The 57671-nt window shown below is 51.8% G+C and carries 49 protein-coding genes and 1 tRNA gene (2 of these 50 running past the window's edge); 25 read left to right on the plus strand and 25 right to left on the minus strand.

The window, feature by feature from the left end; translation table 11 throughout:
- Together F552_RS0107805 and F552_RS0107810 are read left to right on the plus strand one after the other, a co-directional pair.
- Positions 1 to 50, plus strand: a tRNA-Leu gene (locus F552_RS0107805); it begins 35 nt to the left of the window's first position.
- A 182-nt stretch (positions 51 to 232) separates the two neighbouring features.
- Entirely contained in the window at positions 233 to 1273 is a 1041-nt protein-coding gene (locus tag F552_RS0107810) for a site-specific integrase (RefSeq protein WP_018151174.1), read from the plus strand.
- 57 nt (positions 1274 to 1330) lie between these two features.
- Here F552_RS0107810 and F552_RS0107815 read toward each other — a convergent pair whose 3' ends face one another.
- The 6 genes from F552_RS0107815 to F552_RS0107840 all read right to left on the minus strand — a co-directional run bounded on the left by F552_RS0107815 (position 1331) and on the right by F552_RS0107840 (position 10486).
- The gene (locus F552_RS0107815; RefSeq protein ID WP_018151175.1) at positions 1331 to 4417 is read right to left on the minus strand and encodes a type I restriction endonuclease subunit R; all 3087 of its coding nucleotides are present in this window, start codon (positions 4415 to 4417) and stop codon (positions 1331 to 1333) included.
- Between the two features lie 155 nt (positions 4418 to 4572).
- Positions 4573 to 5493: a DUF3800 domain-containing protein gene (locus F552_RS0107820; protein WP_018151176.1), complete on the minus strand. Its 921-nt coding sequence runs from the start codon at positions 5491 to 5493 to the stop codon at positions 4573 to 4575.
- Positions 5494 to 5781: 288 nt separating this feature from the next.
- On the minus strand, positions 5782 to 6621 hold the full coding sequence (locus F552_RS0107825) for a DUF2971 domain-containing protein (RefSeq protein ID WP_018151177.1): 840 nt from the start codon (positions 6619 to 6621) through the stop codon (positions 5782 to 5784).
- Positions 6618 to 7619: a DUF4917 family protein gene (locus F552_RS0107830; protein WP_018151178.1), complete on the minus strand. Its 1002-nt coding sequence runs from the start codon at positions 7617 to 7619 to the stop codon at positions 6618 to 6620. The genes F552_RS0107825 and F552_RS0107830 overlap by 4 nt, the downstream gene beginning before the upstream one ends.
- Entirely contained in the window at positions 7612 to 8913 is a 1302-nt protein-coding gene (locus F552_RS18750) for a restriction endonuclease subunit S (RefSeq protein WP_018151179.1), read from the minus strand. The genes F552_RS0107830 and F552_RS18750 overlap by 8 nt, the downstream gene beginning before the upstream one ends.
- Positions 8903 to 10486 (minus strand): class I SAM-dependent DNA methyltransferase, encoded by a 1584-nt coding sequence (locus F552_RS0107840; protein WP_018151180.1) that lies wholly within the window; start codon positions 10484 to 10486, stop codon positions 8903 to 8905. The genes F552_RS18750 and F552_RS0107840 overlap by 11 nt, the downstream gene beginning before the upstream one ends.
- A gap of 424 nt (positions 10487 to 10910) precedes the next feature.
- Here F552_RS0107840 and F552_RS0107845 point away from each other — a divergent pair, with 424 nt between their 5' ends.
- Together F552_RS0107845 and F552_RS0107850 are read left to right on the plus strand one after the other, a co-directional pair.
- Complete coding sequence (locus tag F552_RS0107845; RefSeq protein ID WP_026182506.1) at positions 10911 to 11270, plus strand: helix-turn-helix transcriptional regulator; 360 nt, start codon at positions 10911 to 10913, stop codon at positions 11268 to 11270.
- The gene (locus F552_RS0107850; protein ID WP_018151182.1) at positions 11257 to 12579 is read left to right on the plus strand and encodes a type II toxin-antitoxin system HipA family toxin; all 1323 of its coding nucleotides are present in this window, start codon (positions 11257 to 11259) and stop codon (positions 12577 to 12579) included. Before F552_RS0107845 ends, F552_RS0107850 begins: the two co-directional genes overlap by 14 nt.
- 251 nt (positions 12580 to 12830) lie before the next feature.
- Here F552_RS0107850 and F552_RS18755 read toward each other — a convergent pair whose 3' ends face one another.
- Positions 12831 to 13049 carry a hypothetical protein gene (locus F552_RS18755; protein WP_211208247.1) on the minus strand — a complete coding sequence of 73 codons (219 nt, stop codon included), beginning with the start codon at positions 13047 to 13049 and terminating at the stop codon, positions 12831 to 12833.
- A 1945-nt stretch (positions 13050 to 14994) separates the two neighbouring features.
- Between F552_RS18755 and F552_RS0107860 the strand changes: the two genes are divergently transcribed.
- Together F552_RS0107860 and F552_RS0107865 are read left to right on the plus strand one after the other, a co-directional pair.
- Positions 14995 to 15657, plus strand: coding sequence for a hypothetical protein (locus tag F552_RS0107860; RefSeq protein ID WP_018151184.1), 663 nt, complete (start codon positions 14995 to 14997; stop codon positions 15655 to 15657).
- 424 nt (positions 15658 to 16081) lie between these two features.
- Complete coding sequence (locus F552_RS0107865; protein WP_018151185.1) at positions 16082 to 16639, plus strand: recombinase family protein; 558 nt, start codon at positions 16082 to 16084, stop codon at positions 16637 to 16639.
- 166 nt (positions 16640 to 16805) lie between these two features.
- On the opposite strand, the gene F552_RS0107870 is transcribed toward F552_RS0107865, so the two are convergent.
- The gene (locus F552_RS0107870; RefSeq protein WP_156802259.1) at positions 16806 to 17294 is read right to left on the minus strand and encodes a hypothetical protein; all 489 of its coding nucleotides are present in this window, start codon (positions 17292 to 17294) and stop codon (positions 16806 to 16808) included.
- A 335-nt stretch (positions 17295 to 17629) separates the two neighbouring features.
- On the opposite strand from F552_RS0107870, the gene F552_RS21085 reads away from it, so the two are divergent.
- Together F552_RS21085 and F552_RS0107880 are read left to right on the plus strand one after the other, a co-directional pair.
- Positions 17630 to 17992, plus strand: coding sequence for a LexA family protein (locus F552_RS21085; protein ID WP_373280219.1), 363 nt, complete (start codon positions 17630 to 17632; stop codon positions 17990 to 17992).
- A 2-nt stretch (positions 17993 to 17994) separates the two neighbouring features.
- The gene (locus tag F552_RS0107880; RefSeq protein ID WP_018151188.1) at positions 17995 to 19266 is read left to right on the plus strand and encodes a Y-family DNA polymerase; all 1272 of its coding nucleotides are present in this window, start codon (positions 17995 to 17997) and stop codon (positions 19264 to 19266) included.
- Between the two features lie 237 nt (positions 19267 to 19503).
- Here F552_RS0107880 and F552_RS0107885 read toward each other — a convergent pair whose 3' ends face one another.
- The 3 genes from F552_RS0107885 to avs3a all read right to left on the minus strand — a co-directional run bounded on the left by F552_RS0107885 (position 19504) and on the right by avs3a (position 28384).
- Entirely contained in the window at positions 19504 to 20757 is a 1254-nt protein-coding gene (locus F552_RS0107885; protein WP_018151189.1) for a DNA primase family protein, read from the minus strand.
- Between the two features lie 603 nt (positions 20758 to 21360).
- On the minus strand, positions 21361 to 22056 hold the full coding sequence (gene avs3b / locus F552_RS0107890) for an AVAST type 3 anti-phage protein Avs3b (protein WP_026182508.1): 696 nt from the start codon (positions 22054 to 22056) through the stop codon (positions 21361 to 21363).
- Positions 22022 to 28384, minus strand: a complete 6363-nt coding sequence (gene avs3a, locus F552_RS0107895; RefSeq protein WP_018151191.1) for an AVAST type 3 anti-phage nuclease/ATPase Avs3a — start codon at positions 28382 to 28384, stop codon at positions 22022 to 22024. The genes avs3b and avs3a overlap by 35 nt, the downstream gene beginning before the upstream one ends.
- Before the next feature lie 1310 nt (positions 28385 to 29694).
- Here avs3a and F552_RS0107900 point away from each other — a divergent pair.
- Positions 29695 to 30513 carry a hypothetical protein gene (locus tag F552_RS0107900; protein WP_211208248.1) on the plus strand — a complete coding sequence of 273 codons (819 nt, stop codon included), beginning with the start codon at positions 29695 to 29697 and terminating at the stop codon, positions 30511 to 30513.
- A 127-nt stretch (positions 30514 to 30640) separates the two neighbouring features.
- On the opposite strand, the gene F552_RS21090 is transcribed toward F552_RS0107900, so the two are convergent.
- The 3 genes from F552_RS21090 to F552_RS0107915 form a co-directional block, all read right to left on the minus strand.
- Positions 30641 to 30916 (minus strand): helix-turn-helix domain-containing protein, encoded by a 276-nt coding sequence (locus F552_RS21090; RefSeq protein WP_083917451.1) that lies wholly within the window; start codon positions 30914 to 30916, stop codon positions 30641 to 30643.
- Between the two features lie 954 nt (positions 30917 to 31870).
- Positions 31871 to 33112 carry an MFS transporter gene (locus F552_RS0107910; protein WP_018151194.1) on the minus strand — a complete coding sequence of 414 codons (1242 nt, stop codon included), beginning with the start codon at positions 33110 to 33112 and terminating at the stop codon, positions 31871 to 31873.
- A 152-nt stretch (positions 33113 to 33264) separates the two neighbouring features.
- Positions 33265 to 34029, minus strand: a complete 765-nt coding sequence (locus tag F552_RS0107915; protein ID WP_018151195.1) for a DeoR/GlpR family DNA-binding transcription regulator — start codon at positions 34027 to 34029, stop codon at positions 33265 to 33267.
- Positions 34030 to 34331: 302 nt separating this feature from the next.
- On the opposite strand from F552_RS0107915, the gene glpD reads away from it, so the two are divergent.
- The 7 genes from glpD (at position 34332) to ugpQ (ending at position 42670) form a co-directional block, all read left to right on the plus strand.
- Positions 34332 to 35819, plus strand: a complete 1488-nt coding sequence (gene glpD / locus F552_RS18765) for a glycerol-3-phosphate dehydrogenase (protein WP_018151196.1) — start codon at positions 34332 to 34334, stop codon at positions 35817 to 35819.
- Positions 35820 to 36087: 268 nt separating this feature from the next.
- Positions 36088 to 37155 (plus strand): extracellular solute-binding protein, encoded by a 1068-nt coding sequence (locus F552_RS0107925; protein ID WP_018151197.1) that lies wholly within the window; start codon positions 36088 to 36090, stop codon positions 37153 to 37155.
- Between the two features lie 204 nt (positions 37156 to 37359).
- Positions 37360 to 38454 (plus strand): ABC transporter ATP-binding protein, encoded by a 1095-nt coding sequence (locus F552_RS18770; protein ID WP_018151198.1) that lies wholly within the window; start codon positions 37360 to 37362, stop codon positions 38452 to 38454.
- 6 nt (positions 38455 to 38460) lie between these two features.
- Positions 38461 to 39330 carry an ABC transporter permease gene (locus F552_RS0107935; RefSeq protein WP_018151199.1) on the plus strand — a complete coding sequence of 290 codons (870 nt, stop codon included), beginning with the start codon at positions 38461 to 38463 and terminating at the stop codon, positions 39328 to 39330.
- A 12-nt stretch (positions 39331 to 39342) separates the two neighbouring features.
- Positions 39343 to 40197 carry an ABC transporter permease gene (locus F552_RS0107940; RefSeq protein ID WP_018151200.1) on the plus strand — a complete coding sequence of 285 codons (855 nt, stop codon included), beginning with the start codon at positions 39343 to 39345 and terminating at the stop codon, positions 40195 to 40197.
- A gap of 10 nt (positions 40198 to 40207) precedes the next feature.
- Positions 40208 to 41899 carry a Na/Pi cotransporter family protein gene (locus F552_RS0107945; RefSeq protein WP_018151201.1) on the plus strand — a complete coding sequence of 564 codons (1692 nt, stop codon included), beginning with the start codon at positions 40208 to 40210 and terminating at the stop codon, positions 41897 to 41899.
- 30 nt (positions 41900 to 41929) lie between these two features.
- Complete coding sequence (gene ugpQ, locus F552_RS0107950) at positions 41930 to 42670, plus strand: glycerophosphodiester phosphodiesterase (RefSeq protein ID WP_018151202.1); 741 nt, start codon at positions 41930 to 41932, stop codon at positions 42668 to 42670.
- A gap of 102 nt (positions 42671 to 42772) precedes the next feature.
- Here ugpQ and F552_RS0107955 read toward each other — a convergent pair whose 3' ends face one another.
- From F552_RS0107955 to F552_RS0107985, 7 genes are all read right to left on the minus strand, one after another.
- The gene (locus tag F552_RS0107955; protein WP_018151203.1) at positions 42773 to 43252 is read right to left on the minus strand and encodes a GNAT family N-acetyltransferase; all 480 of its coding nucleotides are present in this window, start codon (positions 43250 to 43252) and stop codon (positions 42773 to 42775) included.
- A 187-nt stretch (positions 43253 to 43439) separates the two neighbouring features.
- A complete protein-coding gene (gene rlmH / locus F552_RS0107960) occupies positions 43440 to 43910 on the minus strand; it encodes a 23S rRNA (pseudouridine(1915)-N(3))-methyltransferase RlmH (RefSeq protein ID WP_018151204.1) in 471 nt (156 codons plus the stop codon).
- Between the two features lie 42 nt (positions 43911 to 43952).
- Positions 43953 to 44462 carry a phosphoribosyltransferase gene (locus F552_RS0107965; RefSeq protein ID WP_018151205.1) on the minus strand — a complete coding sequence of 170 codons (510 nt, stop codon included), beginning with the start codon at positions 44460 to 44462 and terminating at the stop codon, positions 43953 to 43955.
- 161 nt (positions 44463 to 44623) lie between these two features.
- Entirely contained in the window at positions 44624 to 44968 is a 345-nt protein-coding gene (rsfS, locus tag F552_RS0107970; protein ID WP_018151206.1) for a ribosome silencing factor, read from the minus strand.
- A gap of 17 nt (positions 44969 to 44985) precedes the next feature.
- Entirely contained in the window at positions 44986 to 45642 is a 657-nt protein-coding gene (gene nadD, locus F552_RS0107975) for a nicotinate-nucleotide adenylyltransferase (RefSeq protein ID WP_018151207.1), read from the minus strand.
- 10 nt (positions 45643 to 45652) lie between these two features.
- Positions 45653 to 46909, minus strand: coding sequence for a glutamate-5-semialdehyde dehydrogenase (locus tag F552_RS0107980; RefSeq protein WP_018151208.1), 1257 nt, complete (start codon positions 46907 to 46909; stop codon positions 45653 to 45655).
- A 148-nt stretch (positions 46910 to 47057) separates the two neighbouring features.
- On the minus strand, positions 47058 to 47906 hold the full coding sequence (locus F552_RS0107985) for a flagellar brake protein (protein ID WP_169333582.1): 849 nt from the start codon (positions 47904 to 47906) through the stop codon (positions 47058 to 47060).
- Between the two features lie 221 nt (positions 47907 to 48127).
- On the opposite strand from F552_RS0107985, the gene F552_RS0107990 reads away from it, so the two are divergent.
- The 7 genes from F552_RS0107990 to F552_RS20015 all read left to right on the plus strand — a co-directional run bounded on the left by F552_RS0107990 (position 48128) and on the right by F552_RS20015 (position 54110).
- The gene (locus F552_RS0107990; protein WP_026182510.1) at positions 48128 to 49132 is read left to right on the plus strand and encodes an AI-2E family transporter; all 1005 of its coding nucleotides are present in this window, start codon (positions 48128 to 48130) and stop codon (positions 49130 to 49132) included.
- A 104-nt stretch (positions 49133 to 49236) separates the two neighbouring features.
- On the plus strand, positions 49237 to 49866 hold the full coding sequence (locus F552_RS0107995) for a LysE family translocator (RefSeq protein ID WP_026182511.1): 630 nt from the start codon (positions 49237 to 49239) through the stop codon (positions 49864 to 49866).
- Between the two features lie 76 nt (positions 49867 to 49942).
- The gene (locus F552_RS20010; RefSeq protein ID WP_156802260.1) at positions 49943 to 51163 is read left to right on the plus strand and encodes a carbonic anhydrase; all 1221 of its coding nucleotides are present in this window, start codon (positions 49943 to 49945) and stop codon (positions 51161 to 51163) included.
- An 8-nt stretch (positions 51164 to 51171) separates the two neighbouring features.
- The gene (locus F552_RS18780; protein WP_018151213.1) at positions 51172 to 51606 is read left to right on the plus strand and encodes an acyl-CoA thioesterase; all 435 of its coding nucleotides are present in this window, start codon (positions 51172 to 51174) and stop codon (positions 51604 to 51606) included.
- 34 nt (positions 51607 to 51640) lie between these two features.
- Complete coding sequence (locus tag F552_RS0108010) at positions 51641 to 52621, plus strand: biotin--[acetyl-CoA-carboxylase] ligase (RefSeq protein ID WP_018151214.1); 981 nt, start codon at positions 51641 to 51643, stop codon at positions 52619 to 52621.
- Positions 52618 to 53382: a type III pantothenate kinase gene (locus F552_RS0108015; protein WP_018151215.1), complete on the plus strand. Its 765-nt coding sequence runs from the start codon at positions 52618 to 52620 to the stop codon at positions 53380 to 53382. The genes F552_RS0108010 and F552_RS0108015 overlap by 4 nt, the downstream gene beginning before the upstream one ends.
- Positions 53379 to 54110 carry an SPOR domain-containing protein gene (locus tag F552_RS20015; RefSeq protein WP_018151216.1) on the plus strand — a complete coding sequence of 244 codons (732 nt, stop codon included), beginning with the start codon at positions 53379 to 53381 and terminating at the stop codon, positions 54108 to 54110. Before F552_RS0108015 ends, F552_RS20015 begins: the two co-directional genes overlap by 4 nt.
- 4 nt (positions 54111 to 54114) lie before the next feature.
- Here F552_RS20015 and F552_RS0108025 read toward each other — a convergent pair whose 3' ends face one another.
- From F552_RS0108025 to F552_RS0108035, 3 genes are all read right to left on the minus strand, one after another.
- Positions 54115 to 54312, minus strand: a complete 198-nt coding sequence (locus F552_RS0108025) for a protein MIGRI (protein ID WP_018151217.1) — start codon at positions 54310 to 54312, stop codon at positions 54115 to 54117.
- Between the two features lies 1 nt (position 54313).
- On the minus strand, positions 54314 to 54667 hold the full coding sequence (locus F552_RS0108030) for a hypothetical protein (RefSeq protein WP_018151218.1): 354 nt from the start codon (positions 54665 to 54667) through the stop codon (positions 54314 to 54316).
- 116 nt (positions 54668 to 54783) lie between these two features.
- The gene (locus F552_RS0108035; protein WP_018151219.1) at positions 54784 to 55041 is read right to left on the minus strand and encodes a hypothetical protein; all 258 of its coding nucleotides are present in this window, start codon (positions 55039 to 55041) and stop codon (positions 54784 to 54786) included.
- 149 nt (positions 55042 to 55190) lie between these two features.
- Here F552_RS0108035 and F552_RS0108040 point away from each other — a divergent pair, with 149 nt between their 5' ends.
- Together F552_RS0108040 and pyrC are read left to right on the plus strand one after the other, a co-directional pair.
- The gene (locus tag F552_RS0108040) at positions 55191 to 56234 is read left to right on the plus strand and encodes a potassium channel family protein (protein WP_018151220.1); all 1044 of its coding nucleotides are present in this window, start codon (positions 55191 to 55193) and stop codon (positions 56232 to 56234) included.
- A gap of 28 nt (positions 56235 to 56262) precedes the next feature.
- A complete protein-coding gene (pyrC, locus tag F552_RS0108045) occupies positions 56263 to 57294 on the plus strand; it encodes a dihydroorotase (protein WP_018151221.1) in 1032 nt (343 codons plus the stop codon).
- Positions 57295 to 57370: 76 nt separating this feature from the next.
- Here pyrC and F552_RS0108050 read toward each other — a convergent pair whose 3' ends face one another.
- Positions 57371 to 57671, minus strand: the 3' portion of a protein-coding gene (locus F552_RS0108050) for a PilZ domain-containing protein (RefSeq protein ID WP_018151222.1). It continues 119 nt past the right edge of the window; 301 of the gene's 420 nt are visible here — the last part of the coding sequence; its start codon lies beyond the right edge, outside the window; it ends in the stop codon at positions 57371 to 57373.

Here is a 57671-nt window from a genome sequence, read left to right on the forward strand (position 1 = left end):
AAAATCTCCCGCCGCGAGGTGTGTCGGTTCGAGTCCGACCCTGGGCACCATTCCTAGTAAAATCAAACACTTAGAGACAGTTTTTCTCGTCTCAAACTTCCAATAAAAATCCGTAAAATTATTATTTGCTGCATTTTTGCTGCAATTAATTTTTCTATGCCATTGCAGCAATTATCCTCTGCTTGCTTACCTATACTTTTGCTCCAACCCACCATCCTCATGGAGCAAGTAAATGGCAACTATCAACAAACGCGGCGACTATCAATGGCAAGCTACTATTCGTAGAAAAGGTTATCCAACCCAGTGCAAAACTTTTGAACGCAAACGAGATGCTGAGGACTGGGCAAAAGCAGTTGAATCCCAAATGCGGCAGGGCGTGTTTGCTGACACGAAAGCAGCCGAAAAAATCACCCTTGGGGAAGCGCTCCAACGCTATGCAGAAACCGTCACCCCCAAAAAGAAAAGTGCAAGAAACGAGTTGAATCGTATCGCGCGACTACAACGTAACGATTTATGCCTCCGTTCTTTTGCTTCCCTGACGACTCAAGATTTTGAAAAATACGCCACCCATCGATTAAAAAGTTGTGGGCCTGACACCGTACGCCTAGAGCTTGCGCTAATTTCAAATCTATACAATGTAGCCAAGGCCAATTGGGAGATGCCGATAAAAAATCCAATTGTGAGGGGCCTCAAGCCATCGCCATCACCTGGGCGCACACGCCGTTTATCAAACGAAGAAGAAAAAAGACTGTTTGAGACACTTGAAGGGCTTCAAGATGATTCTCTTAAGTTTTGCACGCAATTAGCAATTGAAACTGGTATGCGAGTAGATGAAATTGCCAGTCTTACCTGGCAGCATGTCAACTTGGATGAAAGGATTCTATTTTTACCTGGCTCACAGACAAAAAACAGCGAATCTCGTGTTGTTCCTCTGTCTGAAGCTGCTGAAAGACTCATCTATACAAGGAAGAAATCTTTCGCAACTCCACCAGAGTCAAATAAGCGGGTATCTAATTATCTTACTGGAAACTCTCTAGGGAAAGCTTTTGCGAGAGCTTGCAAAAAGGCTGAAATTATCGACTTTAGATTTCACGACCTAAGACACGAAGCTGCCTCTCGTTACGCACCACATATGCCGGCTAGCACTTTAGCCAAAATTATGGGATGGAAGACGATACAAATGGCAATGCGATATTACAACCCTAGCAACAGCGAACTTGTCGATGCAGTCCGAAGGAAAAGTTACACCCCCAATTTGGCGTTTGCAGCTTAGCAAAAGCAATATTGCACATGCAGCCCCTCGTTCCTGAAGGGCTGCATGTGCATAGTGTTAAGCCCACGCCTCTCCCAACGCTTCCGCCTGTTGCAATACCAACTCCACAGCACCATCTTGTTGGTCTGGCGGGTATTTGTATTTGCGCAGAATACGTTTCACCATCAACCGTAACTTGGCTCGCACACTTTCACGTGCAGACCAGTCCACGGTCATGTTCTGTCGCAGATTTTCGGTCAGTTCATGGGCGATTTTCTTCAGGGTTTCGTCGGCCAGCTCACGAACTGCGGATTCATTATTAGCAAGCGCATCGTAGAAACGAACCTCGTCATCCGTCAGCCCTAGCTCCTTCCCGCGATTAGCAGCAGCGTGAAACTTCTTGGCCATCTCGATGAGCTCTTCAATGACCTGTGCGGTTTCTATGGCACGGTTCTGGTAGCGTTTCACCACATTGGTCAGCATTTCCGAAAATTTCTTCTCCTGGACCAAATTACTGGCAAATCGGCTCTTTATTTCCCCTTCCAGTAGACGCTCCAGGAGTTCTACTGCCAGGTTCCGTTCTGGCAAGTTTCTGACCTCTGCCAGAAAAGCTTCATCCAGAATACCGATATTGGGCTTATCAAGACCGACGGCATCGAAAATATCGACAACCTCTTCAGACACCACTGCAGAACTGATAATCTGCCGGATAGCTAGCTCCCGCTCTTCATCGGTCAGCTTTTTCTGGGTCAAGTCACGCTTGGTAAGGATTACCTTCACCGCCTGCAGAAATGCCACTTCCTCACGTACCGCTTTTGCCTCGTCCAGGGTACAACAGAGTGTAAATGCTTTGCTCATCGCCAGTGCGGTATCTGCAAAACGTTTTTTGCCGTCCTCCAACCCCAATACATGGTTGGCCGCGCCTGCCAGCCGCTTATGCCCCGCAGTCAGGAAATCGTGGTAATCAAAACCATGTAGCATCCCGCGTAAAATATCCAGCTTCTCGGCAAGAATCGCATATGCCTCTGCCGCATCTACTGTTGGTCTGCCACGGCCTTTGCTAGCGGTGTATTCTTTCAGTGCACGTTTTAATTCGTTTGCAATCCCGATGTAATCCACCACCAGGCCACCCTGCTTGTCCTTGAACACGCGGTTGACCCTCGCAATAGCCTGCATCAGGTTATGCCCCTTCATCGGTTTATCGACGTAAAGGGTATGGACACAAGGGGCATCAAATCCCGTCAGCCACATGTCACGGACAATGACCATACGTAGCGGGTCAGCAGGGTCTTTGAATCGCTTCTCTAATCGTTTCTTTACCTGGTTGCTATAGATGTGTGGCCGGAGCAATGCTTTATCGCTTGCCGAGCCTGTCATCACAATCTTGACTGCCCCTTTCTCGGGGTCCGCTTCGTGCCACTCTGGGCGCAGCTTGATGATTTCGTTATAGAGGTGTACGCAAATCTCCCGGCTCATGGCAACGACCATTGCCTTGCCACTCTGTGCCTTACTACGCTCTTCAAAGTGCGCAACCAGGTCCGCTGCAACAGCGGCCACCCGGGGCTCTGCTCCCACCACTTTTTCCAACGCAGCCCATCGGCTTTTGAGCTTGGCTTGCTGACTTTCTTCCTCGTCTTCTGCTAACTCATCGACTTCTTCATCAATTTGCGGCAGTTCGTCAGCCTTGAGCGACAACTTTGCCAAGCGAGACTCAAAGTAGATGGCTACCGTGGCGCCATCTTCTTTGGCCTGCTGCATGTCGTAAACGTGAATGTAGTCACCGAATACCGCCCGGGTATCACGGTCTTCGCTAGATACAGGTGTACCGGTAAACGCTACAAAGGTCGCATTTGGAAGTGCATCGCGCAGATGCTGGGCATACCCGACCTGATACTTCTCTTGGCCGGGTTTGCCTTTTAGCTGGGCTTCGAAACCATATTGCGTACGATGTGCTTCATCCGCAATTACGACGATATTGTGACGGTCTGAGAGTACGGGGAAGACATCCTCATCCTCCCCAGGCATGAATTTCTGGATAGTGGCAAACACAATCCCACCCGATGGCCGATTTGCCAGTTTGGCGCGTAGGTCCTGACGGGTAGTAACCTGCACTGGCTGCTCTCGCAATAAGTCCTTCGCTAGAGAGAATACACCAAACAGTTGTCCGTCCAAGTCGTTGCGGTCCGTGATGACCACGATGGTTGGGTTCTCCATTGCCGCATCCTGCATCACCCGGGCAGCGAAACAGGTCATGGTAATGCTCTTGCCGCTACCCTGAGTATGCCAAACTACACCGCCCTTTTGGCTACCACCAGGGCGAGATGCCGAGACTACCTGCTGTATAGCTGCCCGCACCGCGTGAAACTGATGATAACCGGCAATTTTCTTGACCAACGAGCCATCGTCTTCAAAAAGGACAAAGAAGCGCAAGTAGTCGAGCAGATTAGCCGGCGCTAGAACACCGCGAACCAGAGTTTCCAGCTCATTGAACTGTCCGAGAGGGTCCAGAACAACACCATCGATAGTACGCCATTGCATATAGCGTTCACCGTTGGCTGATAACGAGCCCATACGTGCATCGGAGCCATCTGAAATGACCAGGATTTCGTTGTACTGGAAGACGTCCGGAATCTGTTCCTTGTAGGTCTGAATCTGGTCGTATGCTTTCCAGATGTCCGCATTTTCATCGGCTGGGTTTTTCAGTTCCAGTAGCACCAGCGGCAAACCGTTTACAAACAGGATGATGTCCGGCCGGCGGCTATGATGCGCCCCTTTGATGGTGAACTGATTGATGGCCAGCCACTCGTTGGCAGAGGGGTTTTCCCAATCTACCAGCCGTACAAAGTCCCCGCGGGTTTCGCCCTCTTTCTGGTACTCGACCGGTACGCCGCCAACCAGTAACTGGTGAAAACGGCGATTGGCCGACAGCAATGCCGGGATGCCCAGGTTTTGCACTTGCGCAAGCGCATCCTCTCTGGCGACCAGCGGAATAGCAGGATTCAGGCGGGCAATCGCGCCCCGCAGGCGTTCCAGCAATAGCACTTGCTGGTAGTTTACCCGCTCAGGTGTATCGCCATCCGGTGCGAGGTCCGGCCCATACAAATGGGTATAGCCCACCTCTGTTAGCCAGCCCAGCGTTTCCTGTTCCAGTTGGTCTTCGGTCATTATTTGCTCTGCTCATCTGTCGATGTATTCGACACGATTCAAAAAATGTTGTGTGGCGCCACTGGTGTCTCATACCATCCACGCACGGTTATGTATGCAGATTGGCTACCACAAAAACTAATTTATTAAAATTAACTAATCAGTTATAATTCGTCTTAAGTGGATTGGGGGTTCCCGGTCGGCGTTACAGCCTCGGTGGGTTCATCGGGGCTTTTCGCTTTTTTGGGCGGGTAAATCATCAGCCCTACATTTTCATAGTCTTCGCCTACTTTCTTACGTCCCCCGCTACAGTAAAACTTTCTCTTCAGTACGCTAAACGCTTGATTAGGTTGTTCTGGCCGTAAATAATTCAGACCAACAGGGCGTGCTACCAAGTCAGCTAACTGCAGACCGGCTAGGTTGGTTTTTTTGTCGGCAAAGACGATATCAAATGGCAGGTGCAGGCCTTTGCTGTTATCGCCATCACATATCCGCCTAAATTCCAGCTCTAACTCGCTATCTTCTTTTTTGCCCCTACACTCAACCACCACATGCGTTAACATGTTTTCCTGGCCTTTTTCTACCAGAAAGGCCCTTAGGGACTCTAAGCAGATACCTAATGCAATGTGGTAGGAGTTGCTATTAGCACCTTGTGCTTTACTCAGCCGATGCTTATCCACGACACACGTAATCAGAATATAGTTGCTGGCATCCATGATGGCACTCAACTGTGTCATGAACTCTGTGCGGATAGCCCGATTGCTTAGAAAAGAAAATGCGTTCTTTTGTTTTCGGATTTCATGCTCATGCAACACCACGTTGTCATGCCCAAAGTAATTGAACTTTAGTTTTTCGACAGCGGGGATGACTTTTTCACTGTAGTGCCGCTTGTGAAATACACATAATGCCAATACGAACACAGGGTAGTCCGCATCAATACTAGCTAGGGAGTGGTCTCCACTCTCGTCGACATACACAATAAAATCGCTAAATCGACGAGCTTCTTCACTTGGGACTGAAGTCGAACCTACCGCATCAATCGGCATTTCATCTTCTACGGTTTCGAATAAAGAATATTGCATGCCGAATGCACTCATGCTGACACCCCTTGTGCAATCGACTCCTGAAGATTCGATAGTCCAGGCACGATTGAACCATGCAGAGCAAGTTCTGGGCTGTGCAAGCAGGGGGCTGCCAAACTTCTTTTTGCATTTGTTTGAAGTATTGTCATGATGACGTTGAGTATGATTTCTGTATTTTTACGATTGCGATTAAGTAAATAAGTGTATGATTTATATAGTTTTACCATCTATTAAAGCTACGATTCGGTTTTGTGTTTAAGCACTCTTTTTTCAGAAATTACTGATAATGAGCGTATGAGCCTACTAAGCCCACTCTTCATCACTTTTTCTTATCAACCGCCCTGATTCATCTGTTTTCATCTCCGAACTTGATATGCCCAGTTTGGCTGCGGTTGAATATAAATAGGTTTTCCACGGTTCTGGCATCGCATACCCTGCAATCAGTCCTGTCAGCTTGATGTACTCATCTGAGACATTCATGGCGTTACCTTTTCCCTTCAAGAAGACTAGCCGATATTCGTTCTCATACGCCCAGTCAGCATGTTTTGTGGCCATCACGCGTGGTAGGAACTGATGAGGGGTGAACATTGCCTCAGAAATACAATAATGCGGAATAGCCGAGCTGTATTGAACAGGGGTAAACAGTATGTCTGGAACTGCTATGGTAGTATCTAGCTCATATTCAAGACAGTATCCTTGTCCTTGTGTGGCATAGTGCGCCCACATAAGTCGGTTAGAGAGTTGGCGAGTTAAACAAGTAACACCAAATTGCGAAATCCTTTGTTTGATGGCTGCCTGGATAATTTCATCCCTGTCTTGGGATTCTTCGTCGAGTTGTAACTCGGGGCGAGCGTTTACCCATTTACCAAAAACCTTTAGTAGCCCATCATCAATTAATGGAGCTGCTTTAAATATTTCTGGTTGGGATAGAAAACCTGCCAATGCATTTCTCAATGCTGGTGATAGTGCAGGCTCTTTCTCCCATCCTATCCATTCATCAGGTAATCGATTTGTTATAGAAGGCTTTGTATCAAACGGGTCATTAAACTTTGAAGGGTCAGACGCCCATATCTCATTGACAGTGAGGCTAGCTAAGCGGTTGTCTTCAGTTGTAGGGAGTGGTTGAAAGCGATATAGCTTCATGCTGCTTCCTCCTGCGCTGCGTGAATCCAGCAACCAGGGCTTTCGGCATCAAAAAATACAGGCTCAGGCATTTGTAACCTAGTCAGTTTCGCTCGTATTCTTTTGGCATCATCTTCGTTATTTTGATAAATAGACACAGCAATTCTGCGTAGCCTTGCATGTTTGAGCTGGTCAAGAATATGTTGGTCATGGTCTGACATGCTCCAGCCATAGATGACTAGTGTGGGTTCAACATTGGGGATTACCTCTCTAAAGACTCGAGAGAGGTAGTTTGAGCTATTTATGGAGCGACGCTTATCCATGGATGTTCCTTCACATACAAACAAAGGAACTACATTCTCGCTTTCCCATGCTTCAAGAATACGCGCCAGTAAACTATCCTCATCCGCAGATAGCTTTAGTTCAGTTTGATTGGCCTGTCGAGCGGTTATTAAATTACCATGTGGATAAAAAACCAGCGTCGCATCATCTGCCCGATAGGGTTTTCGAAGCTTTTTCCAATCCTCAATAAAATCTCCACGCAGAAATCCATCCTTAAACCATTGCCCCAATGAATGGTTGCCTGCCAACATAGACCAATACACAACTAGGTCGTAGTTTAACGACAACACTGTCCTGAAATCTTTCATAAAAGAATAGATAGGTTCAAAGTGATGAAGGGCATCATTATGCGAGATGTGGATATTACGCACAGTGGTTATCAACGCAGCTCGTACTTCTCGATAGGCATGCTCCACTGCACCAGGCTCAACCTGTAAAGCTTGGTTGACTAGCGTCGCTTGCCATAAGCGGCGGAGCACTAACTCAAAATCATCTGTGCCGAATGCCTCAAAAATTCCATCAACAGATGGCGATAATGCCTTGGATTCAGTAGCGGCTTCACGAAGCGAGGGGTAACCAAATTTTGGATGCACCGCTATGCTGGCACCATTTCCTAGTATCAGTGCACCATTTTGATAGTCACTTTTGATTTCCTCCCATTGAAGAATGTCAGGCACTGATATGCTCCGATAGTTCGGGCAGACGAAGTTGGCCGGAAATTAGGCGGGGGAGTAGTGTGTCACGCAGGGTGGCGAGGGTTTGGGCTTGCGTTCGATTGGCAATAATCTTTTCATAGAGAGGCCGACACAAATCCTCATACGCTTCCAGCACAGGGAATGTTGGGCAGATAAGCTGAATTTGCTTCAGGTGCATTGGCCCAAAATTCTTTTGTACGCTTCCAGATGCCATAGACTCAAGCTTGTAAAGGAATTCTCCACCGTTCAGATATTGGTAAAGAAACGAGAACACTGTTCGTCCTGTCACGGGCCGGAAGCGAATGACCGATGTGTTCAACATCAAAGGAAGGTGCTCCTCCCGTACAATCGCAGACCGGCCAAGCGTTCCTGATGTGGATACAACCACATCCCATGGAGCCAAGTGAAAGTGAGCGTATTTCCCGTTGGCTTCTTCATTAGAAATTCGGTTAGCCGTTTCAATCGTCAAGTCACCGTCTTGGATGCATCTAATATTGATGAATCGAGTGCCTTCATCAGAGTTTGTGTACTGCCAGTTTCGTATTCCTGGCCCTTCTTTGAAATCCATCACATCACTCAACGGCTCCATACTCCACCCGCCCGGCACTGGCCCCTGGGGAGTGTCGGAGAATGTAGACGGGAACAGGGCGGCGGTGGCTTCGTCCATGCCTTCGGGGGCGCGGCCTTCCATTTTGGCGCGGACGGGGTCGAAATCGACAAACCAGGATTTGAACAGGGCTTGGGCGATGGCTTCCAGGGTGGCATTGGTTTCGCGCAGGAGGGTGATGCGGTCGTCGAGGGAGCCAATTAATTCTGCTACTTCTGCTTCTTGCAATTCACCAAGTCGTGGAATTTGAAGTGCATTTATGCACTTCAAACTTAAAGTTTTTTGAGTGCTGCCAACAGCACTTCCATCAATTTGATAGCGAAGTTGGGCTGAATTTAATGCTGCATACAAGTATCTAGCATTGATTGAGTGCGGAATAATTGCTGCTGTATTTTGCCCAAGGCAAAATACAGTGTTGATGACACGAGCAGTGATTCCATATGTTCCAACGCGAGTGATAATAATATCACCCTGCTTAGGAGTATAGCGGCGTGAGAACTCATTAAAGGTGTGTTCGTCAACTTTCAAGCACCCCTGAAGTTGGAGCTCGCCGTACTTGACATCAGTGACGCGAACCATGGGATAACCTTGGTCAGTGTAACTAGGGGTCTTATGCAACGAATCAACTACATCAGCGATATCAGCAAGCACTGATTGTTCAGAACTCATACCCCAGCCCCCCCAACTTCTGGCGAATCAGTGCATCGAGTTCCGCACCCTTGGCCATCTGCTCGCCCAGCTTTTCGGTAAGCGTCTGCATCTTGTCGGCAAAGGCTTCGTCGTCGTCTTCGACTTCTTCGGCGCCAACGTAACGGCCCGGTGTTAGCACGTGGCCATGCTGGGCAATCTCTGCCAGCGTGACGCTGCGGCAAAAACCGGGGATGTCGGTGTAAGTGCTGACCCCCTCGCTGCCTTCCTCTTGGTTGGCCGCCACCGGTTCGCCACGCCAGGCGGCGACGGTTTGGGCGATGCGTTCGATGGTGTCGTCGGTCAGTTCGGCCTGTACGCGGCTAATCATGCTGCCTTGTTTACGGGCGTCGATGAACAGCACTTCGCCTTTACGGGTGGTTTTCTGTTTGGCAAGGAACCACAGGCAGGCGGGAATCTGGGTGTTGAAGAATAACTGGCCGGGTAGCGCAATCATCACTTCCACCATGTCGGCATCGACCATGGCGGCGCGGATAGTACCTTCGTTGTTCTGGCTACTGCTCATGCTGCCGTTGGCTAGCACGATACCGGCGCGGCCATTCGGACGCAGGTGGTAGAGCATGTGTTGAAGCCACGCGTAGTTGGCATTGCCTTGTGGCGGGGTGCCATACACCCAACGCGGGTCTCCTTCCAGACTACCGTGCCACCAGTCGCTAATATTGAACGGTGGGTTGGCGAGGACAAAGTCGGCCCGCAGGTCTGGGTGCTGGTTGCGAGTGAAGGTGTCGCCCGGTTCGCGGCCGAGGTTATAGTCGATGCCGCGAATGGCCAGGTTCATGGCGGCCAGTCGCCAAGTGGTCGGGTTGGATTCCTGACCATAAATGGACACATCGCCAAGCTTGCCGCCATGGGATTCGATGAACTTCTCGCTTTGTACAAACATACCGCCCGAACCGCAGCAGGGGTCGTACACTTTGCCATGGTGCGGGGCGAGCACGGCTACCAAGGTCTTAACGATAGAGGCGGGCGTATAGAACTGGCCGCCCTTTTTGCCTTCGGCGCTGGCAAACTGGCCGAGGAAATACTCGTATACTTGGCCGAGTACATCACGCGCCTGGCTGGCTTCTTCACCAAAACCGATGGTGGAAATCATGTCCACCAATTCACCCAGTTTGCCATCCGGTAACTGAGCGCGGGCATAGCGTTTGTCCAGAATGCCTTTTAGCTTCGGGTTTTCGCCCTCGATGCCAGACAGGGCATCGTCAATTCGTTTGCCGATGTCGGTTTGCTTGGCGGCAGCGCGCAGATTTTCCCAGCGCGCACTTTCTGGCACCCAGAAGACATTCACTTCTTTGTAATAGTCTCGGTCTTCCAGCTCTTCCGCCAGCATCTCGTTATCGCACTCGTGCAAGAAGTAGTCGTCGGCTTCATCGGCAAAGCGCTTTTTTAGCTCGGTCTGGCGGGCGGCGAAGGTGTCAGAGATATATTTGAGGAAGATAAGCCCTAGTACCAGGTGCTTGTATTCGGCGGCGTCCATATTGGCGCGTAATTTATCGGCTGTCGCCCAGAGTGTCTTTTTAATATCATCAAGCATCGGTTTTAAATTTCCATTCCCTTGTTCTGCATCAGTCTGATGCAGAATCCAGCATATTGTCATCAAAGATTATAGCCTAAATGTCCTTAGATTGACTGGCAGAGCGAAGCGCGGCCAGTATTGCAAGTAAGGAAGGCGACACATTTCAAACTGCCCCTGTTAATTTCGCATGCTCAAACATGTATTGAACTTCCGGATGGTATTAACTCGTATTGGAAAAAATTCTCAAAGTTCACTCCAGGTTAGAACATTCTCTTGTGTTACGGCTATGCGCTCAGAATGAGGCAGCATACATTCTCAATTAAAAATTGCTCTATATATTAAGCATTTAGTCTATTTGTGCTCTATATATTGCGCATATTAATTTACAACAGGTACTATCTTCAGGATACTATCCATTCCGTAGTTACTCACAGAGGTCACTATGTCGGGACTCAATACAACAGCCAATTCAAAGCAACGCGCATGCTTACCAGCAACTCAAGAAGCCTTAACCTTGCTGGGTATGCTGATTCAAATTGCACGCAAAGAGCGCAAAATGACGGCTGCCGACTTGGCTGAGCGCACAGGGATATCTCGAAATACCCTACTTCGTGTTGAGCGTGGCGACCCGACAGTATCGATAGGTGTCGTGTTTGAGGCAGCAATGCTGGTTGGCATTCCACTATTTGACACCGGGCCCGGTAGATTTGCTGGGCCTCTCGCATTGGCTGAAGCAAAACTAGCCGTCCTACCGAAATCAATTCGGCAGTCCAAGGCAAGAGACATAGATGACGACTTCTAAGTCTCCGGCAAAGGCTTATGTCTGGACTTGGCTACCAGGAGAGGTAGCGCCTGTTGTTGCAGGAGTTATCGAGCAAACTGGTCCCATAATGCAGTTTATGTATGGGCGGTCTTACCTTTTTCGCAATAATGCAATACCACTTTATGAACCAGAATTGCCACTAAAAACGGGCTGGCAACCTTTGCAATCTGGGCAGCCGATGCCTGGTTGCATCCGTGATGCCTCGCCAGATACTTGGGGCCGTCGGGTTCAGTTAAATCAGCGGTACAGCCATTTCAACCATGCATCACTGAATCAATGTCCGGACTTGTCCGAGCTTGAATATTTACTAGAGTCCGGTTCCGACCGAATCGGGGCTTTGGATTTTCAGGCATCGGCAAAGACATATACACCGCGCCAGCAGCAGACAGCCAGCCTCGAAAAGTTACTTCAGGCCGCCGATTATGTATCTAGTGGGGAACCTTTGACGCCAGAATTAGCTTTGGCGTTACAGCATGCCACGGCTGTTGGTGGGGCCAGACCGAAAGCGTTGTTTGATGCAGATGGGCATAAATATATTGCTAAATTCCCCACGGTTACAGACACCTTTAATGTCGTTAAGGCCGAGTATGTAACCATGCGTCTAGCCCAACTAGCTGGTTTATCTGTGGCACCTGTAAAGCTAGTAGAAGTAATGAAACAGGATGTGCTGTTAGTTGAAAGACTTGACCGGTATAGGTCAGCGCAGGGTTGGTGTAGAAAATCGATGGTATCAGCCTTAACCCTGATGGGACTCAATGAGCAGGATGCTCAGTACAGTAGTTATGAAACGCTTGCCGATAAACTTCGAGCGCGCGGAACAAGCCCTAAAAAAACACTGAAGGAACTCTTCAGCCGATTAGTTTTTAACATTTTATGCGGGAACACCGATGACCATGCGCGTAACCATGCCGTATTCTGGGATGGAAGCCAGCTTACACTGACGCCGGCATTCGATATCTGCCCACAACTGAGAGCTGGGCAAGAAGCGAGCCAGGCAATGCGGATTGTTGGTCACTCTAACCGTAGTAAATTAGTCACGGCGATTGCCTTTGCGAGAACAAAGTGTAATTTGTCAGCAACCACCTCCCGGCAAATTATTCAGCACCAGTTAACTGTTATTGAGGCCCACTGGCGGCAAATTTGTACTGAGGCCAACCTCTCTGATACGGACCGCATGAAGCTATGGGGTACCACAATTTTGAATCCGTTCGCGTTCACAGACCTCGAGCAAGATGACGACATTGTGCATGCCGCCTCCCGTATCAGAATAACGGCCAACGGCTGGTAGTTACTTTTAAAGTAATCATCACTTTCTTACCCTGCCTTACATTAGAATACATAATGGCAAGACCCTTGGTGGTGCGCTTTGCGTGCCCTACTTGGACAACCTGACGAAGAAGAAGGATATAGTACCGCCGCAGACCTAGCAGAGCGCTTTGTTGAAGTGCTGGATGAGTTGCCAGAGCAATGGGTGGACCGCTCCTGACAAAATAGCCATCAAGGGTGTCCGAATTCGGACACTCTGTATCATCACGAAGGTCAGGAGCTTTCAGGGTTTTCGATGTTCGCCATCAATGATTCATTGATGGCCAGCTTCTCGGATATGATTAGTTGCGATTCAGCCTTAAGCGCTGCCGCTTCTTCCGGTTCAAACCCCAAGTCAGCGAACACGTTGCCGGAGACAGGAGTGATGTGCGTGGAATGGGTGTTGATTCTCATTTCTTGCACACGACCAGCACAGTCAGTAATAGGTAGCATACATCACCTCAAAAACTCAAACCAACTTCACTAGCCAGAAGTGTGGCGTTAAGCATATCAATAATTTAATGACCAATAGGTCATATATATATGAAATTCAATAGAATTTGTATATTGAAAATTCATTATTCATACTAGCCTAAATCTGGCGAAAGGTGTCCTTTTTGCAGAGCTAAATGACGAAAGGTGTCCTTTTTGCATGAGCCAAATGACGAAAGGTGTCCTTTTTGCAGAGACAGGCTATATTGGGTTTTTCAGCTAATAGACTCAACCACAGCTAAACAAACTAATAAATAACTATATGAATTTAAACAAAAAATAAAATTTAGCTACGCACTCATCTAGGATAAAAATTGTCACGACACATCATTACGGGCTGTGGCAGCACAGTAACGGACATGCTCAAATAAAAGACAAATTTAGGGGTCCTTATGCGAAAAGGACACCTTTCATTCTTGAAATCCTCTGTAAGCCTTATGTAACAAGGCTTACAGCCAGATTTGCTATTAAAAAATTTTTTAACTCATCGGTGTCAAAAAATGTATTTAGTTCGACACCGAAGGAGTTTATCGGTGTCAGAAGAAGCTGCAAGTTTGACACCGATAAAAATCGTTAAATGACAAATGGGTTTTTCAATATTTCTAAGACAGTTCTATGGTTACAAGAATTGTTGCATTAGTTCTAAGGACCAATACTCTGGAAGCCTTGCAAAGGCTGGAAAGGTTACCGTAATTGTTACGATGCCCGACGGTCGCTGACGGCTCGAACTCCTGTACTGAAGCCGCTGCTTCCAAGGCTTAATTCGTCGCAAGCTCAGCAAATGCTGGAAAGGTTACAGTAATTGTTGCAGTTTCAGCCGGTCACTCAGGGCTATGGTTACATTATTTGTTGCATAGTTTCTGAGACCCGAGACCCCGGAAGCCTTGAAAAGGCTCGAAAGGTTACCGTAATTGTTGCGATGCCCGACGGTCGCTGACGGCTCGAACTCCTGTACTGAAGCCGCTGCTTCCAAGGCTTAATTCGTCGTAAGCCCTGCAAATGCTGGAAAGGTTACAGTAATTGTTGCAGTTTCAGTCGGTCACTCATGGCTATGGTTACATTATTTGTTGCACAGTTTCTGAGACCCGAAACCCCGGAAGCCTTGAAAAGGCTCGAAAGGTTACCGTAATTGTTGCGATGCCCGGCGGTCGCTGACGGCTCGAACTCCTGTACTTAAGCCGCTGCTTCCAAGGCTTAATTCGTCGCAAGCCCAGCAAATGCTGGAAAAGTTACATTAATTGTTGCAGTTTCAGCCGGTCACTCAGGGCTATGGTTACATTATTTGTTGCATCTTTTCAGAGAGCCGAGACCCCGGAAGCCTTGAAAAGGCTCGAAAGGTTACCGTAATTGTTGCGATGCCCGACGGTCGCTGACGGCTCCAACTCCTGTACTGAAGCCGCTGCTTCCAAGGCTTAATTCGTCGTAAGCCCTGCAAATGCTGGAAAGGTTACAGTAATTGTTGCAGTTTCAGCCGGTCACTCAGGGCTATGGTTACATTATTTGTTGCATCTTTTCAGAGACCCGAGACCCAAGAAGCCTTGCAAATGTTGGAAAGGTTACCAAAGTTGTTGCAGCCATTGCCCCCTGATGCCATGTCTATGGTTAACAGAACTGTTGGCTATCTTGCATGAATGAACGGTTAAGGTAGCTGAAATTGTTGCAAGCCGCGGACCGAAGTAGCAAAAGAAGCAGGTAGGCATAGTACGTGTGTAAAAGCCGTGAAGAGCTAGTAATAGTTAATGTACGTACAAGTTTCTGCTACAAAAATTCATAACTAATCTTTGTTAAACCTTAGCAGTATTAGTGTCATCCGCATACGCCATAGACATTCCTTGTTTTATGACAAGGAAAATGCATTCACTTCGCATTCACAATCATGACTTTGACTTAGCTAGGGTTGCTTCAAATGCCAACAGTTCGGATACTGCAGTTTCAATTTCAAATTCTGAAGAACGGTCTCAACTTGGTACCAGTTAATCTCGAAATTGAAGCTGAGCTCACTGGCACACACGAGTTCACTCTCCGCCTTCCAACTGGAGAGTATCGTGTATGGAAAAATTCACTCAAGAAATTTGTGCTTGATATTGATAGCAAGAAGCCTGGTCCAATCATCATTAGAAAGGCAGGGCTTGAAAAACTTCGTCCGCTCTTTCAGCAATTGTGCGAGCTGCTTGCCAATAGTAAGAATGGTTGGGTTCCCATCACCCGGGCTGGAGCAGGCCAAACGGATAAGAGCTGCAAGATTCGTGTGAGCGACGTTGTTTACAAGACTCAAGTAAGTTATATGGTCTACGAACAAGAGTGCCGAACCCATACATTAACAATGCCGGTCAGCCTATTACGAGAATTCGATGGAAAATTATTTGCTCCTAAATGGGCATTGATGGGAATAATACACGACCGTATCCTCGACAGAAAATCTTGGCCACATGACATCGAACATGGCCAATTTCTTGATAGCGAAGCACTGTGGGAACAATTGTTCGCCCCTGTTCAAGCTGAACTTGAGTTAAAAGGAGCGAAGAAGCAAGCCCCCAGCGTTACTATGACTGCGGTTGAAAAAGCATAAGGGACTACCACCACCATTAATTGTACGATTATGTTGATAAAGCACTCTCAACAACCTAGTTATAAAAATAATCACAGTATCTACGCAACCAAACATTCAATTTTGCAACACTGGGCCTTAAATTGCGCCGGCGCAACTTCACTCCTGTGATGAGATTCCAAGGTCGTAAACAGTTCTTGAAGTACACATAACCGGCACTCAGGTCAGGATGCTTAGGATGTAATTGCGCTGGCGCAACTGCATCGAACTCTAACAGCAAAATTTGTCAGTACTGTCAGGAAGGGGCACCACTAACTATATGCCGTGCGTACAACAAACGATGGATTTTTTGACACGCCTCACTTCATCTCCTCAAAGCCGCACTATACCTCTTTAGATGTTCAACAAGTCGTCAAACATTCAATGTTCAAAAAAGGGGTATGGCATGGCAGATATTGGATACGCACGGGTCAGCACTCATATGCAAACGGCAGACCTCCAGCTTGATGCTCTAAGAGCCGCAGGGGTTGCGTCAATTTACGAAGATACAGCAAGTGGCAAAAACGCTGACAGGCCTGAGCTAGAACAATGCCTGAAAGCATTACGGGACGGAGATACATTAGTTGTGTGGCGACTAGACCGCCTTGGCAGAAATTTGCGAGACCTTATTCGGATTGTTAATGAGTTATCCGGTCGAGGTGTCAAGTTCAAGTCACTGAAAGAGGCAATTGATACCAGTGGCCCGGCAGGAAGGCTAATATTCCACATGTTTGCTGCACTGGCAGAGTTTGAGAGAGCATCACTGCGGGAGCGGACCATTGCGGGTCTTACTGCAGCCAGGGCTCGCGGCCGCACCGGTGGTCGTCCATCCAGTCTCAATAGCAAGCAACAGCGAACGGCTTTGGCAATGTTGGAAAGTCGAGAATTATCAGTAACTGAGATTGCCGCCCATTTCGGGGTATCTCGTACCACCTTGTACAACTTATATTCAAAGCGAAAATAGTATTAACTGACCCTCCTGGTAACTAGCAAACCACTGTGCCATCTGCTTTTACATAGTAGCGGTTGCTGATATCACTATAGGTAGTAAATCCATCATCCCAACCTTTATTCCCAACAAAGACATACCACCCACAGCAGGTGTCCAATAGCTGTGGGCTCGGAGATATTTAATCACCCCAATTCTTCGCTGCTTCTTTCGACTCCTCCTGGAGCATTTTCACAACATCTGCGAATTTCTCTCCGGTTAAATTAGCAACAAGATAACCAATTCGGTTTGCCCCCTCTTCAGTCACAATGAAAGGCACGTACCCTAGGCCCCACACCCTATCATTTCTTTCTTGAATAGCAATTTCAGCTTTTTCGTTCGCAGGCTTGAGATAACCTTTTTTGACCAAGCTCAAAATACCTATTTCAGTAAAAATTCCGCACTCCCTGTCATCAAACAGCTGGTATTTTTTGCGAAGAAGGTTGTTGAAATGTTGACTATTGTAAGTCTTGGTAAGACACATGATACCCAAGACAAGAGCCTCCATAGGTGGAAGTGTTTGTACTTCATTTTTGCCTGCTGACTGGGTTACTTCATCAGTGAAGTAAAGTCCCATCAGTGAATGCAGGAATGGCCAACTTGGGTCGCTTAGTTTTTCAGGATACAGCACTGTTTTACACCCTATCGCAATTAGGTTAAATAAATGACCAGCATGAAAGCTGTCTGATAAATGACTACAGCATTTTGTAAGGCATCTTAACATACACAATTCAAGTAGCTCGAGGGTGGCACTTCCCTGGGTTGACCTGAGTCAACTTAGAGCAATTCCGTTGTCACTCCTCGGTGATAAATTATTGGCTGCCAGCAACAAGCGTGCTCATACATCTTCATCTGCTAGTTTTATGCCCTTAGCAGGGTCTTCAAACCTGCTGAATGGCACTATATTTTATAGAACGTACGTTCTATAATATTTTCATGAATCAGCTATATATCCTCCCTTTCCAAATGTCTTATCCGCCCAGGTACTACCCCTTCATAGGTTGCCGGGTGGTAGCCGGTTTTCCAAGCCCTGCAAGTGATTATCTGGATGAACCGCTGAACATCCAGGATTTGCTGGTGTCGCATCCAGCCAGTACCTTCTTCATGAATTACACAGCTCGGCCCATTCCATCCGAGATGGTTAATACTGGAGATGTCCTAGTAGTCGACAAAAGTGTGCGGCCCTGGAATGGGTCTTTGGTAGTGCTATGCCAAGAGGGAGACATGAAACTACGGCGCTGGAATGGTGATGAGCGTACCGAGATAGAGAGCGACGACTGGTACGTCTGGGGTGTGGTCGTGGGGTTGGCTAGGAAGCTGGTGAAGTAATCATGTTGTGGGCATTGGCTGATGTAAACAACATGTATGCTTCCTGCGAGCAAGTTTTTCGGCCGGACTTGCGAGGAAAGCCAGTCATCGTGGTCTCCAATAACGATGGCTCCATCATCGCCAGGAACAAGGAATCCAAAGCACTAGGTATCAAAATGGGGGCCCCATTGCACCTGTGTGGGGACATTATCAGACGGTACAATGTAACGGTTTTTAGCTCCCAATACACCCTCTACGGGGACATGAGTAATCGCATCATGACATTGTTTGCCGACATGGCGCCTGCGATTGAAATTTACAGTATCGATGAGTGTTTCCTCTTTTTTCCAGCCGGACTAAAACAAGCCAGAGAACATGGTCTCAACATTAAGGACACTATCAATACCTGTACCGGCCTAGGCATTTGTGTTGGTTTTGGTGTCACCAAAACGCAAGCCAAGTTGGCAAACCATATTGCCAAAACCAGACCGCAGATGGGGGGCGTGTTTGACCTTTCTGTCTTGAATGCTGATGAGCAAACCGAATTGATGGACGGTATTTCGATTGAAGAGGTATGGGGTGTCGGGCGACGGTATGTAGAGCGCCTGGGGCTCATGGGAATTGAAACTGTCCGGCAGCTGCGAGATGCCAATATAGAGCAGATAAAAACGCGGTTTGGTTCTGTGCTTTGCCGAACGGTGCTTGAGTTGCGAGGAGTCTCCTGTTTCCCACTGGAGGCTAACGCACCGGACAAACAGCAAATTATGTGTAGTCGTTCATTTGCGAAAGAAGTCACTGAACTAAACGTACTGAAGTCAGCAGTCAGCCATCACCTTCGACGTGCGATGCAGAAATTGAGAAAGCAGCATTCGGTGGCCCATGGATTTGTGGTGATGATTCGTACCAACCCCTTTAAACCAGAGCGCCCGCAACATCACGCATCATTGACCGGTATGCTGCCTTATCCGACTGATGACACGCTCGTCATTCAGGCATACGCAATGCAGGTACTGAAAAGACTATATCGGCCAGGCTACGGCTACAAAAAGGCGGGAATTATGCTGAGTGAAGTGCAGCCGAAGCAGATTCATCAACACGACCTGTTCCAACCAGAAATCATGCAGAGCCCAAGACGGGGGGCTCTCATGTCGACAATGGACCAGATAGCCCGAAAATTTGGGACTGAAAAAATTAAACTTGGCAGTGAACTACACCGGGGATGGGAGATGCGGCGTGAACGCTTATCCCCTCGCTATACCACTCGATGGGATGAGCTACCCAAAGTTGGGATATGAAACAGCATTTAAAGAATCAAAGCCTCTTGGATACCATCCCTGGCGGCCAATCTAGTGCAGTAATAAATTGATGTAATCCAAGACCAGCTGACCAGGTTGACCGGGTATTTTCAAGAACATTTCTATTATTCTTTATATGTTCTCAACTAGGTCAAGAAAAAGAGAAATATAGAAAAAGTTTCTATTTGTACCCGGTCAGCCTGGTCAGCTGGTTTTTAATATTATGCAAAAAAATAGTTATAGCCGGACATTGCAAGTTCTAATGCGGCCACTAGTGGAGTTCGCACGCCCCTCCTCTAGCTTACCTATTACGTCAGGTAATCGTTTCCAAAATTTTGGAGATGCGGCCGGTGGCATTCCATTTTCGCGACACCAGTTCACATAATCCGAATATACCTTTGTTTTGGGTGTATCAACTTCGACTTTCCTTTCAATACCAATGTCATGAACCCACGAAAAGACAGAGTTAGTTTCAAATTTAACAGATTGAGAAGCGTCTCGCATTGCAACAGGCAACACATCATCAAATCGGCCACGACTTAAAAGGCGCTGCAAACCCTCAAGTGCCCAGTTCAAAACGCCGGACAGCTCCGTGTCGACTATTCGCTTAGCAAGCATAGGGTCACGCTCCCGTTCTGCAATTTCGACAGGAAAGGGTACCACATCGAATCGCCGCCAAAACCCAGTTGACTGGTCAGTCACAGATGGCATATGGTTTGCCAAAATTAGCCACTTCCCATTTATTCTGACAGAGATGGGGTCACGATATTTTCTGTCAATTTGCATTAACTCGCCTGCAATTAGCGACTTTATCGACTGTTCACAAATATTACGTTGAGGTGCCTCGTCGCAATATATAAGTGAGGCACCAATTATTGAAGCCATTTTAAAACCATCTAGTGCGTCGAGTTGCACTGCGGCCGTATGCTGGTGTAATGCTTGAATGATATTCGCCAAAGCCCCCTTACCGTTTGCACCGCTGCCTATCCAAATTTGTGCTCGCTGAAAACGGGCATCAGTTATTAGTGTATAGCCAACATACTCCTGCACCCGCTCACGCACCGGCTTGTCAGGTAAAACGGTCTCCAAAAACTTGTTAAACTCAACTGGAGGCGGGGCTGAGGGGTCAAAATCGCAAGCTAGGGCGTAAGTAAGACCTAGTTTTTTATCATGAGGCTGCAATGAAGGGCCACCATCCAGATATAAATACCCGTTGCGTAAAGGAATAACAGGAACAGAGCATTTGCTGCTATCTAGCAAAGGAAGGCACAGTAAAGCAGTGTGATATGCGGCGCTACAATTGGCTGGATTTGCGATATCTGTTGTTTTTTCAACCAACCACCGCATGGCCAGTCGCTCACCTGTTAAGTCATTCATTACTCGCCAGTGGCTACCAATCCATTCATACAACAGGCTATTATCTGTTACATAGCGTTCTGTTTCTTCGAGAAAATTGGCAAATTTTATTGGTTGAAATGGTTCACGTTTCATGCGGTCACCTCCGCACCAGTAGCCACTAGAATCAAACAATTCATAATGCCAAAAGCATAAACTATGATATTCATACGTACCTGTAAAAGTTAACAGCCACGTCGGCTGTCAACCGTATAGGTTCATCTGCTTGGGATGATTTGCTTTTTTTGAGAATTTTTAAAAATTACTTACTCGTACATTTAGTCAATATGAAATGCGAATATTTCCACATGGTAGGTTTTTTCTTTTAGGTCATGAAGAAAGCATGATTGACATTCTCGAGATGTCATAACAACTCACGCCGTCCGAACGAAAAAATATTTAAGATTTAAGAAGCCAATTTACAGTGGCTTTCTTGAAGAATACGTTCTACGAAAAGGTGGCAAGGTGAAATCGGAAATGAGCATGCCCGGACGGCTTTAGGAGTGGAACTTGTTAGGACAATTTTTAAGGCATGAGCTAATTGAAAGGGTAGTTGTCACATCAAGCCAACTATGAAGAAAACTTAGACAATTCAAATGCTGATATCAGCTAACAACGAACTCTATGGGTATCAGAGCATGTTACGGTGACCCCAAGCTGATTACTGTTGCCCATCAGGCCATATTACTACCGTTCCCATCATTCATCATTAGGTTCGATTTCATTCGCTTCACCAGTAAGCACAGTGAGCTTTGTTCGCATGTCCGCTAAATGGGAAGTTGCGAGAGTTGCAAATATCTCTAGCTTCTGAATTTTGTTCTGCAATATTTCAATGGCATGTTGTGTAACGTCAGAGGAATAGTCGAGGCCACCATCCACGAAGTCAACAATACGAACTTCGAGCGTCACATCCGCTTCAGCATCGATAGCGCTCTGAATCCAAGACTTCGACTCTTCCGAAGCATTCTCAGCAGCCGTGGCCAAAAAGTGCTGTACCAAAACCCGCGCCGCATCGTCGAGTTTCACGGCAAAGTCGAGCATAGTCTCGATATCATCTTCGACTTCAACACCTGCAGGCGGCTCCGGAATAAAGCGAAATCGTGGACCGTTGCTGGCATCAAGTGTGTCGAGCGTCCGTAGGAGTGGTTCTAACTTCTCAAGGGGACGAAGTCGAGGAGGAAGGTTGTACCTCCGCTCCCACAGCCGAAGGACCAATTCCGCACAGGAGTTCTGTGCCACAATTTTGTCCTCAGGATGCGCATTTTCGGCATCGCGGATACGCTCAGCAAGCACGTGCGCCATCCACTGAGCAAGCTCGTCGTCTCCAAGCTTCAGCTGAGCGACAAGTCGCTTGCCGAATTCAATCACTGCTCTTGAGCGTTCTAGCAATTCCATCTTCTTCAATTAAGTAGTAGCGAATGTATGGTGGTATATTCAAACTATATTCATCAATATCAGAATCATGATTCGGGAGCCGCCGATACAGGCTGAGACCAACGACAAGGTAGTGCTCTGGATTAGCTGCAATAAGCTCTTTCAAAAACACAATATTAGCACTCAAGCGAGTACCAGGTGTCATTACCTTCTCACTGCCGTAGCCGATTAACTGGGTCCATGTCTCACTTCGCAAGAGTGCGCCGCTTTTAGCCTCCCAAATACGACCATCATCGACGGAAGTCAGACCCATCGCCGAGATTGTTGAATCGTTCGGTGCTTCGCTAGGAACACGTACATGTTCAGCCCAGGGGTCGTATTCGTCAATTCCGTAGGAGTCCTCTCGGTCAGATATCCAACGACGGAGCATGAACTGACTCCTGTGGGGCACCTCCCATGCCAGTTCAGGGACTTCACCATTAGAAATCTGGTCCTCATCTTCGTCTAAAGGCACTTGGTCTTCTCCAAGTTGAAAGAAGTAGCCTCGGGGGCTCGATGAAGTTTGCGCCGCACAGAGAAACGCTCCCGCAGAAACCTTTGGTACTAACACACTGGACACAGAAATATTCTCTAAGAACCCATTCAAACCACTTTCCCAGTCCCCAGCCACAACCTGTAATCCTTCATCGGTCTCCATAAGACTATCAAGATAGTCAGTGGTAACCTGCCAGCGCCAATCTTTATCGCCATATTTCTCCGGTACAGGGGGAACCCTAGTAAGTTGAGGGTCGCGCCTGTCCGCAGCCCATTTGCCGTCCTTGCGTATAAGAATTCGATGTTTAATCCACTCGTCAAATTCATTTGCGCTGCTGTAGGTCGCCTTGCCGACTGGGTGGGTCTTAAGGAGCCTAGCGGCCACTATCATCATTGCGTGATAAGCACAGTAAGCGCGAAGGTCTTCAACTCGCGGCATAGTTCCTTGCGAGTGACCGGTCCGCTCGTGTCTAAAAACGCCATTCGTATAGCGAGCGTCGTGTTCATGCTTGGTAGTTAGGCATCCCATGCGTTCACTGATGACCTGGATGGCGCGCTTTGTAATTCCACTTTGTGATATACCGAAGACTAGACCAAGAGAGTTAAACCAATATGGGCCAATGTCATTACTAAAGTAGTATTTATCTACCACCTCACCAGTCGAGTCTACGGATACCACTGGTTCCATCTCTGGCGCCCTATAGGAAGCATACTCGAGGAGCGGAAGCTCACTTGCGTTGATTTTCTCCGGAGAGACACGCGTGTTCGATTCACCCAAGAGCTCAGAAAGTTCGTGCAAGGAGCAGGCTGCGAAATGACGAATGAGCACGTGTTCTTCCTTGGCTGACGCCAAGAGATATTCGTTAAAGAGGAACACCGCGTCACGATGCTCGGCCGCACACCGAGCAAGCGCAATATTGAGCCATAAGCGGGAGTGCCATTCGTAGAAAACAAAACGCTTATCTACGAAAGCGCCCGGTGCACTGACGACTGCCACTTTCGCGAGCGCCGTCAAAACAGGAACCCAACCAAGCTCGATAGTTGCTCGAACAGCGTGTGCAGCCTGCCAGCGCACAGAAGTACTTGGTGAGCCTAGAACGGCCCAAAGGTAACCAGCAAGTGCGTCCTCGCATCCACCTTGGGTCTTCATGACATCGCTCCATGGACCATCCCCATCTTCGGGGCGTAGGTCCATCTCAAGGAGCGAGAGCCCAAATTGCAGCGCGTCGTCCGCCTCATCACTCGTCAAACGAATGGACAACGACTCCAGCATCTGAAAGAGCTCTCCGGCGTCAAGCGTTGTGACCTTAACAAGGAAACCTTGAAGCGTGGCCTCCACAATCTGTTCATCGTTAACAATGCCTTCGCTTATAAGCCGCCGGTAAGGAAACAAGCCGCCCCAACTCCGTCTCAAGGCCAGTTCAGGGCTACTTTGACATACGGCGAGCGTTACCTCTGCCATCGCTTTACGTAATGCAACCGGTTTCGTACTGTACTCTCCAAGAACTTCGAAGAGATGCCTGAGTTGATAGTTCCCAAATTCTGGCCACTGAGCAACCGCTTGACAGAACTCGGCGGCACTTCCCAAGCCACATCTGTGCAGTGCTTCTCGGTAGAACTCATCAGTTTTATAAGGCGGGTCGAACGTTTTCAGGAGCAGGTAGGCGGTACGCAGCTCCACGGAGTTTGTGAAGTCAATCTCTTTGAATAAAACATCCCAGTCTGGGACGTTACGCTTCTCCGTAGCCTCCGGCATGTACTGCCTTACAGAATTACCACCCTCGCGCTTGGATTGCCTCGCCACAGAGAGAAGCCTGTCGATGTCAGAAGCTATGAAGTTGCAAGAGCGTGCCAACTCTGAAACTCGCTCAATTTCGTTCTCCGACAGCGAACTGACCCTTAAGTACCGGTAACCAACATCGAAAATTTTACGCTTAATGTCCCAATCAGACTCTTGCTCAAGAGCTTTCGCAAGGTCCTCGTCGCGTGCCCACTCGTCGCCAATCGGGCACAACGCAATTGGCGCGATGTGCGGCATTAAGCCGCGCTTCACGAGGCGGTCGATTGCGATTTTCAAAAGTCTGTCTGCATTACCGAAATTGCGGTCCCTCCAGCGACTGAGAATGGCTATCGTCGAGGTTGGACACAAACTCAATAATCCATCAATTGTGTGTCCCCAGTCGAAGTGCTTGTCTCTCTCAACATATTCATATGCCAGCTCTGCTCCTCGGGCCAGTCTATAGGCGGACTCCGGTCGTGCTGAGCTGTTCTTACCGCTTGCTTCGGCCAAACAAAGGAGAGCGCCCCAGCGGTCCAAGTTCTCCTGCCCGATGCGATTTGACATCTCCACCGCTCGCTCGAAATAGGAGCGGGCCTCTGCAATACTAGCCGTGAAAATAGCACGCGCGAGGGTTTGGTAAGACTCGACTCTGTATTCAGCATGCTCACGATGTTTCTCTATGACTTCGTAGGCCTTTACAGACACTTCGAGAGCAAGGCTCTGAAGGTGCTTGGTGCGGGCAGCCAAGCGACAGACAGCCGCCATGACAGTGGGTCCAAAACCATTTGCATTTTCTTCAAACCACTTCCGGAATGTGGACATTAATGCGGCGTCTGAATTCGATGAATCACGCATAGCCCGTAACCATTCCAATGCAGCAACTTGGTTTAAGTTGATGTCATTGTTATAGTATTTGGAGCTAGCGGCATTCGTCGCATTGATTGCTTCCTGGACTGCCGCGCTGAACTCTGCCGGAGTCTTGCCACAGGCAATCTCCGCGCTCAGGCGAAACCAAGCCAAGATACCCCCCGTTGACCTTTCAAATGTGTCGACTATGGAGCTACTTCTATAGTGGCTCTGCTTCTTCTCCAGCTCCTCTCGGATTTCCTTTGGGGCCAAGTCAATAAGTACGAGTTGCCTGCCCAACAACTCAGCCTCAAGCGTGTATGCTCTCAGCAGCACAGACCTGTCCGTGTCGTAGCGCTCTCCCAGCTCTCTGGGTGGATGCTCTGGTAGGTAGCGACGTATGACGCTTGCCCAAGTCAAGTCATCACGAGGCAACACTCGTAGTGCTTGTAGAACAGAGGATGTGACACCACTGAGCACGCTCCAATTTATGGGCGGCTCATCCGGGTCTTGTAGTTGAATTCGGTGGTTACTCAGTCGGCGCATGAGCGACTCCACCGGTTTGGCCGGCAAAGTGTGACCACCTTCGCACGCTTCGACTGCCAGTCCCAGCATTAGCCAGATATCTCGCACGCCGTGTTCCGCCAACAGGTCAAGAAGGTCATATCGTCCCAGGTCCACAAGGCGACGTGCCAAGATGCTGCCGACGACCATCGAATTAGACCTTGGCCTCCACCCAGTGAGAAATCTGACGGCATCCTGCGGTCCTTCCGCTAGCAACTTGGCCATCGCCAGTTCGACCATATCACTAGTTTCAACGTGCTCATTCGCTTTCTCACGCTCCACATGCGGCATGCGCGCCCACGAATACAACCAATCTATCGCCATCCTCAAGCGACATCGCGCATCGGCAAGGAATTCTTCACGCCCCGCCAGCAAGCCGGCTTCATAGGCGTGATGAGCGCCTGTCCAATTTCCCCCAAATGCGCGGCGAGACACCAGTTCATCGATACGGTCTGGAGAAAGAAGTACAGACGCGATGTCGGTGTTCCTCTGTATCAGCACATTCTGGCGTTCGACACCGGCGAGTTCACCTGCGACCTTGAGCGTGAGCTTTGCCGCCGATGCGTAGCGCTTCTCTTGCAGGCAAGCTTTTAGCGCGAAGGTCAGACGCTGCACCTCTACATCACGACGTTCGAGCGGATTCGCCGTCGGTAGGCCTTCAGAAGATAAGGCCAGGTCGACCAGTTCATCCATTTGCCTCGCTTCCAGCAGCAGTTGAGGAATCGTTGATGAAACATAGGAGCTAGAGGTGCTAAGAGGCTTCAATCGGTCCAAGAACGTTGCCAGTTTTTCCTTGTCTGGCTGAAAGTTCTGGCGGAACCAGGTCTCAGAAGGCTCATCTAGGAAGTGAAGGCTGCTACCTTTGACCAGCAGCGGTCGTCCCAAGTCAAAGGCAAAGCTTCTTACCGCGCTTTCAGTAGTTCCTGAAATCTCAGCAAGCACCTCGATTGGAACGAGCGGACGAAGAACGGCTAAGCCTTGGCAGATTAGGTCAATCTGCTCTGCTTCGACATGGCCTACTCGAAACTTCAGCTTTTCAACTGCACGCGACAACTGTTCGGAGATTGCCAGCTCAACTGTAGAGGGTGAAGGTCCTAGCGCCTTCAGCATTTCTTCTAATGGCAACTTGCGGCTCAGTGCTAGCGCCTGAACTCGCGGGTTTGAACTACTTAGAAAGCCGAAATCGGCAACGTCACGTTCAGTCGCATCCGGATAGGATTTCTTGAGGTGCCTAGCTGTCTCCATAAGGCTGAACGGGCGAACTTCAACGTGCGTCGCGTCGGGCGGTGCTTGCAGATAGTCTCGTCGATGTGTTCGGCAACTTAAGATAAGTTTGATACCGTCCGGCATCGCTGTACGAATGAGGTCGGGCACGAAGGCGGCATCATCGAACTCCTTGGCTGCCATTACGGCGTTGTCCGCGGCGTCTACAATCAAATATAAATTGGCTACGGGAGTTTTAGCCCTGAGTAGACTGATAGCCTGGGTCAACCTCGCCACAAACGCGCGCATGTACTGTTTGCTATCCGTCCCGCGAACTGGAATTAAGGGATAGCACAGCCCTTGCGCAGCGAGTTCGTTTGCTATCTGCGGAAGTGCATCCTTTTGTCGGTGTCGGAAGTGTTGGGCGCTTCTGTACAGCCCGTCGCCAAAGCAGTCGTATAGCACTGCAACGGAACCTTCGGGGACACTCTTGGATAGTTGCCACATGAGTATGGACTTTCCAACGCCACCCTCCGCATGCAAGACAACTGGGTGAGTAGCAGACTCCAGAATCGTGCGAAGTTCTCGTTCCTGCTCCCGAGGAAATGCACCATCGGCAGGCTCGGCAATCAGACACTCAGCAGGCCATAGGTCTGCTTCATCAGTCCTTAGTGCACGCAGCACATCAAAGCGTCGGATGGACGGGTTAGAAGCATACTCAGAGGTAGCCTTTCTCGTCACCAACTCTTTGAGCTGAAGTGGCGCATCCGTATCAGCCTCAGCCAGGAATGTTCTAACGTCCTTGAATAGTAAGTTGCGCTGGCTCCAGAGGTCGGGCTCGACACCTTCTACGGAGAAGAGCTTGAAGAAATTTGCAGTCTCGCTACCTAGCCCCTTCACATACCCAAGCAGTGTCTTCCCGACCGGCGAATGTCTCGCGGTGTTCCCTGCTGCGAGGTCCTCAAGCGTCTCAGTCACCTTCTGGTCGATGGGACGGTTGGTCGTGAAGGTGAAGCGCAATTTGTCCTTGAGTACGTCCCAGGTGAACTGCTTGCGCAGCTCCATAAATCGTTCAGAGAATCCAGGGAGCGTCTTGTTTAAGCAGCTGGCTGTCCAAGGTTTTTGAGCTTGCAGCGTAGAGTGCTTCAACTGAACATAGTGAACGAGCCGAGCTTCATTCAGTTCCTCACTGCCGAAGTATAATCCCACATCAATGAGTTCATCACCTTCATTAGCCGAGCCAGGACCTTCAGCGGCCGATGCGCCTTCAATGGAGATGGCAACAAGGTCACTAGTACCAGGCAAAAGCGAGAGACAGTGCCGCGCAGCCCAGTGATAGTGAAACTGGTCACCATCTCTGCTCGCTCGTACCAAGTCAGATTCGGAAGTCGGAGCACCAGCGGAAGTTGTGTTTTGGGTCATGAGTATGGAGAGAGATTGCTTTTAGAGAGTCTCGTCAGAGATTCTTTGCTTGACAGCGGAAGAACTAAAACTTCGAAGAGGTAAATAATGAGTTGTTCTAACTCCAAATATCGCGATAACTTCGATGCACCTCCACACCAAGCCGCTAAGATTGATAGGCCAACCCATACTTATCTTCAATTTTCCACACTGTCGATACGGATTCGCATTGTGGGCGTGCTAGCCAACATAAAGGCTTTTATACAGTGTATGCTATAGACATTATTGATACAAGTACTGAGAAAAAGCGCTTACCCGTCCGAGAATGAACAATAACGCTATGGTAGATAGACTTGAGAGAAAGACCGGTCCTCGAGAGTGATTCCCGGTCTTGGGTTGAGAAATAATAACATTGTAAAGTAATTACCAAGTCTCGCTATCTGACCCGCCAAGGTCAGAAGTCGTGTTCCCCACCGCCAAGCAGAAAACACGGCACATACTACAACAGGCCGCCAGGCCACTCCTCTATTAGAGGACACACATACTTTCCACCGCTGGCAGTTTTCGAGTACCGGTTACCCGGTTCGCTCCCCCCTTGACTGATTAGGTCTCGAAGTTCACTCAGACTCTACTATCCGCCGCTCCCTCTCTTTTGCCGTCCCAGGAGCCACCCTGGTCAAATGGCAGTCAGAGATTCCCACGTTAGTTAACCGTGTCGAAACCACGATTTAGGTATACGGCATTTCAAAGTCTAGGCATCGCATACGCTTACCCGGTTGCCCGGTTTCAGTCGCCCGATGTTCCATAGCGGCAACTTACCCACCTCGACTCATCATCAACGCATCATCCCATCAGGGGCGTACCCAAGGTTTCTTACTGTGATAAAGAGGACTCTCACCTCTATTTACTTGCTTAAGCTATCCAGCGACCCGTCCATTACGACGGTGCCAACGAGTCCAGGTTTCCCCTCATCGCCCTAGTGCCTTTCAGCACTCTCAGCAGCCCACAAGCACAGCATTCGTCACGCCGTTCACTTTCGAACGTCCCGAATGGTGGATTTACACCACTTCACGACTTAACAGGGTTTGTGCATGTCGCCATGCTTCCCGTTTCCGTGTCGCCCAACCTCACAACCAACAGATTGGGTCGAACGCAACATGTCTGTTGCTAGCGCCCGTTTCAGCCGTACCAGCCAGCGTTACCCGGCATACAGCTAAGGCGGTGTTCGAAGGGATGGCGCCCTTCGCTTGTCTTTCGACATATGTGTGATTTGCAGTTGGCGGCCTGCGCTTTGCGCCCTCAAAGAAGGTGCATAGCGCAGGTCACCGTGCGTGCGAGTCAACCAGCTTTTCACCTGGCTGCTTGCCTTGCAAATCAGTCTTCCCTCATGTGTGTATAGCGCGGAATTTCTGCATGTTTGCATCGAACGTCGGAACATCATTATGTCCGGCCCTGCCGGACGCTATCACACAACAACCATGCGCTATACGGGGTATAAAACTTATATTTGGAGCTCTGCCATGCCTGCCTCAACCCCAATTGCACACACAAAAACTGCCGCCCTAGCACGCATCCTTGATAGCGTTCCCAAGGGGTACCATCGGTATACCAGCGGCAAAGTAAAAGCAACGAAAGCTGAATCGCTCATCCAAAAATTTCATGCCCTCTATGGTATTGGATGTACCCCAATGCAGCGTCTGACCCGAAAAGGCAAAGGCCAAGCAAACGTACTTCTTGCTGTATATTGGCCTGAAGGGGCTGAAATGGTCGATTGGCTGTTACTTGCAACAGACGGTAATGGTCTGGAAAAAGAGTCTTTAAGCAAGGCAGAGGACAAGCCTCGGTTGACCTGGCTAGGTTATGAGTTGTTCAGGTATGCGGCGAAAGGAAAGACCGTATGGACATGGCGTCGCCCCAAACAAGAAATGACAGAACTTTTCAAATATGTCACTTATCAGGCTCGAAACCGGCAATACAACGCCTTAAAAGAAACATTGGAGCGTATCGCTCGCCAACCCGGGTTTCACGGGGTCAGGACTCAGTCTTGGGCACTTTGCGAGGAAGCTCTTCGATGCGGATATGATGGTCAACTTCCCCACCTGTTCTATTTAGAGAAGGTTAGCCATGGTGAAAGATTTGCTCTTGACTAAAACTTTCCATAACGACAAATCTAAAAGGTAATTAAAGAGAGTAGCCAGAAACTTGGCATACTCTCTTTAAATTTCCCAGCCACGGCTGGTAGCTATGCTAAATGCTCATGCTGATGCATGCAAAACGTCATGCATTACCAATTTTTCCACGACGAATCTGCTCTGCCTTTGTTGGGCGCCCACGACGGCGAGGGACCTGGTCTACAATAGAGAAATCTATTGGCTTTACCACTTCACGTTGAGCTTCAAGCCATTCCTCTACGTCCTGAGCACTGAACCGAAGCAACTTACCTATCTTTGTGCAAACGGGAAGGCTACCCTTGCTACTTAGACGGTTATAGATGGTCTGTGGGCTAATGTTGAGATATTCAGCCAGTGTCTGGGGGGTGTAGTAATTTGTCACGGAAATTTACCTGTATTCAAACAGTCACATGACTGCCTAAAGGTATAGCGCCAGATGCATCCCATAACGGAGATTTTTTGTCTGCTATACTGTAAAAGATAAACAATCAGATGGAGCATCTGGTTTACTGGAATCTACTTTGTTATAAATGACGTTAAGACAAATAGGTAGTTTTGCTGCAATTTTGCTGCAGCAAATGCTAAAAAATGCGGTAAAATGGAGTAAGCAGGAGTAAGGTAAGTTATTGATTTTTATTGAAATCATGTTGATTTTATTGGGTAGTGAAAGAGACTCAAAATCTCCCGCCGCGAGGTGTGTCGGTTCGAGTCCGACCCTGGGCACCACATCTAAAGCATTCCAAAAAACCCGCACAGCTTCTGGCTCTGCGGGTTTTTTATTGGCCAGCTTGCCCCTTTAAATCCAGCGACCAACGCTGATCCTGCCAGTGACACACCACGTTGTCAGCGCTGCACAACAGAAGTCTAACTGAGGTTCGCATCTTGGAACGCGGTTGCCACCGCCACGCCAGCCACTTCGAACCTGTTCATATTCATCGGTACATCAATCGATTGTTCCAGGCTCCTCGTCATCGAACAGCCCCGATGTTGCGCCATTATCCTTGCAACGGATGGACTGCCCGGCAATCATCGTAGAATCGTCGAGATTACCTTGCAGACGAAGCTTGCCGAGAAAGTTGACCTTGATTTCCGTGAGAGAACGCCAAACTGGCGCTAAAAATGATGCGCTTCTCCGGCCTTTTACGACAACGGGTTAAGCGCGAAGCGCAGATTGGCGTTGCTCGAATGCGATCGGGGCAAACACCCCAAGGCCGAATGGCGGAATTATGCGGGGAAAAACGAATGGCATCAAACGAGACGGAGGAAGTCTGGGTGTAGTTCTATCGGGTGGATGCACCAAAAGCAGTCAGCAACAAACGGACCAAGCCGCCCCCAACTACACCTGACTCGACCGAGATGTAGTCGACGTTTTTTGTCGTAATGGGCTACGATGATTATGAAGTAAGAGTGCCCCCACCACCACAAAGCCAACCCCTGAGAAGCTATATAACGCTAATGCAGGGCCAATTTGATCGGCTAAAAGTCCTGCACCGAGTGGCGCCATAGAGCTAACGATCATTTGCAGACGATAGGATTTAGCGGATGCGGCAGTCACTTGTTGTTCCTCAAAATTGGCGAGGACTGAATAAATGGCCAGCGCAAATACAACATTGGATGCGACGTGCGCTAAAAAGATCAAGATGAGTGCCAGGATAGCGCTATCCGAATAAGGGACAAGCATATAACAGCCTAAAAACAAGGCCAGACAACCGAAAATCAACTTGTTACTGCGGCTATTTTCATTAAATCGGCTTGCCGGAATCAGAAACGGGCCGAAAAGCTGACCTAAACTTCTGGCAAATAACAGTGGCAAAGCAATTCCGGTTTGATTTGCCTCGCCCGTAACTGGTGCTAGTACGGGAAGCAATGCCATGGCAGGAGAGCCGACCAGTGCCAGCATTGGTAATAGCAACACACCACGGCGTTGAATTGTAGATAAAGTGCACCAAGGTAACTCAGCGATTATTTCAATTTCAGCGCTATCCTTTTCCCATCTAAAATTCCTGGATGCAATCACCATAAAAGCAGTTGAGGCCAAGAAGCTGGCAGCATCGACAAGCAGCAATGCTAAAGAGCTCAGCTTGCCATACAGCAGCGCGCCAACACCAACACCAAAAAAGACATGAGCCGAAAATATCAAGGTGTCGATACCGGTCGCCACAGGCATTTCCGATTCAGACAGCCCGCGTTTAAAGATAAGATATATGGCAGGTAATGTCATGCCGGTGGCAAATGCGGTTGCACATTCTGCCATCAGGAGTGCCGGTACAGAACTGGACGTTACCCCATATACAGGGAATACCAGCCCAAGGAAGCCAAGCAATTCGCCTATGATCAAAATTTCAAAGGGCGACTTGTTAACACATAGTTTTTGGCCAAGCTTGCTACCCAATAACCCCGGGGCAGACGACAATATATATGCGATCGCCAATGATGATGCTGGCGCATGAAGACGTAGTAGCTCACCAAATACAATGACGAAAGTCAGGCCGCTACCTATCGATGACAGTACAAAGCCACCGCCCATGAGCGCGAGCCAGCGATGGGTACGAAGTGCCCCTGTAAGAACCTTGACCATGTACGACCTTCCAAAGCAGATATGAATCTGCCCAATGAATGACAACGAGTTTACAAGTCACTTGTAAAACTGTTTTCGATAATAGTATCAGTTGTCTTTCACTCTTAGTATGCTAAAAACATAAAATTTCAGCACAGTCGTATCTCCCTAGATCACTCCTCCGTCGCCACCACCACCCTCGTCCCCGCATCCCTTAGCACCGCGGCCATGCCGTCCGGCAGGGGCTGGTCGGTAAACAGCACGTCTACCTGACTGACGTGGGCCAGGCGTACCAGGGCCTCGCGGCTGAATTTGCTGTGGTCGGCCACCAGCCAGACCTGGCGAGATTGTTCGATGATGGTTTGTGCGACTTTGACTTCGCGGTAGTCAAAATCGCGCAGGGTACCGTCCGGGTCGATACTGGAGACACCGATGATGCCGATGTCGACGCGGAACTGGCGGATGAAGTCGATGGTGGCTTCGCCGGTGATGCCGCGGTCACGTGCGCGTACCACACCACCCGTGACGATAACTTCGTGGTCCGGGTTGTCGGCCAGGATGGCAGCGACGTTGAGGTTATTGGTGATGACAGACAAATGCCGGTGGCCCATCAGCGCGCGGGCGACTTCTTCGGTGGTGGTGCCGAGGTTAAGGATGAGGGACTGTCCGTCTTGTATCTGTTCTGCTACCAGCTCTGCAATGCGTTGCTTGGCACTGATTTGCAGTACCTTGCGCTGGGTATAGGCAATGTTCTCGACACTGGAGGGCAAGCCGGCCCCGCCGTGATAGCGGCGCAGCAGGTTGTCTTCGGCCAGCTGGTTGATGTCGCGCCGGATGGTCTGCATGGTGACATCGAACTGTTGCGCCAGTTCTTCTACCGACACAAAACCGCGCTTTCTGACCAGATCCAGCAGTGCCTGCTGACGGTGGTTTAACATAAGGTTCACATCCCTTGTTTATGCTGGGCCGGTAACGTGCCGGTTAGCCGGCGACGTCTTGCGGTTTTCAAAACAACATGCCGGGTGATGCAAAACAAACACCATGCGCGGATTGTTTGAAAACCAACATCCCTGAAATTTTCACCCTGCATTTATAGCACACATGTATTTCGTTTGTGTTTCAAAGCATCAATCCATGTTCGCATTTCCATCAAAACGAACATAAAACAACATTTTTGTTGCAATAAGAAAAAAACGATAATAGTATTCGAAAAAACAGGCTGTTTTCACAGGGGAACGTAGTGCAAGATATCGTGTACGACATGGTGGTGATTGGCGGGGGCATTAATGGCGCAGGGATTGCCAGAGATGCGGCTGGCCGGGGGATGTCTGTTTTGCTGTGCGAAAAAGATGATCTGGCCCAGCACACCTCGTCTGCCAGTACCAAGCTGATTCATGGCGGGTTACGTTATCTGGAGCACGGGGCGTTTTCACTGGTGCGCAAAGCACTGAAAGAACGGGAAACCTTGCTGAACGCGGCGCCACACATCATGTGGCCGTTGCGCTTTGTGATGCCACACAACAAGCAGCTGCGCCCTGCCTGGATGATCCGTGCCGGTTTGTTTTTGTACGACCATCTGGCCAAGCGCAATCTGTTGCCGGGCTCCAGCCAGATCAACCTGCAAAAGCATGCCGCCGGCAAGGTACTGCAACCTCAGTTCAAGACCGGGTTTGTGTATTCGGACGGCTGGGTGGACGATGCACGGCTGGTGGTACTGAATGCACGGGATGCCGCGCTGCATGGCGCCAAGGTACTGACCCGCACCAAATGCATTGCCGCCACGCGCAAGGACGGTTTCTGGACCCTGACGCTGCAAGACGGCCATGATACACGGCTGGTGAAGTCCCGCACGCTGGTCAATGCTGCCGGTCCCTGGGTCAGCGAGTTTCTGCAGCAAAACCAGATGATGAAAAGCCACCGCTCGCTGCGGCTGATCAAGGGCAGCCATATTGTGGTGCCCAAGCTGTTTGAGCATGACTTTGCGTATATTTTCCAGAACCCGGACCGGCGCATCATGTTTGCCATTCCGTACGAGCAGGATTTCACCCTGATCGGCACCACCGACGTGGAATACCGGCAAGACCCGAATCATGTGGCAATTGACCAGACAGAAATCGATTACCTGTGCCAGATGAGCAGCCTGTATTTCAAACAGTCCGTTACGCCTGACATGGTGTGCTGGCATTACAGCGGCGTACGCCCGCTGCTGGATGATGAATCTGCCAATGCATCCAGCATTACCCGTGACTATTCGCTGGAGCTGGATACGGATGGCCCCCCGCTGCTAAACGTGTTTGGCGGCAAGATCACCACCTTCCGCGTACTGGCAGAAAGTGCGGTAGACCAGTTGGCGCCGCTACTACAAAACCGCCACCCGGCCTGGACGGCGGGCAGCACGCTACCGGGCGGCCACCTGAACCACCTTAGCCGCCATGGGTTTGCTGCGTCGATGTGCGAAAAGTACGCCTCTTTGCCGGGCGATATGGTGCTGCGCATGGCCGGACTCTATGGCAGCGATACCCCCAAGATACTGGGTGGCGCCACCAGCCTGTCGGACCTGGGTGGGTTTGTCTTGCCGGGACTGACGGTGGCTGAAATCAATTACCTGAGAAAGCACGAATGGGCGGTGAGCGCAGAGGATATCCTCTGGCGCAGAACCAAACTGGGGCTGCATGTACAAGATGCTGTGGCCATTTTGCGGGGCTGGCTTGAAGCAAATCCAACATAAAAAATAAAAATACGAATTTTTTAGTTCGAAAAGCAACATTTAATACAAAATTAATATTAAAGTTAGAAAATCGTTACCACACAACAGCTGTAAACGTGGAAGTAACACCGGTTTTTAGAAGCCGTTTTTCAACCGCAGGTACTCGCTGAGGACCTGCCTTGAGAAAACTACTGTTGGAGGCTCTTGATACCGCATCCATGCGGATGGCGTACAAGGGCATTTTAGATCGTCGTTCCGTTGTCTGACTTATCTTCGAAGGGAGAGCTGTATGTTGAACCATAAGCTGAAGTTGTCTGCAGGAGCCGTACTGGCCGTATTTGCATTCCATGCACAGGCAGATGAGCAAGTATTACGTTTGTTGACCTGGGCCGACTATGCGCCGCAGGCTGTTGTAGACCAGTTCAAAAAAGAAACCGGCATTTCGGTTGAAGTGACACTGTCTAACAACGAAGAAATGATTTCCAAACTGCGTGCGACTGGTGGCGCAGGCTATGACCTGGTCAACCCGAGCCAGGACCGTATTACCGGCCCGGCCAAAGAGTTTGGCATTTACCAGCCGATCGACCTGAAGAAAGTGAAAACCGCTAACTTCATTCCATCCATGCTGGAATCCACCAAAAAAGTAACCGGCCTGGGCGGCAAAGTGTACGGTGTACCACTGTTCTGGGGTACCGATGGTCTGGTGGTGAACTCGGCCAAATCCAAAGCAGCGGATTACAGCGACCTGTGCAAACCGGAATACGCTGGCAAAACCGCCGTACGCCTGAAGCGCCCAACCCTGATCGGTATGGCGTTCTCTATGGGCAAAGACCCGTTCAAGGCTTATGCCAACCCTAAACAGTACGAAGCCATCATGACGGCAGCAGGCGACAAGCTGATCTCTTGCAAGAAAAACCTGAAATACTTCTGGGAAAGCAAAGACCAGCTGCTGAACGATATCCGCAACGGTGAAGTGGTTGCAGCCCAGATGTGGGATGCGGGCGGCTGGAAACTGAACACCGAAAACGCCACCATCAAGTTCATTGCACCAAAATCCGGCGCACTGGGCTGGGTTGATACCTTTGCGATTCCGTCCAAAGCCAAAAATCTGGACGCCGCTTACAAGTGGATCAACTTTATCAGCCGTCCGGAAATTGCGGCCAAAGTGGCGAAATCTGCAGGCAGCTTTACCGCCATCAAGGGCGCAGAGAACTTCATGGATGAAGTCATGAAGAAACAGCTGGCAGAATCCTTCCCGCCAGCCGCGCTGAAAAACATCAAATGGTACCCAGCCATTCCAGCCGGTCTGGAAGAGGTTGACGGTAAAGTGCTAGACAAGATCAAAGCATCTAACTAAGTCTGCGCGCACACCGGCGGCATTCCGGGAATGCCGCCGTTTTTTTTAGACAGAGACACTAGACTGAATAATGTCAGACGTGATCGGCAAGCGACGATTGCGCCTGAACAAGAAAACAGATATTAATTATTCGACATACATGACAGGTAACGTGCAGACACGCCCTTGTGACTGTACGGTTAGACCAGCATCAGGATCGCGCCCATGCAAACATCGTCCAACACTGCGCCTATTGACCTTTCCGTTCAGGAAGTCAGCAAGCATTACACCAACTTCACGGCGGTCAACCGTTTGAGCCTGGATGTGCCCAAAGGCAGTTTCTTCTCCATCCTCGGGCCATCGGGCTGCGGCAAGACCACCTTGCTGCGCATGATTGCCGGTTTCATCACGCCGGATGAAGGCGATATCGTCATTGGCGGCAAATCGATGCGCAACGTGGCGCCCAACCGCCGCCCCGTGAACATGGTTTTCCAGCATCTGGCCTTGTTCCCGATGATGAGTGTTGGCGAGAACGTAGGCTACGGTCTGGCCAGACGCGGCCTGACCAAGGGCGAAATCAGCAAAAAGGCAGATGCCATGCTAGAGCGCGTCGGCTTGCCGGGTATTGCCGGCAAACGTATCGACCAGTTGTCTGGCGGCCAGAAACAGCGCGTGGCCATTGCCCGCAGTCTGGTACTGGAACCCACACTGCTGCTGCTGGATGAGCCACTGGGCGCGCTGGACCTGAAACTGCGCGAACACATGAAACTGGAGCTGAAACAGCTGCAGAACGAAGTGGGCACCACCTTTGTGTACATTACCCACGACCAGAGTGAAGCGCTGGTCATGTCTGACCGCGTGGCGGTGATGAACAAAGGCCAGTTCGAACAGGTCGGCACCCCGCAAGAACTGTACTACCACCCGAAAACCGCCTTTGTGGCCGGCTTTGTCGGGAACAGCAACCGCCTGGAAGGCGTGCTGACAAACGCAGCCGAAGGCAAAACGGCCAGCGGACTGACGCTGGCCCTGACCCCGACACAACCGGCGTCTTCTGGCGCAACCTCCATGTTCATCCGGCCGGAAACCATTGCCTTGTCGCGCCAGGAAACGGAAATTGCCAGTTTTGCCAACCGCCTGCCTTGCAAGGTTGAAACCCTGTTCTTTGACGGGGCCAACTCCACGGTTCAGGTAAAAGAAGTCGCAACCGGCACCCAATTGCACGTTGCCTTGCCGCATACCGGCCAACACTCTGACCTGGTTCCGGGCGAAACCGTGTTTATCGGTATCCGCGCTGAGCACGTTCAGGCATTTCAGGGGTAAGCGGGCATGAACACGCTAACGCCTAAACGGCTGACTTTATACCTGCTGCTGGCACCCGCCATCCTGTGGCTGCTGCTGCTGATCATCCTGCCGCATGTCGGCATGGGGATGATCTCTTTCCGCGAACGGATCGGCCCCGGCGAGTTTGCCGGCAGCCTGAAACAATACCGTACCTTCTTTGAAGAACCGCTGTACTGGAATACCTTTGTCCGCACTGCCGTCATGTCGCTGATCGCCACCATCATGGCACTGGTGATGGCGTTTCCGGTGGCATGGACCATCGCCAAAGTGGCCAAGGGCCGTCTGAAAGCCCTGATGCTGGCGGCTACCCTGCTACCGTTCTGGGCCAGTGAACTGGTACGGACGCTCGGCTGGCTGATCCTGCTGCGCGGCAGCGGTGTCATCCCGCAGTTTCTGGCATTCATCGGTGTCACCGACCAGCCGGTGGAACTGCTGTACCACGATGCCACCATTCTGGTGGGCCTGATTTACAGCTCGCTGCTGTTCATGCTGGTGCCGCTGATCAACGCGCTGGAAACGCTGGACGACAGCCTGATTGAAGCGGCCTATGACCTGGGCGGCAACCGGCTGAATATTTTGCGCAAGATCATCATTCCGCATGCGGCGCCGGGGATTGCCGCCGGGTCGATCATGGTGTTCATGCTGACGCTGGGCAACTATCTGACCCCGGTGGTGTTGGGTGGCAAGAGCTCCATGTGGTTTACCGAGCAGATTTATACCCAGTTCATTACCCGTTTCAACTGGGAACAGGGTGCAGCATTTGCCTTCCTGTTGCTGGGCCTTTCATCCGTACTGGTCTGGCTGGGCCTGAAAATTACCGGCCAGCGCTTTGCCGATGCCATGCGCCGTACATAAGAGGATGACATCATGATTCCAAGTTTGCCAGACTCGAAACTGCTGACGCGCGGCCGTGCGCTGTACGTGTCACTGTTCTTCCTGTTTTTGCTGATGCCGCTGTCCGTGGTGGCTGTGTTTGCGTTCAACAACTCGCTGTTTCCGACACCACCGTGGAAAGGCTTCACGCTGGACTGGTTTATTGCCAACACGGGCGACCGTACCGGCCTGTTTTTTGACAGTGCACTGCTGACCAGTATCTGGGTCAGCTGCAAGGTGGCCTTCTGGGTGACCGTGTTGTCGGTCTCGCTGGGCATTGGTAATGCGTTTCTGCTGGAGCGTGCCCAGTTCCGCGGCAAAGGCCTGCTGACCACGCTGATGCTGGTGCCCTTGGTGATTCCTGGCGTGATTCTGGGGATTTCCATCCTGGCGTTTGCCAGCCAGATTGCCAACTATGCCTATGACGCCTGGGGGCTGGAACTGGAATGGCTGCGCCCCGGCTTGCCGCTGGTGGTGGCGGGTCAGTTCTCTTACATCGTCACCATTGCCACCCTGACCATTGCCGCTCGCCTGAAACGTTTTGACGAGTCGCTGGAAGAAGCGGCGCTGAACCTGGGCGCCACCCGTTTTGCGATTTTGCGAACAATTACGCTGCCTTATTTAAAACCGTCTATTATTGGTAGTGCAGCAGTCGCGTTTTTGTTGTCGTTCGAGAACTTCAACACCACGCTGATGTTAGTGGGTAGCGATAACCCGCTAACCGTGCTGATGTATGGCCGGATGCGGGAAGGTGCATCTCCTGTGCTGAATGCGGTCAGTCTGTTGCTGATGGCTGTTTCCAGTATTGCCGTGGGGATGATGTACCTGCGTAAACCCAAGCAAGCATAAAGGGTAAGCCATGCTGGTACTGGTTCAACTTCTTGGTGCCGTTGCCCTGTTGATCTGGGGCACGCATATGGTCCAGAGCGGGCTGTTACGCGCCTGGGGTGGCGTTTTACGCAAAGCCCTGGGGCATAGCGTCCGCAACCGGTTCACCGCCTTCCTGACCGGCATGGGCATTACCGCCCTCATCCAGAGTGGTACCGCCACCACGCTGATGGTGGCGGGCTTTGTCGGCCAAGGGTTAATCACCACGGCAGCGGCACTGCCCATCATTCTGGGCGCGGATGTCGGTTCCAGTCTGGTGGCCCAGTTCTTCTCGCTCAAACTGGTGTGGCTGTCTCCTTTGCTGGTCCTGGTCGGGGTGGCCTGTTTCCGGGCCAATCGTAGCCAGCAGTCCAAACACGCAGGCAAGGCCGCCATCGGGCTCGGCATCATGATGCTGGCCTTGCAGCTCATCGGCAGCACCATGGCCCCCATCAGCCATAGTCCGGCCATCCAGGTCATCTTCCAGTCGATTACCGGTGACACCATGCTGGATATTCTGGTGGCCGCCGCGCTGACGTTTGTGGCGCATTCCAGCCTGGCCATCGTACTGCTGGTCGCCACACTGGTCGATAACGGCGCACTCTCTCCGTTACTGGGGCTGGCACTGGTATTGGGTGCCAATCTGGGCAGCAGCATGAGCCCGCTATTGTCTGGCGTTGGCAGCGGCTCCAACGGCCGTCAGGTGCCGATTGCCAACCTGATCTTCAAGATTGTTGCGATTCTGATGGTGGCCCCGCTGGTTAAACACATGACACCATGGCTGCCAGACCTAGGCAGCACTCCGGCACGCCAGGTATTGCACTTCCATGTCTTGTTTAACCTGTTTACCGCGGCTGTGTTTATCTTTCTGACGGCACCGGTGGCCAGACTGTGCGCCAAACTCGGCAAGGGTAGTGCTGAGGGGTTGCAGCCGCATCAGGCCAAGTATCTGGATGAAGCCGCGCTGGAAACGCCAGAACTGGCCATCGCCTGCGCGGTGCGCGAAGCCTTGCGCATGGGGGATCTGGTGGACGAGATGCTGAAAGATACCAGCATTGCCATCTGCGAGAATGACGAGAAAGCCACCCGCAAGGTGGAAGAAACCGAACTGGCCATCGACATTCTCTACAAGTCACTGAAAAACTACCTGATGCGAATCGACCGTGAAGGCCTGTCCAGCCAGGATAACCAGCGCTGGGTAGATGTCTTGTCGCTCACCATCAATCTGGAACATATCGGTGACGTGATCGACAAAAACCTGATGGATCTGGCCAAGCGGAAAATGCGAAACCAGCTGGTATTTTCAGACAACGGGAACGAAGAAATTCGCGACCTCAACCAACGGCTGGTCAACAACCTGCGCCTCGGCTTGAGTCTCTTTATGCGGCCGGATGTCAAAAACGCCAAGCGCCTGCTGGAAGAAAAAACCCAGTTCAACGAACTGGAACGCCGCTATGCAGAGAATCACCTGCAGCGGCTGGCAGAACAGCGCCTGCAAAGTATCGAGACCAGCAGCCTGCATCTGGACGTGATCCGCGACCTCAAGCGCGTCAACAGCCACATCTGCGCCATGGCCTATCCGATTCTGGACTCTGCCGGCATGCTGATGAAGAGCCGCTTCAAGCCCGCGGCCAGCAGCAAGACCAAACCTTACCATAACCCGGCGCCCTCTTCTGGCGTCTGACCCCTCTTTCGTTAGGACCTGACTTTAACCATGCACACCTGGCCTTATCCCTTTTTGTTTGCCCACCGTGGTGGTGGCACGTTAGCCCCCGAGAATACCCTGGCCGGCATGGCCGAGGCGGTAAAACATCATTTTGGTGCCGTTGAATTTGACGTGAAGCTCAGCAAGGAAGGCCAATGCTACCTGCTGCACGACGACACGTTAGACCGTACCAGCAATGGCCATGGCCTGGCTGCAGAAAAGACCGTGCTGGACCTGCTGGCACTGGATGCCGGCAGCTGGCTGGCACCGCGTTTTGCCGGTGAGCCGGTACCGTTTTTCTCCACCATCGCCACCTACTGCAAAGCCCATGGCTTGCTCGCCAACGTGGAAATCAAACCCTGCCCCGGTCGTGATGCAGAAACGGGCACGCTGGTCGCCAATGCCACCGCCAGCCTGTGGGCCAATGCCACGGTGAAACCGTTGATGTCTTCGTTTTCGCTGACCGCCCTGAAAGCCGCTCAGCAGGCGCAGCCTGCCCTGCCCCGTGGCTGGTTGATCGAAGCCCCCTGGCCGGACAACTGGCAGGACACCCTGCAAGACTTGCAAGCCGTGTCGCTACACAGCGATGAAGCTTTGCTGACTGAAGCGCGCGTTCATGCCGTCAAGGCAGCGGGGTACCGTGTACTGGCTTATACCGTGAATGATGTCGCCCGGGCAGAAGAGCTGAAACGCTGGGGCGTCGATGGCCTCTTTACCGATGCACTCGACCAGATGCAGTCGCTGCTGTAAGCCGGTAAAGGTGGTTAGAAGACATGAAAAAGCCCATCAAATGATGGGCTTTTTCATGTCTTCTAAATCATCAGGCAATAGACGCACCCAAATCGTGCCAGCCTATGACTTGATTTCGTTTAGATATTTTTGCATTGTAAAATTAGCTAAGACCACGCCACGGAGAAGTATCTCGTTCATCTTAATGGTGGTGAAGCCTAGCTGCTCAAAAAATGGCTTCGCCATATGGGATGCATCTACATATAACCTGTCAATCTTTCTTCTCCGTGCTGCAATCAACAGATAATTATAGAGAGTGGTTGCAACCCCTTTTCTCTGGAAATCTGGATGGGTGTAGGCGCAGTCAATATGACCATCTTCATCTAACTCAATAAATCCAGCCACATGCCCATCAATGACGGCAATGAACGGCTTTTTATTTTTTAGTCTAACCGACCAATGATCATAATCAGGTGGTGTAGGGGCCCAAGCCTCTTGTTGCTCTTTGGTATATATGGATGAGTCAATATTGTGGACTGCCGCATGAAACAAGTCCGCAATCTCAATTGCCATATCCTCTGAGTAACTTTTGATTTCTATCATTTTTAAATTAAACCGGCTCGTTTGGTTTTTGTCATTACATGAGGGTCTTGGGGACCGCCCCTGTCAAAGGGGTCGTGTCCAAAGTGAAATTTGTCAAATTTCAGGCAGGATTTAAAAGGCATTTCTGCCACGGGCAAAAAAGCCGCCAGAAACATGGCGGCTTTTTTGTGCGCAGGAGTAATGAAGATTACTCCCGGTGATACGGATGGTTGTTAAGAATGGACACCGCCCGGTATAACTGCTCGGCCAGCAGTACACGGGCAAAACCGTGCGGCAGGGTCATGGGTGACAACGACAGCAACTGGTCGGCCCTGTTTTTCACCTCCGGGTCCAGGCCGTCCGCCCCGCCAATCACCAGGGCGATATCACGCCCGTCCTGCTGCCAGGCTTGCAACTGCTTGGCCAGATCCATGGTCGTCCAGCGGGCGCCGCGTTCATCCAGCGCAATCAGGCGCGCAGACTTGGGAATGGCCTCCAGAATCCGTACTTTCTCGGCGGCCATCACCTGCTCGGCCGTTTTGCCGCCCACGCGCTTTTCCGGTTTCAGTTCCAGCAGCTGCAAGGGCCACTCGCGCGGCATGCGCTTGGCGTACTCGCGGTAACCTTCTTCCATCCAGCCGGGCTGTTTTTGCCCGACAGCCAGCAGCCATAGTTTCATCGGGTTACGCGCCTTTGCAACATGCCAGTATCGTCATCCGGGTCAGATACGACGCGGACGGGCCAGATCTTCCGGCGACATCTCGTCATACACTTCCATCGGTTGATGAATCCACGGGTTATCCCCCAGATACTGCACCACATAGTCCGGCTTGAAGACTGAGCATTCTTTCTCCCAGATCACGCCGGTACGGATATCCTTGATATGCGGATAGCGCTGTTTCAGCTCTTCCACCACACGGCGCAAGGTCACCCCGGAATCCACCAGGTCATCCAGCAACAGCACACGGTCGCCCAATCCTTCGGTAGCCATGGTGATATGCTCGGAAATCACCAGCTGGTTCTGGGTTTTGCCGTTTGATTCGCGATACGACGAGGTAAACATGATGGCCAGCGGCGTATTGAAAATACGCGCCAGCACGTCGCCCACGCGCAAGCCGCCACGGGCAATGCAGATGATCTGGTTAAATTGCCAGCCGGAGGTATGTACCTTCAGGGCCAGTTGTTCTGTCAGCGCGTTGTAGTCGTCCCAACTTACATGTAAATCCGCCATTACATCCTCTTGTTGTTTTTGTTCCGGTGTCCGTCCGGAAAGTTGTACCGGGGGGTACCCCGTCATCACTTGTCCTGCGCCTGTCGTGGCCGATAAACCGACCCGTACATATGCAAACAGCCGCTCAGGTCTTGAGCGGCTGTTGTTCTGACAATCTCCGCTTAGCGAGGAATGGAGGTCGGCTTCTGGCCGCCCCACAGCTGCTCCAGGCTATAATACTGGCGCACAGCTGGTTGCATCACATGCACAACCACGTTGCCCAGGTCGACCAGCACCCACTCGCCATACTTCTCGCCCTCGGTGCTGATCACTTCCACACCCAGTTCCTTCATTTTTACCGATACGTTATTCGCCAAGGCCTTGACCTGACGATTACTGTCACCACTGGCTACAATCAACGCATCCCACAGCGGGCTCAGATGCCCCACGTCCAGCACCACAATATCTTTCGCCTTGATGTCTTCAAGGGCGTCTACCACTGCGGCTTTAAGCGCTGCGAGTTCCATACTTATATCCTGCCTGGCTATTGGTATAGCCGGTTATCCAAAATAAAACGCCGCACCGGTTCTGCCAGCAAGCCTTCGGTAGAAGCACCATTTTTGAGGCGCATCCGCAAGTCTGTGGCAGAAATATCTTCTGGCGGCGTTGATAAAACGTATATTTTACCGTGACTTAGCCTTGGTCGGCTAGGCTTCTCCGCATTCTCTGTCAGCAATTGTGCAACAGCAGGGTGCAAACCATGCGCCAGATCGGCCCCAGGCCTTGCGGCAACCGCCAAATGCGCCAGGTCCAGAATGTGCCGCCAGTCATGCCAGGTATGGAAATGCGTGAGCGAATCGCCCCCCAGCAGGAACACCAGCGGGGTCTCCTTGCCGACTTCGGCCCGCAATTCTGCCAGCGTTTCCACGGTATAGCAGAACCTTGCCCGTTTGAGCTCACGGTCATCCAGCACCAGCCCGGGTTCGCCATCCATGGTCAGCAGGCACATCTGCCGGCGGTCTTCATTGCTGGCCATGGCCAGCTGGCGATGCGGCGGCAACCCGGTCGGAATGATGCGAATTTCGTCATCCGCCCTGACCAGCCCCAGCTCGTCCCGCAACGCCTTTACAATGCGCAGGTGGGCAAGATGCATGGGGTCAAACGTTCCGCCAAAGACCCCGACCACCCGGCTATCAGGCAACACAGACTCCTTACTGACGGATTTGTCCGTCACCCAGCACCACGTATTTCTGACTGGTCAGCCCGTCCAGCCCCACCGGACCGCGGGCATGAATCTTGTCGGTAGAAATGCCGATTTCTGCACCCAGACCATATTCAAAACCATCGGCAAAGCGGGTAGACGCATTGACCATGACCGAAGCCGAATCCACCTCGCGCAAGAAACGGCGTGCTTTGGTGTAGTTCTCGGTCACGATGCTGTCGGTATGGTGAGAACCATACTGGTTGATGTGATCGATGGCTTCGTCCAGCCCGCCCACCAGTTTGACCGCCAGAATCGGCGCCAGGTATTCGGTAGACCAGTCTTCTGCGGTCGCGGCCTTGATGCCGGACAGGATACGGCGGGTATCGTCACAGCCACGCAGCTCGACCGATTTGGCCGCATAGACCTCAGCCAGTTTCGGCAACACGCTGGCGGCAATGTCCTTGTGCACCAGCAGGGTTTCCATGGTGTTGCAGGTACCGTAGCGATGGGTCTTGGCGTTGTCGGCAATCGGGATGGCTTTGGCGATATCAGCTTCGTTATCGATGTACACATGGCAGATACCGTCCAGATGCTTGATCACCGGTACGCGGGCTTCCTTGCTGATGCGCTCGATCAGGCCTTTGCCGCCGCGCGGCACAATCACGTCCACGTATTCCGGCATGGTAATCAGCATGCCGACAGCCGCACGGTCGGTGGTATCAACCACCTGTACTGCTTCGGACGGCAGGCCAGCCGCCACCAGCCCCTTGCTGATGCAAGAAGCCAATACCTGATTGGCGCGAATCGCTTCAGAACCGCCGCGCAAGATGGTGGCATTGCCGGACTTCAGGCACAGGGCCGCGGCATCAATGGTCACGTTCGGACGCGCCTCGTAAATGATGCCGATCACGCCAAGCGGGACGCGCATCTTGCCCACCTGAATACCAGACGGGCGAAAACTCATGTCGGTGATCTCGCCAATCGGGTCGGCCAGACCGGCAATCTGGTGCAGGCCTTCCACCATGGTGGCAATGGCTTTGTCAGACAGCATCAGACGGTCCACCATGGCCGGGTCCAGTCCGTTGGCGCGGGCAGCTTCCACATCGGCCAGGTTAGCGGCAACCACTTCGGCACGGCGTGCCTCGATTTCAGCGGCAATCGCCAGCAGTGCCTTGTTTTTCTGGTTGGTATCGGCCCGGGCCATGGCGCGGGATGCTTGACGGGCAGCCTGCCCGAGTTGCTGCATATACAGTTGGACGTCCATGAGTTGCTTCCAGAGAAAAACGGCAAAGCCACCTGTAGCAACAGCAGCCGCTTACAGGCAGACAAAAACAGGGTTTATCTTTGATTCTACACAGCTATTGTGAATATTTCACCAGAATGGCGGTGATTTTCCGGAAAGGGGGAGTTCTCTAGGATTGACCGAGTACATGCTGATACAGAAAGTTCTGCAGGATCAGCTTGCGTTGCATGTCGGTTTCATGGAACTGCAGTCCCATATGCACGGCCTGTTTCTCTTCATCACTTACCTGGATATTCCTGACCACGGCCGGTTGCACGATGTAATGGTCAGTCTCCATGACGTTGAGTTTGAATGACAGCGTGACTTCCTGTCCGATCTGGCATAGCAGGCGCGACATCTTGATGCGGGCACCATGAATGCTCAAATCACCGATCAGGCACGCCATTTTTTCCACCCCGAACTCGCCGATGGTTTCAATGGATGACACCAGATTCACCGTGATCCGGCTGGCTTGCCGGACATTGATGACTTGAACTTTGCTGGGAATGCCTACATGTAAGTAAGGGTATGGCGTGAGGTGGCTCTTGATGGCCGTTGCATCAAATGCGTAGATGGACTTGCCAAGAAAGGCCCGGAAACGGAATGGCTGCCCTTCACGTACCAGAACCAGGCTGCCGTTCACATACGGTGCCGACAAAATCAGGCTGCCTTTGTCATTCAGACCATACAGTTTGACAAAATAAGGCGCTTTTTCTTCCCCGGTCGGGCGCATTTGCAGTACATCGCCCAGTTTGAAAGGGACATTGCCAAACGGTTCGTAGACGGTCTTGTCAGCAGACTCTACGGGGTCATCGTCTTCTTCTTCGATTTCTACAGGCCGCGTCACTTTGGCTGGTCGCCAGTGTCCGTCCCGATACAGGCCAAGCTGCAGCAGGGTTTCGAGTTGACGATCAGACCGAATTACCTGCCCTTGTTTCAGTAACAGGTTATGATTGCGGTCAAAGATAGGCCATTGCAAGACTTTGCCAATCTCAAAGTCTTGACGCCTAAGCGGCATAAGATCCGTATGAGCCATATTTATGCTTTAAACATTATCCGATCAGGACAAAATTCATCATAACGCACATTTTATGTTTTAGGTAAAAACATGCTTGTATCACATTGATTTTTATCATATACATTGAGAAAAACAAGTACTATTTTGTTCAATCTGTTTTTGCTGCCCAACTGAGAAATCGCATGACTGTTCGCAAACCGCTGCCCTATGACATCCTTGGTGCAGTATTGGTACTGGTTTTCATAGAATATACGCATCTGCTGCCTGCCTTGCTGGGCGGCTTGCTGGTGCACGAGCTGGTCGTGATGCTCGCGCCCCGTGTCTGGCGGGGCAAACTGGAAGCGGGCAAGGCCAAGCTGCTGGTCGTGGCCCTGCTGGCGGCCATCGTGATTTCGCTACTGGTGTTGCTGGGTTTCTCGTTCTTGCTGCTGCTGCGGGGCGGCTCTGGCAATGTCACCCTGTTATTGCAGAAAATGGCCGATATCATTGCGGAATCCCGCAACCTGATACCGAGTGTACTCGATGGCTACCTGCCGGTAGACATTCATGCCCTGAAAGACCTGTTGATTGGCTGGTTGCGCGAGCATGCCGACGAGTTGCAGCGCATCGGCAAAGAAATTGGCGTGGTGCTGATCCAGATTCTGATCGGCATGATCATCGGCGGCCTGGTGGCGCTACAGGACATGGTCCGCCCCAAACCGCTAGGACCTTTTGGCCAGGCCTTGCTGGGGCACATTCACCGGTTCTCGGTGTCTTTCCGTGACGTGGTGTTTGCCCAGATCAAGATTGCGGCCGTCAATGCCACCCTGACGGGCATTTATCTGGTGGTGATCCTGCCCTTGGTGGGTATCCAGCTGCCGCTGGTCAAAACCATGATTGCCCTGACCTTTTTGCTGGGGCTGATTCCGGTGCTCGGCAATCTGGCCTCCAATACCATTATCGTCGTGGTCAGCATGAGCCACTCGCCGCAAACCGCCATTGCATCGCTGGCGTATCTGGTCATGATTCACAAGCTGGAATATTTCCTGAATGCCAAAATCATCGGTACCCGCATTCATGCGGCTGCCTGGGAAATCCTGATTGCCATGCTGGTCATGGAGTCGGTCTTTGGGCTGGCAGGTGTGATTGCCGCGCCGGTCTATTATGCGTATCTCAAGCGGGAGCTGGTCCGCCAGGGACTCATTTAGGCCCCGATCCCCCATGGTTTCTCATGGTATTGCGTGGCGCCGGTTGCCGTGGCGGTAAATCCCCGTCAAAATGTGCTGATTGCCGTCCCAAACTGGAGTTTGCCATGCATCTTGATACCTGGTGGTTATACCTGATGACCACATTCGTGATTTCTGCCACGCCAGGACCCAACATGCTGCTGGTCATGACGCATAGCGTCCGGCATGGCTTCAGACCGGCGCTGGGCACCATGGTGGGCTGCATGACCGCTTTGCTGATCATGCTCTCCATCTCTGCAGCCGGGCTGGGCGCGCTACTCAAAGCCTGGCCGGTTGTGTTTGACACCCTGCGCTGGATCGGCGCGGCTTATCTGGTCTGGCTAGGTTACAAGTGCTGGAGAGCCCCGGTCGACACCACCCAAGGCCCGGGCACCACGGCACCGCTGAAAGACAGTCACTGGAATACCCTGTTCAAACAAGGCTTTCTGGTCGCGGCCAGCAACCCGAAAGCGCTACTGTTTGCGGCAGCCTTCTTTCCCCAGTTCATTGATCAGAAAAGCCCGGCCTTGCCGCAATTCAGCATCCTGCTGCTGACCTTTACCATTGTCGAGGCAGGCTGGTATCTGGTGTACGCCGGCAGTGGCCGCAAAATTGCCGTGTATTTGCAAAATGCCCGGGTACTGAAAAACTTCAACCGCGCTACTGGCGGCGTTTTCATGGGGTTTGGTGCAGCCATGGCGGCGATTCGCCACTAGTAATCAGCCCTACACCCCTTTAAAGCACTCATGATGCTACCCGGTTGGTGCCGGGTAGCCCAAACGGATGTACAACATGTCACGCCAACGGATTCTCGGATTTTTTTCGCTTCTGGCCTTGCTCCACCTGCCCGCCCATGCCGCATGGAAACCCATCTTCAGCGACATTCAGGTCACGCTGGCCATTGATGAAGCCACGCTGGAAACCAAAGGCATGACAGCCAAAATGTGGGCGCGGGAGCGCTACAACCGGCCGGTACAGGCAGACCCGGGTGACTTCTTCTTCAAGACGGTGGCCACGCAAACCCAGTATGCCTGTGACAAGCGCACCCAGACCCCCTTGCTGACCGTGTACTATGATCTGGCCGATGAAGAAATCAAACGCATCAACGGGGACGACAAAGCACAACCCGTCGTACCGGGTTCCATGGATGAGCGGCGTTTTAACATCGCCTGCAAAGTCGCACCGCCCGTAGCCGTCAAACCGGTAGTCCCCCCAAAACCGGCAAAACCCGTCAAGCCAGCACCAGCTGCCAAACCCGCTGCTGCAGCCAAACCAGTAGAAGCGCCAAAAAAAGAAGCTGCTAGCGAACCCGCCAAACCGGCGCTGGTCATGCCTGCCCAGGGGAAAACCGAGCTGACGGAAGAAGCGCAGCTCAAAGGGATTGTCCGCAACCTGCTGAACGACAATGCCTACTTCATGAAAACCCATCCGGCCAGCTTCTTTGACCCCATCAAGGATGGCCAATATCCGCGTGCCACAGTGGTGACTTGCGCAGACTCCCGCGTGCAGACGGCGGCGTTCGACCAGACCCCGGAAGGCGATCTCTTCATGGTTCGCAATATCGGCAACCAGCTGTTCAGCAACCAGGGCTCGGTGGAGTATGGCGTCCACCACCTCAAAACACCGCTGCTGATCTTTGTGGGGCATGTCGCCTGCGGTGCCATCAAGGCGGCCATGAGCGACTACTCGGAAGAGTCGCCCTCCATCAAAAAAGAATTGTCCACCTTGCAAATCGACAAAAGTGCGTCTCTTACCGATAACGTGATCAAGAACGTCAATATCCAGGTGCGGGCGGCGCGCGCCCTGTTTGGCGAAGAAGTCAAAAGCAAGAAACTGACCGTGATGGGGGCCGTTTATGACTTCAGGGATGACCTGAAAGAAGGCCCGGGCAAGCTGGTGATCGTGAACTTCAACGGCGAAACCGACAAGACAAAAATCAGCAAGCAGCTTGCCGGCATGACGACCGAAACGACGGTCAGCAAGAAAAAACCCGTCAAGAAAACCACCCCGTAAACATTGGCATGCATACTTTACCGATCAAGATCCGCGGATATCACCTGGATGGCTACGGCCATGTCAATAACGCACGTTACCTGGAGTTCATGGAAGAAGGCCGCTGGTCACTGTTTGAACAGTTTGTCGACCTGCAAACCCTGGAGGCCGAAGGCCACGCATATGTGGTGGTCAGCATCGACATCGAGTACCGTCGCGCCGCCAACATGCATGACGAGCTGCGGCTGGAAACCCGGCTGCTTGCCTTCAACCGCCGTCACATCACGGTGCAGCAGCACCTCTTTCATACCCATACCAACAAACTGATTACCGCCGCCACGGTGACGCTGGCCGTCATGTCGGTCAGCAGCGGCCGCTCCATGGTCATTGAAGGCGGCGTAGCCGAGCGCCTGCAACGCATGCTGGAAGCCGGGAGTGGGGCAAACCCGCCAGAACAGGTATGATGCACATCACTTTCCGCCAGATGGATGCCAGAACATGAGCCTTCCGCCCAAACCCCTGTTGCTTGATGCCCTGAAGCGTCTGGACGCCGACAAATTCTGTTCCGGCGAGTACCTGGCCGAGCAACTGCACGTTTCCCGGGCCTCCATCTCGCTGGCGTTGCAACAGGCCCGTACCTTTGGCGTCAATGTGCAGAGCGTGCATGGCAAGGGCTACCGTCTGCCGCATCCGATCGACTGGCTGGACAGCCACGTTATCCAGTCTCACCGGCTGGTCGCCGGTCCGGCCGTATCTGTGCTGGATGTCACCGACTCCACCAATACCCAGATGCTGCAACACCCGGATGACTATACGCACGGCAGTTGCCTGGTGGCCGAATGCCAGACCGGCGGTCGTGGCCGGCGCGGCCGGCAGTGGCAAAGCACGCTGGGCGGCAGTCTGGCTTTTTCTCTGCGCTGGGATTTTCCGTTTGGCATTGCCCGGTTATCCGGCCTGAGTCTGGCGACCGGTATCGCCATTATCCGGGCCCTCAGGCGCATCGGCATGACGCAAGCCATGCTCAAGTGGCCAAACGATGTCTTGATCGGGCCAAGGAAGCTGGCCGGTATCCTGATTGAAACCCAAGGGGATGCATTGGGGCCGATCCAGGCCATTATCGGCATCGGGCTGAATGTGCGTCTTTCTGACCTGCAGCGTGACGACATTGACCAGCCCGTGACCGACTTGGCTGAGCATCTGTCGCAAACACCTTCCCGCAATGCGTTGCTGGCCATCCTGCTAGATGAGCTGGCCCATATCCTCAATACCTTCACCCAGGACGGCTTTGCCCCTCTGCGCAGCGAATGGCAAAGTCTGCATGCCTGGCAAGACCGGGCGGTGAACATTGTCCAGGGCTGTGAAATCCTGAGTAGCGGTGTCGCCTGTGGCGTAGATGCGCTAGGTGCCTTGCTGATAGAAACCGGTACCTGCATCCAGACCGTGTATGCGGGCGATGTATCCCTGCGGGCGGCCACATGACGAATACACACGCACCCTATGCCCTGCTGATCGATGTCGGCAACACCCGGATCAAATGGGGGGCCTACAATCTGGTGACGGAAGACTGGCAAGACAAGGGCACGCTCGACCACGATGCATTGGCAGCGTGGCTCACGGACAACCCCTTGCTGCGCGATGCACGCCTGCTGATCGGCAGCCATGTGGCCGGCGCCCATCTCCGGCAAGCCATTGATACGGCAAGCCAGGGACGCATGACCTGGCTGGTGCCGGAGCGCCAGTCGCACGGCATCACCAACCAGTATCAGGCACCAGAAAAACTGGGGCCGGACCGCTGGGCCTCACTGATTGCGGTGCACCACCTGTCACCCGCGCATTCACTGGTGGTCAATGCCGGTACCGCTCTGACGGTAGACGTACTGGACGAGCAAGGCGTGTTTTGCGGCGGACTGATCGTACCGGGCTTGCAGCTGATGCTTGCATCCCTGGCCAGCGGGACCGCCGGTTTGCCGCGCCAGCCCGGCGAATGGCAGGCATACCCGGACAATACCGGCAATGCGTTATATTCCGGCGCCATTCAGGCGCTGGCAGGCAGCATCATGCAGATGGCTCACCAGATGCTGCAGGATGGCATTACCCCCGGGCAGTGCGTACTTTCGGGCGGAGATGCCGACAAAATCGCCCCTCACCTGAACCTGCCCTGTGTCATTGTGGATCATCTGGTACTGGACGGACTGGCCTGCGTCGCCAGTGACTTATTCAAGGTAAAAGCGTCATCATGAAATCATGGTTCATCATCGCACTGCTGGCCAATATCGGCCTCTTCGGCTGGTACCAGCTGCATCATTCGGACAAAAACACACAGACACTGGAGCCGGAAGAACAGGCACAGCAAATCCACATTGTCAGTGAGCAGGATATTCCGCCCGCCAGCCCCAGCAAACCGGCAGAGCCGGTGGCAAGCAAGGTAGCCGAAGCAGAGCAAGCCGCGAGCGTACCGGAAGCACCCGCCTCCACCCGGCCATTGGAGACATCGGCGGCAACTGCACTGGTCTGCTTTGACTGGGGTCCCGTCCCGGATGCGATCTGGAATCAGGCCAGAGCCGGGCTGAAAGCGTTGCGCGTGGCGCCTGTCAAACCCGTCATGGAAGAAACAGCCGACAAATACTGGGTATATATCCCGCCACAGGGCTCCCTGCCCGGTGCGCAGAAAAAAGGTGAACAGCTGAAAGCGCTGAATGTAACGGACTTTTTCATCATTCAGGATCAGAGCAAATGGCAGTTTGCCATTTCCTTGGGGATTTTCTCGTCCCGCGAAGCGGCAGACAAACAGTTGGGGGTATTGCAGGCACAAGGGGTGCGCTCGGCCGTGGTCGGCGCGCGTGAACCGGTCACCCGTACCTGGAAAACCGAATTCCGGAAGCTGGATGCAGACAAGGCTACCCGTCTGACTGAATTGGTCAAAAGCCTGGCGGGGCCCCGTCTGAACAAAATCGCCTGTTCACCCTGAGTCTTTAGCGTGGCGGGTGAAACTGTCCCCAGAGTTTCACCAGCATATAAGCTGCACTGGCCAGCACAAACACCCAGGCAATGCGCACCGTATGCCCGCGCATGGTTTTGCGCAGCCGGGGTGAAAACAGGTGCACATACACGACCACAAACAGCAAGACAACCAGCAGCAGACCCGCGTAACGTAAAGGAGCGATCAGCACCTCATTGCCCTTGCTGGCCTTTGCGCTCTTGCTCCAGCACCTTCCATGCCTTGTCCAGGCGGGCATCTGCGGCTTTCAGCTGCGCCTGGGCATCCTGTTCTTTTCTGGCCAGACGCTCACGCTCTTTTTGCGCCTCATCCACGGCTTTTTGCGCTTCTTCCAGTTTTTTCCGGGCCTGCTGGTAACGGAACTCGGCATCCTTGTGTTGTTGTACCGCCGAGTCGGCCTCGTTGTTTTTCATGTCTCGCCACAGCTGGGCGTGCTGCACTTCATCCTCTGCCGGACTGGCATCGGCAGCAGACATTGCCAGCAGACCAGCCGACAGCATGATACAAATCAGAGATTGTTTTTTCATAATTGCTAACATCGCTTATATTGAAGGTACGCTGGCATGCCCGTGTACGCATGCAGGGATGCCCATGGTAGTACATGTCGCATGCATCATGCCATACTGACGGGCTTTAAGCGGATTCAGGCTTTGACAAGGAAGGTGGAGTTCGGACGCCCGGTACGGCGATCGAAATCGTTTCTGCGGTCTTTGCTGACCTGCAAGAAGCGTTTGCGCCGGTCTTTATGGCGACGCTCGTCATCGGATTTGGCATGCTGGTCGACCGGGTTCACGCGTTTATCGGCGTGTTCTTGCGGCGTAACCGGCTCCGCGCCCTCAACGGCAGGAACCGCAGGACGTTCTGTGGCGGGTACGGCAGAAACCTTGTTGATCTGAATCATGAAATGCCCTCCATCATGATGCAATGCTTCTGATGGATTTATCGGCACAAGCTGCTGATTTCTTTAATTTTAAATGATTTCCTGCTACCGCGTGCGGGCATATGCAGTAGCGATAGCGACCAAATGACAGACGGACGATCCGAGGCCTGATGAAGCGTATTGAATTTCTGATAAGACTATGGCAACACCCCATTTACCGGAAAATCCTCTGGTTTAACGGTCTGCTGTTTGCCTTGGTGCTGGGCGGCGCTGCCGGTTATATGCTGCTGGAGCACTGGTCATTCTTTGACAGTCTGTACATGACCATCATCACCCTGGCCACCATCGGCTATGGCGAAACCCACCCGCTTGATACCGTGGGTAAGATTTTTACCATGATCCTGATCCTGTTTGGCTCGGGTATCATGGTGTATAGCGTTACCGGATTCATCACCTCTCTGCTGGAAGGTGACCTCAGAAAGGCACTCAGAAAAATGACCATGGAACGAGCCATTTCCGACCTCTCCGATCACATCATCGTATGCGGCAATAGCCAGACAGGCCAGTATGCCATTGCAGAGCTGCTCAAGGCCCGGCAGAAATTTGTCGTCATCGACATGGACCCCTTACGCCTGGAAAAGCTTGAATCGCCTAACGTTTACTGCATCCAGGGGGACGCCACGCATGAAGACACCTTGCGTCAGGCCGGTATCGAGCGGGCCGCCGGGCTGATCAGCACCCTGCATCACGATGCCGACAACCTGTTTGTGGTACTGACCGCCAGAGACCTGAACCCCAAGCTCAGGATCATTGCCAAGGCGGTAGAAGAAAGCTCGCTCAAGAAACTCCGCCAGGTGGGGGCAGACAGCGTGGTCATGCCGAATTTTATCGGCGGCTTGCGCATGGTCTCGGAGATGGTCCGGCCAAGTGTGGTAACATTTCTGGATATGATGCTGGGGGTGGCAGAGCGCTCGGTACGTGTGGAAGAACTGCAAATCCCGAGTGGTTCGCCCGTGATCGGCAAAACCCTGGGTGACCTGCACATCCTGCATGAACCGGATGTCTCGCTGGTGGCCGTCTTGCCTGCCAATGGTTCAGGCCACCGCTTTAACCCGCCAGCCCAGACTGCTTTGGCAGCACTGGACACCCTGATTTTGATTGGAGACGCAGAGCGCATTGCCAGCCTGAACAAACGGCTGGGCATTCGCGTCTGAGGCTCAAGACTTGCCGCAAGGAACCCGTATGCAACTTACCCTGACCCGCCCGGACGACTGGCATTTGCACCTGCGTGATGCGGAGGCACTGGCTGCCGTGTTACCTGACACTGCCCGCCAGTTTGGCCGTGCCATCATCATGCCAAACCTGAAACCGCCAGTCACCACCACCGAACTGGCGTTGGCTTACCGCGACCGCATCCTGGCGGCCTTACCCGCAGGCGCAGACTTTACCCCGCTGATGACCCTGTACCTGACCAACAATACGTCGGGTGAAGAAATCCAGAAAGCCAAAGCCAGCGGTGCAGTGGTTGCCGTCAAACTCTATCCCGCGGGCGCTACGACCAACTCGGATGCGGGCGTTACCGACCTGCTGGCCCGTTGCGGCGATGCACTGGCCGCCCTGCAGGAGGCCGGCATGCCGTTACTGGTGCACGGTGAAGTTACCGACAGCCAGATCGACATCTTTGACCGGGAAAAAGTGTTCATCGACCGGGTCATGGTGCCCCTGCTGGCCCGTTACCCCAAACTAAAAGTGGTATTCGAGCACATTACCACCGCCGATGCTGCCGAGTTCGTGATGGAAGCGCCTGCCAACGTGGCCGCCACCCTGACAGCACATCACCTGCTGATGAACCGCAATGCGCTGTTTACCGGCGGCATTCGTCCGCACCATTACTGCCTGCCCGTACTCAAGCGGGAAATCCACCGGGTCGCCTTGCTGGAAGCCGCCACTTCCGGCAGCAGCAAGTTCTTCCTGGGTACCGACAGTGCGCCACACGCCCGTCACACCAAGGAAGCCAGTTGTGGGTGTGCCGGCATGTACACGGCACTGACCGCCATGGAGCTGTACGCAGAGGCATTCGAGTCTGCCAACGCGCTGGACAAACTGGAAGCCTTTGCCAGCTTTAACGGCCCGGACTTTTACCAGCTGCCGCGCAACACCGGCACCATTACCCTCGTCAAACAGGAATGGACGGTTCCGGAAAGCCTGCCATACGGGCAGGATCAGCTGATTCCGCTTCGCGCAGGTGAGACCCTGCAATGGAAACTGGCCTAGTCATACAGGGTCACCGTCCAGTCATGGTCTTTCATGTCTGGACGGCATCATCCGGCAGGTGACGCCAGTAAGAAGATTACCGTTGCTTGCTATTGAGGAACTGGCGAATCGCCGTCTGGTTTGGACTGCTCACCAAGGTAAACTGCATGCCGACCTTGAACCCTTGGGACTGGCACACGCTGTAATTCACCACGGCATCGACTTCACATAACTGTTTTGACTGTGCGGTAATCAGCTCAAACCGCATCTTGCACTTGATATTGGCGGGCAGATTGAACGGCGCCAGTAACGACAAACCCTGTTCGGACACATCAAACGTCTTGCCTTCAAACAGCTTGCCGTCCGGCAGCAATACCAGCACCCGCGTCACATACACC

The organism is Leeia oryzae DSM 17879 (assembly GCF_000376945.1).
In the GTDB taxonomy this organism is placed as follows: Bacteria; Pseudomonadota; Gammaproteobacteria; order Burkholderiales; family Leeiaceae; genus Leeia; species Leeia oryzae.

Excerpts from the sequence above, each read along its gene's own strand:
- F552_RS0107810 (WP_018151174.1), top strand. The coding sequence starts at position 233 with ATGGCAACTATCAACAAACGCGGCGACTATCAATGGCAAGCTACTATT.
- F552_RS0107815 (WP_018151175.1), bottom strand. The coding sequence starts at position 4,417 with ATGACCGAAGACCAACTGGAACAGGAAACGCTGGGCTGGCTAACAGAG.
- F552_RS0107820 (WP_018151176.1), bottom strand. The coding sequence starts at position 5,493 with ATGAGTGCATTCGGCATGCAATATTCTTTATTCGAAACCGTAGAAGAT.
- F552_RS0107825 (WP_018151177.1), bottom strand. The coding sequence starts at position 6,621 with ATGAAGCTATATCGCTTTCAACCACTCCCTACAACTGAAGACAACCGC.
- F552_RS18750 (WP_018151179.1), bottom strand. The coding sequence starts at position 8,913 with ATGAGTTCTGAACAATCAGTGCTTGCTGATATCGCTGATGTAGTTGAT.
- F552_RS0107840 (WP_018151180.1), bottom strand. The coding sequence starts at position 10,486 with ATGCTTGATGATATTAAAAAGACACTCTGGGCGACAGCCGATAAATTA.
- F552_RS0107845 (WP_026182506.1), top strand. The coding sequence starts at position 10,911 with ATGTCGGGACTCAATACAACAGCCAATTCAAAGCAACGCGCATGCTTA.
- F552_RS0107850 (WP_018151182.1), top strand. The coding sequence starts at position 11,257 with ATGACGACTTCTAAGTCTCCGGCAAAGGCTTATGTCTGGACTTGGCTA.
- F552_RS18755 (WP_211208247.1), bottom strand. The coding sequence starts at position 13,049 with ATGCTACCTATTACTGACTGTGCTGGTCGTGTGCAAGAAATGAGAATC.
- F552_RS0107860 (WP_018151184.1), top strand. The coding sequence starts at position 14,995 with ATGCCAACAGTTCGGATACTGCAGTTTCAATTTCAAATTCTGAAGAAC.
- F552_RS0107865 (WP_018151185.1), top strand. The coding sequence starts at position 16,082 with ATGGCAGATATTGGATACGCACGGGTCAGCACTCATATGCAAACGGCA.
- F552_RS21085 (WP_373280219.1), top strand. The coding sequence starts at position 17,630 with ATGTCTTATCCGCCCAGGTACTACCCCTTCATAGGTTGCCGGGTGGTA.
- F552_RS0107880 (WP_018151188.1), top strand. The coding sequence starts at position 17,995 with ATGTTGTGGGCATTGGCTGATGTAAACAACATGTATGCTTCCTGCGAG.
- F552_RS0107885 (WP_018151189.1), bottom strand. The coding sequence starts at position 20,757 with ATGAAACGTGAACCATTTCAACCAATAAAATTTGCCAATTTTCTCGAA.
- avs3b (WP_026182508.1), bottom strand. The coding sequence starts at position 22,056 with ATGGAATTGCTAGAACGCTCAAGAGCAGTGATTGAATTCGGCAAGCGA.
- avs3a (WP_018151191.1), bottom strand. The coding sequence starts at position 28,384 with ATGACCCAAAACACAACTTCCGCTGGTGCTCCGACTTCCGAATCTGAC.
- F552_RS0107910 (WP_018151194.1), bottom strand. The coding sequence starts at position 33,112 with ATGGTCAAGGTTCTTACAGGGGCACTTCGTACCCATCGCTGGCTCGCG.
- F552_RS0107915 (WP_018151195.1), bottom strand. The coding sequence starts at position 34,029 with ATGTTAAACCACCGTCAGCAGGCACTGCTGGATCTGGTCAGAAAGCGC.
- F552_RS0107925 (WP_018151197.1), top strand. The coding sequence starts at position 36,088 with ATGTTGAACCATAAGCTGAAGTTGTCTGCAGGAGCCGTACTGGCCGTA.
- F552_RS18770 (WP_018151198.1), top strand. The coding sequence starts at position 37,360 with ATGCAAACATCGTCCAACACTGCGCCTATTGACCTTTCCGTTCAGGAA.
- F552_RS0107935 (WP_018151199.1), top strand. The coding sequence starts at position 38,461 with ATGAACACGCTAACGCCTAAACGGCTGACTTTATACCTGCTGCTGGCA.
- F552_RS0107940 (WP_018151200.1), top strand. The coding sequence starts at position 39,343 with ATGATTCCAAGTTTGCCAGACTCGAAACTGCTGACGCGCGGCCGTGCG.
- F552_RS0107945 (WP_018151201.1), top strand. The coding sequence starts at position 40,208 with ATGCTGGTACTGGTTCAACTTCTTGGTGCCGTTGCCCTGTTGATCTGG.
- ugpQ (WP_018151202.1), top strand. The coding sequence starts at position 41,930 with ATGCACACCTGGCCTTATCCCTTTTTGTTTGCCCACCGTGGTGGTGGC.
- F552_RS0107955 (WP_018151203.1), bottom strand. The coding sequence starts at position 43,252 with ATGATAGAAATCAAAAGTTACTCAGAGGATATGGCAATTGAGATTGCG.
- rlmH (WP_018151204.1), bottom strand. The coding sequence starts at position 43,910 with ATGAAACTATGGCTGCTGGCTGTCGGGCAAAAACAGCCCGGCTGGATG.
- F552_RS0107965 (WP_018151205.1), bottom strand. The coding sequence starts at position 44,462 with ATGGCGGATTTACATGTAAGTTGGGACGACTACAACGCGCTGACAGAA.
- rsfS (WP_018151206.1), bottom strand. The coding sequence starts at position 44,968 with ATGGAACTCGCAGCGCTTAAAGCCGCAGTGGTAGACGCCCTTGAAGAC.
- F552_RS0107980 (WP_018151208.1), bottom strand. The coding sequence starts at position 46,909 with ATGGACGTCCAACTGTATATGCAGCAACTCGGGCAGGCTGCCCGTCAA.
- F552_RS0107990 (WP_026182510.1), top strand. The coding sequence starts at position 48,128 with ATGACTGTTCGCAAACCGCTGCCCTATGACATCCTTGGTGCAGTATTG.
- F552_RS0107995 (WP_026182511.1), top strand. The coding sequence starts at position 49,237 with ATGCATCTTGATACCTGGTGGTTATACCTGATGACCACATTCGTGATT.
- F552_RS20010 (WP_156802260.1), top strand. The coding sequence starts at position 49,943 with ATGTCACGCCAACGGATTCTCGGATTTTTTTCGCTTCTGGCCTTGCTC.
- F552_RS18780 (WP_018151213.1), top strand. The coding sequence starts at position 51,172 with ATGCATACTTTACCGATCAAGATCCGCGGATATCACCTGGATGGCTAC.
- F552_RS0108010 (WP_018151214.1), top strand. The coding sequence starts at position 51,641 with ATGAGCCTTCCGCCCAAACCCCTGTTGCTTGATGCCCTGAAGCGTCTG.
- F552_RS0108015 (WP_018151215.1), top strand. The coding sequence starts at position 52,618 with ATGACGAATACACACGCACCCTATGCCCTGCTGATCGATGTCGGCAAC.
- F552_RS20015 (WP_018151216.1), top strand. The coding sequence starts at position 53,379 with ATGAAATCATGGTTCATCATCGCACTGCTGGCCAATATCGGCCTCTTC.
- F552_RS0108030 (WP_018151218.1), bottom strand. The coding sequence starts at position 54,667 with ATGAAAAAACAATCTCTGATTTGTATCATGCTGTCGGCTGGTCTGCTG.
- F552_RS0108035 (WP_018151219.1), bottom strand. The coding sequence starts at position 55,041 with ATGATTCAGATCAACAAGGTTTCTGCCGTACCCGCCACAGAACGTCCT.
- F552_RS0108040 (WP_018151220.1), top strand. The coding sequence starts at position 55,191 with ATGAAGCGTATTGAATTTCTGATAAGACTATGGCAACACCCCATTTAC.
- pyrC (WP_018151221.1), top strand. The coding sequence starts at position 56,263 with ATGCAACTTACCCTGACCCGCCCGGACGACTGGCATTTGCACCTGCGT.